We start from the raw sequence: 54,275 nt of genomic DNA, 5'->3' as shown, positions 1-54,275 counted from the left end.
CGGCTGTGACGATCGCCTCGAATACCGCCTTGGTATCTTGCGCATTCAAGGCCCGAAGCAGCGAATCGAGATTGTCTCGCAGTCTGTCACCGCCCATTTCGGCGGCGCATATCAGAGGCCCTGTGAGGAGGATGATTCCGAGATTGGTATTGGTTGCGACCGCCAGTCGCGTCGCGCGCACCGCCTCCAGCATGCGCTGTCCGACCGGCAGACGAGGATCGGTCAGCGGCCCGGAGGAAACCTCCGCACTTGTCATGAACTGGGCGGCGGACATGCCGTGTCCGTCGGCGAACAGATGGACGTTGCCCGGTTTTAGGGCTTCGATCTCCATCCTGCAGGCGTCCTTATAGCTGGCCCGGAGGCATTCACGCGAAACCGCCATCCTACCGGCCCTCACGAATTCGCAGGCGCGGCAAAACGGTAGGGCCGCGGCGCGGCGGCCGCTTCGGCGCGGTCGGCCAGGAGTTTCAGCAAGGCATCGGCGATTGCCTCGGCGATGTTCACGGTGACAACCGATTGCAATCCCGACCAGGCGGGCATGCTGTTCACTTCGAGTATGAACAGATTGCCGTCGTCAGCCCGCACGATGTCCACGCCGGCAAAATCCGCGCCAACCGCGGCTGACGCGGCGACGGCCAGCGACGCCAGTTCCGCCTTGCCATGTTCGGAAACCTGTTCAGGCACGCCACCCCGGTTGACGTTCGTGATCCAGTCGTCACTGATGCGGCTCATCATCGCCACGGTCTCGCCGGCGCAGACAAAGACGCGGAAATCCCGGAAAGGCGGACCGGCACGCGACACATATTGCTGGAGGTAGTAGACGCTGTTCACCTCTTCTGCGGGCGGCAGGTCCGAGAGCGTGCGGATCAGCTTTATCCCGCGGCCTTGCGCCCCGAACAATGGTTTCAGCACCAGCGGTCCCCGCGTAAGCTCTTGCGCCGCGATCTCCTCGGCGACGGCAAGTCCTTCTACGGCAAAGGTGCGTGGCGTAGGCAGGCCGGCATTTTTCAAGAGGAATGTCGTCATCGACTTGTCGACGCATCGCTCGATCGCCTGCGCGGAATTCCACACAGGAACCGACAGTCTGCTTAACGCGTGCAGCACGCCGAGGCGCCGGGTAATCGCTTCGAACGATCCGGCGGCAATCGAACGGACGAGCACGGCGTCGGGCAGCGTGCCGCCGAAGCCGGGGATCGAAAGTCCGCTCGGGCTGCCGGTGTCGAATGCGATGGCCGCCAGCGGCACGGCTGTAACGGCGGCGCCCCGCCGACCAAGCCCTGCCGCGAGGCCGTTGGAGCCGGTGTCCACTTTGTCGCTGACGACCAGGATGCGAGGGATCATGTGGCCTCTCGGGTACGGGAATGTCGGCGTCGCGAGCGATTCCACCCCGTCACCGCCGAGTCCGCTGCGGGGCTGCACGAAATGCGGTCGTCGGGCAGGCGAATGACAGACGAATCTCTTTGCACCGTCATGCTCTAGCCGAGACTTCGTTCGAGCATCTTCAGATCACGCCGACCGGCGCGAAACGTATCGCCGGTTTCGATCGCTGTCACGATCACTTCGGCCGGGCTGAACAGCAGCGGGTCGATGGCATAGAAATCGCCCTTGAACCGCGTGAAGATCTCGGCGAAGGGTTGGCCGTAGTCCCGTGAGGCGCTGCTGGGAAGTTTTTCCGCAAGTTTGCCAGCCTCTTTCGCGGATCCTTTCACGAAGAGCTGGACGCTGCCGCCATAGATGATGGCATCGTTGGTTCGGCCCATCGCGGTTAGGAAATCCGGATGGGGGGCGGGGATCGGCGCCGTTCCGATGCCGTCGACAACGTTCTCCAGCGGGAATTTGAGATCGTTGATCTTGTGCAGGGCAACCTCGAGCGCGCGCGCAACGATCTGCACGCCGCCGGCAAGGCTTTGTGTCGGCGCATAGAGAAAGGTGAGCTTTTCCGTCGCCAGTCCGGTTGCCTTGGCCACTTTCTCAACGATCGCGCGGGGAGGCGGTTCGGCCGTCTCCAGGATAAGTACCGCGGACGATGCGATGTCGCGATAGGAAAGTGTTTCGAACAGCGGTTCGACCCGGGCGAGTGCCCGCGCCGGCCCAGATCCCATGGCGAAATAGTCCTGGCCAGACAGGTTCCAGCCCGCATACTGGCTGCCCAGGCAGGCTAGCACCGGCTGCGAAGATCGCGCTTCGACGGTGAACGGCCATTGCTGGGACGCGCGATCCATGAAAACCGAAACGCTGCCGAGACCGCCCATCGCAGCCTCAGCCATGCGCATCCCGGCCTCGACGCTGCCGACGGTCTTGGCGCCGGCATCGATCAGGCGCTCGCCCAATGGTCCCCTGGAAACGACGATACGCAGGCGTTCGGCGTCGCCAATCATGCCGTCAACGATGCGCTGTGCATTGTCGTTCAGGAATGCCGAACCGTCTTTCATGTCCGGTCTCCTTCCCATTGGAGTTGCAATTGATTGGCTTGTCCCTTGATAAGCCGCTTGGTCGATTGGGCGCTCGGGCCGCGCGCGAAGACCGTGCAGACAGGGTCGCCGGCAATCAGACGGGTGCCGGCCGACTGTTGGTCCGCTGTCCATTCAGGCCAGGCAACCGACGGAAAGTGAGTGATTGGCGTCGCGGCGTAGGTCACCATCGACGCCATCGAATCGACGAAGCGCGGCAAGCGGAAGACCTGGCCCGTCGCGGCGCGCAAATGCGCTTCGATCAATGGCGCGTCGACATCGTCGAAAATGTCGAGGGTGGCGCCCGGCCGCGGATTGATCTCGATGAACTTGTAGCCATCCGGCCCGCGGATGAGATCGGCGCTGCACAATCCAACCAGGCCGGCGCGCCGCGTCAGACTTGAGAGCCAACCGCCGATGACCGCCGCCTGTCTGCGATCGAAGCGTCTCAACCGCACGGCGCCGCCGTACCGATAGGGCGCTTTCGGGGAGGGGGACGTCCATTGTTGGCTGAAGCCCACGACGTGCGCGGTTTGGCCATTGCCGACGAACAGGGCCGAGACGCTGCGTCCGGCGACGAAGCGCTGGAAATAGCGGCCGGCGGTCGGGCTTTCTCCGGCTGCTCGTCTGACGTGCCCGCCGCCGGCGCCGCCCGCTGTCTTTACCACCCAGTTCTCGGGATCAGGCGGCTGGTCCCATCGCAGTTGCGGATGCGGGATGCCGAGTTCGGCGCAATCATCGGCCAGCAACTGCGGATCCTTGATTCTGCGGATCGCGCCGCCGCCATTGCCTGCGAGCGGAAAGCGTCGCGCGATCTTGTCCACGGTCTCAGGCATCCGCTCAAACCCTGAGCCCAGGATAATGGCGACCGGCAGGTCGTCGCCAGCCAATCGCCGAAGCGCGTCGATGATGCGCTCGCCGTCGATGCCCCCTTGCAGGTCGCCTGGCAATATCGTCGCGCGTTCTGCGAGCGCGACGGTGTCCGTATCGCAAAAGAAATCGGCGACCAGCGGACGATAGCCGGCGCGACGCGCGGCGGCGGCCAGCGCCCGGCCTGAAATTGCCGCGATCAAAAGAGATCCGGCGTTACTTGGCAATCTCGCGTGCAAGGGAAAACGCTTCCTGAAAATCGAGCGTGATCGTCTTTTCGGATTCGATCATTCTTTTGAAGAGACCGAATTCTACCTTATATTTGACATTGCCGATGGCAAGCGGACCAATGCCGACAGCTTTTGCCGCTTCGAGTGGATCGCCATTGGCATTGACGGCCAATCCTTCGATACCGGCCGGGGGAACGGCATTGACGTCGGCCGCAATAAGCAGGCCATTGCCTTTCAATTGGGCTTTGGAGACCACCTGGACGCCAGCTTTGGCGCAAGCCAGGATAATTTCGTTCGCCTCGACCAGCTTTGTCTTGCGGGCGTCGCTCGATCCGTCAGCGGCATCGACGATGATGTTGAACCTGCTTTCGATCTCGGCCGCGATCTGCTTGACCCTTTCGATGCCGTCATGGCCGACAAGTGTGACCCGGGCGCCTTCCCCTGCCGCGATGACGGCGGTGCAGAAGCCGACGACGCCGGTGGCGCCGAAAACAGCCACCCTCGTATCCCTGAGCGCACGCTGGAATTTCTTCTCCAGCGCCTTTTCGACCTTGGCCACCATCGCCGCGGCCGTGGTGAACGAGCCGGCCGGATCGGCAAATACCGAAACCTGGAAAGGCGGCACCATCGCCTTCTTCGCGGCGTCGAACATGTCGAGCGCCAACGAGGCATCCTTCCCGGCGATGAAGATGCCGGTGTCGACACCCGCATCCGGCGGGCGCGAAAAGATCGCGTCCTGGACCAGTCCTGTCACTTCGGCGAGGCCTACATCGACATAGGGAACGACGGCGTCGAAACCTGCGTCGAGCGCCATGTTCACGTCGAAGGGGCTCATCTGCTTCAACGGTGTCAGCATATGCAGGATGTGTTTGCGGGCCATTTCTTGCCTTTCTGCCTGAAACTGAAGCGTCAGCTGCCGACGAGATTCAGCCTGGTTGAGCTGATCTTCGCGCCGGAGTTCCTGCCCTTGACGATCTTGATCTCAAGGCCGTCTTCAACTGTCGTCTTCCGAACCGCGTCGACGAACTTGAGTGCGGCGTCCTGCGATGGCGCGAACGCAAAACCTGTCGGCCCCCAGGAACTCTGGCCGATGCCGACGGCGCCTGCTTCATTGAGACAGTGGGCCGCCATCTCGACCCGCTTCGAGGTGAACACGCCGCCCTGCGCCGGGGCGAAATGGCTGCCGATCAGCATCTGTATCGCGGTGACGGCGGCGCCGAATGCCGGAAGGTCCCGCTCGACCAAAGCCGGCATAATGCCCATCAGCACCCTCCGGCAGATCTCCCCACTGCCTGCCGTTGGGAATGGCGGCAGCGAACGAAACGCCGCGACCTCGGCAGCGCCATGCAGTCCATGCCCGGAATGGTCGAGGATGAGGATGACGCGCCACTCTTCCGGAAACGGCAGCCGCGCGACGACCGGAGGCGTTCCGCCGCGGTCGTTCTTGCCGGCGTCGACTATGACGCCGCCATCTTCGAAACTTGCGATGCCGATGCCGGATCGGCCGCCCCGCTCGAGCAGGCTCGCGTCGCCGACGATATCCAGAGGCAAATTATGGAGAGTGCGCAATGCCGAGGCGACGGCAAGGGCGATCTGCGTCCCGGACCCCAGACCCGCATGACTGGGGATCGATTGCTCGACCACCAGATGGTGCTGGCCGCGAATGCCGAGATGCCCGCAGAGCGTCGACAGATGCTCGCTGGCGCGGGCGCTCTCGGAGCCTTCGACGATGGTCTCGCCGGACCGCGACAGGGTGACGACGGTTTCGGGTTCGCTCAATGGAAGCCCGACGCTGCCGAACCGCCGTCCGGCATCGCCATTAAGATCAAGGAAGCCAAGGTGCAGGCGAGCGGGCACTCGTATGGTAACAGAATTCGACATCTGCCCCCCGATGGGTGCATCATGGATGCATCATGGAAGTTTAGGTGCCCGGTACCATGATAACTGTTTTCGTCGATGGGGCAAGCCAAAGAGAATGCATCCACGTGTTTGCCGGCTCCGGCGCGTAGACAGACCGAGCAATTCGCGGAGGTCGAGATGAACGAGACAGTCAAGGAAAAGGTCTATTCGGAAGCCGAGATCGCCGACCGGCTTGAGAAGGAGCTGCCGAAATGGCGTTATGAAAACGGCTGGATCCGGCGCAAATACAAGACCCATAGCTGGAAATCGACGCTCATGGTCATCAACACTGTTGGCCATCTCGCCGAGGCGGCGTGGCACCATCCCGATATCACCGCCTCCTATGCCTGGGTCGAGGTGCGCCTGATGAACCACGCGGCGAAAGGCATTACCGACAAGGATTTCGAGTTGGCGAAAAAGATCGAGGATGTTGTCCAGTGGCAGCCGTCCAAGGAAGGCGGGGCGCTGGAAGGCACTCCGCTGACCGACCAACGCTTCGCTTACGTCAAATATGACTAGGGTCGCAATTTGTTGACCGTATGAAAACATTCGCTGTCCGCTGCAAGGTGGGGTTCACGGCCAATCCAGTTTCGTCTAGGATCGGGCTGGCACCAGAAAGTAGTCTAGCGAATGGCGGTTGCTTGGATCGGCAACCGGGAAGTGCTGATTGAGCACGCGGCTGCGCATGCCGCGTCGCTATTGTCGTCAAGTCGGTGCCCGGTTCTCAGCTTTGATACGGATATAGACGGCACGAGGGCGGCGATCGCGCTGGCTGAGCGGGCTGGCGCGGCATACGACCATGCCGATGGCGCGGCACTTGCCCGAGAGACCGCGCTTTTTACGGACAAGGGGGCAATGACCGTCGCCCCCGGTGAGACGCGCCGGCGTGCCGATGTCGTGGTGATCGTGGGCGAGCTCCCGCGGATCCAGCATGGTCTTGTTGGCGAACTCGCTGGGACGGTTCCCGACCTCTCGACCGGGAACCAGCGCGCGTTCTTCGTGGTAGGCCCAGACGGGATGTCTGTGCCGCCGCTGAACGACGGGCGCAAGGCAACGCGACTTTCCTGTGGCCAAGCTAGCCTCGCCGCCACGCTGGCGGCACTGAGGGCACAGTACAAAGGGCAGCGTACATCGCAACCGGTGTCGAATTTCAATGATTTCGCCAAAGCTCTGGCGGCCGCGCATTTTCCCGTGTTCCTGTTTTCAGGCCACGCCGCCGAAGGCCTGGCATTGGAGATGCTGCAAGGACTGATCGCCGATCTCAATCGCAAATCGCGCGCATCCGGCCTCCATCTGCCGGCGAACGAAAACGGGTGGGGAAGCACGCTCGCCTCGGCCTGGATGACAGGTTTTCCGCTGCGCACCGGCTTTGCGCGCGGCTTCCCGGAATTCGATCCCTGGCGCTGCGATGTGGCGCGCATGATCGCTGCCGGCGAAGCCGACCTACACCTGCGGATCTCCGCCGCAACGGCCCAACCGCAGAAAAAAAGGGCACGCATGGCGCTGATTGTGCTGACGAAAACGGAAAAGCCGGTTGCCGGCGCCGCAGTCACCATCGCCATCGGCGAAGCTGGGCTCGATCACGATGCGGTTGTCTACTCCAGCCGCACGGGCTCGCTCAGGTCGATCGATGCGCAAGCGGCCTCGCAATTGCCCTCCGCCGCGACGATCATCCGCCTGATCGCTACCCACGCTTTCGCCGAGGCACTGCCATGCTGACGAAAATCGCCGGCGGCGACATCATCGACCCCGTCAACGGCCGTCTCGGCAAAGGCGACCTCTGGATCAAGGACGACAAGATCGTTCCGGCGCCGGCGGGAGGGGCGGCCGACCGGACCATCGAAGCCAGCGGCTGCATCGTGATGGCTGGCGCCATCGACATCCACTCCCACATCGGTGGCGGCAATGTGAACACCGCGCGGCTGCTCTTGCCCGAACAGCATGCCGCCCATCAGGTGAGGCCAGCAACGACGCCGCTCTCCAATGCCGGCTGGTCGACGTTCCAGACCGGCTGCCTCTACGCAAAGATGGGCTTTACGACGGTCGTCGAGCCGGCGATGTCGCCGGGAGCGGCGCTTCACACGCATCTCGAACTGGCTGACATCCCGATCATCGACAAAGCGACCCTCGCCATTCTCGGCAATGACGATTTCCTGTTGTCGATGATCCGCGACGACGCCCCCCGGACGATGATCGAGGACTATGTCGCCTGGACGGTGGCTTCGACGCGGGCGCTTGGGGTCAAGGTGATCAACGCCGGTGCGGCGGCCGCCTTCAAGGAGAACGTCCGCACCTTCTCGCTGGACGATGTCGTGCCTTCCTATGGCGTCAGTTCGCGCAAGATCGTCAAGACGCTGCAGGCCGCCGTCGACAGTCTTGGCCTGCCGCATCCTTTGCACGTCCATTGCAACAATCTGGGCAGCCCCGGATCGGCGGATACGGCGGCTGCGACGATTGCAGCGGCGGATGGGCTGCCGCTGCACCTGGCCCACCTCCAGTTCTATGGCTATGGCACCGAGGGAAAACGCGGGTTTTCTTCCGCCGCCGCACGGCTTGCCGAACTGGTCAACGCGACACCGGAAGTCACCATCGATATCGGCCAGGTAATGTTCGGCCAGACGGTCACGGTCTCCTCCGACGTCATGCGGCAGTTTTCGGCGCGTGGCAGCGCGCACCCGAAAAAGACCGTCATTCATGATGGTGACGGCAATGGCGGCGGCATTGTGCCCTACAGCTATGGCAAGGACTTCTACGGCACGATGCAGTGGGCGATCGGGCTCGAGCTTTTTCTCCTGATCGACGATCCCTGGCGTGTATTCTTCACCACCGATCATCCCAACGGTGCACCTTTTACCGCTTATCCGGCGCTGTTCGAACTGCTGATGAGCCGGGAAGCGCGCACCGAAATGACCGCCGGACTTTCACGATCCGCCCTGGCGCTCTCTACCCTGGCCGCAATTGACCGCGAATACACGTTCGAGGAAATCGCCATCATGACGCGCGCGGCGCCAGCCAAGCTGCTCGGCTTGACGGATCGAGGCCATCTCGGCGCCGGCGCAACAGCAGACATCGCTATCTACCGCAGGGACCGCAGTATCGCGAAAATGCTCGGACGGGCGGCGTATGTTTTCAAGGATGGCGATCTCGTCGTGCAAGACGGGGAAATCGTCCATTACCGCTGGGGCAAGGCATTGAGGCTCAAGCCACCTGTCGACAAGGCAATGGTGCGACGGCTCGAGGAGTATCACCAGCAGCGCTACGGCCTGTCGCTGGACTGGTTCAATTTTCCGGATTCCGCGATTGCGCGCGAACAGCCATTCGGCGAGGTGCCATGCCGAACATGAGCGTCAATGGGGTAACGATCGACGATACCTTCGCCGAAGCCTTCGGCATGCGCGCAACCGCCATCGTCATCACCGCTCCGAGCCGGAAATGGGCTCGCCAGGCGGCGGTCACGATGACCGGCTTCGCCACCTCGGTGATCGGTTGCGGCTGCGAAGCGGCAATCGATCTCGACCTGCCGCCATCGGCCACACCGGATGGCCGGCCCGGCTGCCGCGTCATGATTTTCGCGATGGGAACCGACGAATTGCAGAAACAACTGCTCAATCGTGTCGGCCAATGCGTTTTGACCTCGCCGGGTTCCGCCTGCTTTGCCGGGCTGCAGGGCAGCGCCGAGCTCAAGTTGGGTTCGGCGCTGCGTTATTTTGGCGACGGCTGGCAAATCTCCAAGAAGATCGGCGACAGGCATTTCTGGCGTATTCCCGTCATGGATGGCGAGTTCCTGTGCGAAGCAACGACCGGACTGACGAAGGAAGCTGTCGGTGGCGGCAATTTCTTTGTCATGGCGCAAAGCAGCGCCAACGCTTTGGCCGCTGCCGAGGCCGCGGTCGGTGCGATCGGCATGGTGCCTGGCGCCATCGTGCCGTTTCCGGGCGGCATTGCCCGTTCGGGTTCCAAGATAGGTGGCAAATACAAAGGGATGATCGCCTCGGCCAACGAAGCCTACGCGCCGACGCTGCGCGGCGTCGTCGCGAGTGAGCTCGGTCCCGACATCAACGCCGTCCTGGAAATCGTCATCGATGGTGAGACCAATGAGGCCGTTGCCGCCGCGATGAAGGCGGGCATCAAGGCTGTGATAGAGCTCGGACCGAAAAGAGGCGCGGTGCGGATCAGCGCCGGCAATTACGGCGGCAAGCTCGGAAAATTCATCTACTCGCTGAAGGATATGCTGCCATGAAGGCGCTGACCTTCACCCTGGTTGCCGAGCCGCCGGAGCGCCTCGACCTGTCGCCGCTGACGCCGGAGCGGCTGGCCGGGATCGAAAGGCGCGATGTCGAAAGAATCCAGATCGGCATGTCGAAGCACGGATCGAAGGTGGGCGATATTTTTCGCGTCGCCGGCAGCGATCCGACAAGCATCGTGTTCGAAGGTGGAAGCGCGCGCCTTGACCTTGTGGCGCAAGGCATGCGGGCGGGGTCGGTTCGCCTCGTTGGCAATGCCGGCGCCCAGGCCGGGCGCGCCATGCGCGGTGGCAAGCTGACGATCGAAGGCAATGCGGGTCCATATGCCGGCTCCGGCATGCGCGGCGGCAGGCTTGAGATAACGGGCAATGCCGGCGACCACCTCGGTGCGCCGCTCGTCGGGGAACTGGCCGGCATGAACGGCGGTGTGTTGATCGTCAGGGGCAAGGCGGGCGCCTTCGCCGCGGACCGCATGCGGCGCGGCCTGGTTGCGGTGCTGAAAGGCTCCGGCGACCATGCCGGCAGCCGCATGATCGCCGGCACCCTGGTGGTGGCCGGTGGCACCGGTGAGATGCCCGGTTACTTGATGCGTCGCGGTTCGATCCTTCTCGATCGCACGCCGGCACGCATGTCGCCGAGCTTCGTCGAATGTGGCGCACCCGAGAGCGTTTTCGCCGCCATCATCGATCGTCATCTGATCGCCGAGGGCATTTTGAAACGGCCGCTTCTGGGGAGCGCACCGCACAAATATGGCGGGGACAATGCAGTGCTCGGAATGGGCGAGGTTCTTTTTCCGCGCTGAGATCCGTCGACACAAGAACCATACGATGGCAGGACGCAAGTGCTTGCCGCTGGATGGCAGTGGTGGGGCCGACCGTCATCCGACCCGCAACGTGGAGAACACATGAAAATCATCTCTCAAGCGAAAGCCCATGGCGGCGTGCAGGGCGTCTATTCTCATTTCTCGACGAGTTGCCATTGCGAGATGATTTTTGCCGTTTTCATACCTCCGCAGGCGCGGGAAACGCCTTGTCCAATTGTGTGGTATCTCTCAGGCCTGACGTGTACCCACGCCAATGTAATGGACAAGGGCGAGTACAGGCGCATGGCCGCCGAGCTTGGCCTGATTGTCGTCTGTCCCGACACCAGCCCGCGCGGGGCCGACATTCCGGATGAAAAAGACAACTGGCAGTTCGGCTCCGGCGCCGGCTTCTACCTCGATGCGACGCAAGAGCCTTATGCGACGAACTATCGTATGTATTCCTATGTCACCGAGGAGTTGCCAGCTCTCATCGCGGCTGAATTTCCAGCCGATATGGCGCGCCAGGCTATCTTTGGCCATTCGATGGGCGGGCACGGCGCGCTGACGATTGCCTTGAAGAATCCGCGGCGTTTCAAGAGCTGTTCGGCGTTCGCCCCGATCGCCCAGCCAAGCACCGCCGGCTGGTCGAGACCGGCTTTTGAGAAGTATCTCGGCAAGGATGAGGCTTCGTGGCGAACCTGCGACGCGACGTCGCTCATCGATGACGGATACCGTTTCCCCGAATTTCTGGTGGATCAGGGAACGTCGGACGGATTCCTTGACGACGGGCTGAGGCCCTGGCTGCTTGAAGCGGCCTGCACCAAAGCCGGCATTCCGCTGAAGCTGCGGATGCAGGATGGATACGATCACTCGTATTTTTTCATCTCCAGCTTCATGGACGACCATCTGAGATGGCATGCTGAGAGGCTTTGAGCTGGCAAGCCGAAGGCATGGCCAGCCTCACGCTCGCGTCATGGTTCATTGAGCATGGCTTCGATGTTGTAGCCATCGAGATCAAGGATGAAGCAGGCGTAGTAATTCGCTGTATATTCCGGCCGCGGGCCGGGTGCGCCATTGTCCGTACCACCGGCCTCGAGGGCAGCTCGATAGAACGCCTCGACGTCTGCCTTGCTGTTCACCCGGAAAGCGACATGCACACGTGTCAGCGGCGGTTCGCTGTCCCATCGCTGGATCTCGGACAGGCTGCCGGCGCCGATATCAAAGGCCCAGAACACGCCGTCCTTGCCGAAGGAGAGGCGATATCCCAAGGGCGCAAAAGCCCTTTCGTAGAACAGCTTGCTCTTCTCAAGATCGCTCACCACAACGGTAATATGATCAATCATGTTTTGACCTAAACGCATCGGCCCGGTCTTGCGACCGGGCCGATGATGTTGGGTTTTTGGGTTGGTTTGGGCGTTTCGGATTGCCTCAGCTGCACCCGCTCGTCGATCCGCACGTATCGCACTTCTCGCAGGTCCCGTTCCGCACCATGGTGAAATTCTGGCATTCGGAGCAGGAATTGCCGGTGTAGCCCTGGAGCAGCGACTTGGCGCGGCGGTCGTTGGCGAGTTTCTTGGCTTCGGCCGCCTCAACGGCCGCAACGTCGGTGAACAGCGCAGCCGTGGTATCGGAAGCAGCCCCCGCCGCTTCCTCGAAAGCGATGTCCTCGGCCAGTTCCTTTGCCCGCTCCTCATAGTCGCGCTTGTAGGCGACCGCTTCGTCGCTGGCCGGTTTCAAAGCCAGCACGTTGGAGCCGGAAAAGGCGGTCGGTGCCGAGCGGGCAGGGGCGCCCGAAGGAGCCGCAAAGCCTTTCGGATCGTTGCCGCTGACGCGCGACACCAGCTTCACCGGCGAGGCGCCACGGGTCAGGCCCTTGGAGACCGCATCCGTCTTGCCTTCGCTGATGCCACGGCCAAGTGCGGTGTTGGAAAAGTCCGACTGGTCGACATGGGCGAGATCGTTGCGGCCGAGATAGGAAATCGCCAGTTCGCGGAACACGTAGTCGAGGATCGACGTCGCGCTCTTGATGGCGTCATTGCCCTGCACCATGCCGGCCGGCTCGAACTTGGTGAAGGTGAAGGCGTGCACATATTCGTCGAGTGGCACGCCATATTGCAGGCCCAGCGAGATGGCGATGGCGAAGTTGTTGAGAAGGCCACGCAAGGTCGCGCCTTCCTTGTTCATGTCGATGAAGATTTCGCCGAGACGGCCATCGTCATATTCGCCGGTGCGCAGGAAGATGGTGTTGCCACCGATCTTGGCCTTCTGCGTGTAACCCTTGCGGCGGCCGGGCAGCTTTTCCTGCTCGCGCGACACGCGCTCGATGATGCGCTCGACGATCCGCTCGGTGATCTGTGCGGCACGTGCTGCCGCAGGTGCGGCGAGCAGCTGCTCGACGGCTTCATCCTCGTCGTCCTCGCCATCGGCGAGCAGCGAGGAGTTGAGCGGCTGCGACAGCTTCGAGCCGTCGCGGTAGAGCGCGTTGGCCTTCAGCGCCAGCTTCCATGACAGCATATAGGCGCCCTTGGCGTCTTCCACCGTCGCATCGTTGGGCATGTTGATGGTCTTCGAGATGGCGCCGGAAATGAAAGGCTGTGCCGCCGCCATCATCTGGATGTGGCTGTTGATGGACAGCGAGCGCTTGCCGATCTTGCCGCACGGGCTGGCGCAGTCGAACACCGCCAGGTGTTCGGCCTTGAGGAAGGGCGCGCCTTCCAGCGTCATCGCACCGCAGACATGGATATTGGCGGCCTCGATGTCCTTCCGGGAGAAGCCGAGCGCCGGCAGGATCTCGAACGAGAAGTCGTTGAGCTGCTCGTCGGTGAAGCCGAACGTCTCCTTCACCCAGTCTGCGCCGAGCGTCCACTGGTTGAAGACGAACTTGATGTCGAAGGCCGATTTCAAGGCTGCGTTGAGCGCGGCGATCTTGTCGTCGGTGAAGCCCTTGGCCTTGAGCGCGCCGGGGTTGATGGCCGGCGCCTGATTGAGGTTGCCGTGGCCGACCGCATAGGCCTCCATCTCGGCGATCTGGGCTTCGGAATAGCCGAGCGTGCGGAGCGCTTCCGGCACGGCGCGGTTGATGATCTTGAAGTAGCCGCCGCCGGCCAGCTTCTTGAACTTCACCAGCGCGAAGTCGGGCTCGATGCCGGTGGTGTCGCAATCCATGACCAGGCCGATCGTGCCGGTCGGCGCAATCACGGTCGCCTGCGCGTTGCGGTAGCCATGCTCCTCGCCGAGCTCGATGGCGCGGTCCCAGGCGGCCTTGGCGTGGGTGGCTAGGTCCTGCTGCTTCAGGTCGGAGGCGACCAGCGGCACTGGGTTGACGGCGAGCTTCTCGTAGCCCTGCTTCTCGCCATAGGCGGCACGGCGATGGTTGCGCATGACGCGCAGCATGTTCTGCGCATTGCGGTCGTAGTCGGCGAAGGCGCCGAGTTCGCCGGCCATCTCGGCCGAGGTGGCATAGGCCATGCCGGTCATGATCGCGGTGAGTGCGGCGCAGATGGCGCGGCCTTCATCGGAGTCGTAGGGAATGCCCGACGTCATCAGCAGGCCGCCGATATTGGCATAGCCGAGGCCGAGCGTGCGGTATTCGTAGGACTGCTTGGCGATCTCCTTCGACGGGAACTGCGCCATCATGACCGAGATTTCGAGAACGATGGTCCACAGCCGCACCGTGTGCTCGTAGGCTGCGATGTCGATCGTGCCGTCGGCGTTGCGGTAGGGCAGCAGATTGATCGAGGCGAGATTGCAGGCCGTGTCGTCGAGGAACATGTATTCCGAGCACGGGTTGGACGCCCGGATCGCACCGGCCGATGCGCATGTGTGCCAGTCGTTCATCGTCGTGTTGAAATGCAGGCCCGGATCGGCCGACGCCCAGGCGGCGTAGCCGATCTTTTCCCAGAGATCGCGCGCCTTCAGCGTCTTCAGCACCTTGCCGTCCTTGCGGGCGGTGAGGTGCCAGTCCGCATCGTCCTCGACGGCGCGCAGGAAATTGTCCTTCAGCGACACCGAATTGTTGGAGTTCTGGCCCGAAACCGTGAGGTAGGCATCCGAATCCCAGTCTGTGTCGTAGGTCTTGAACGACATCGAGCTATAGCCCTGCTTGGCGAACTGGATGACGCGGTAGATGTAGTTCTCCGGCACGGCCGACTTCTTGGCCGCCTTGATCTCGCGCTTCAGCGCGGAGTTGATCGACGGGTCGAAGCAGTCGTCGCCATTGCCTTCGCAGTTGACGCAGGCCTTCATGATCGCTTCGAGATGCTTCTTGACGATCTTCGAGCCGGTCACCAGCGAGGCGACCTTCTGCTCTTCATTGACCTTCCAGTCGATGAATTCCTCGATATCGGGGTGGTCGGCGTCGACGATGACCATTTTGGCGGCGCGGCGCGTGGTGCCGCCCGACTTGATGGCGCCCGCCGCACGGTCGCCGATCTTGAGAAAGCTCATCAGGCCCGACGAACGGCCGCCGCCCGACAGCTTTTCGCCTTCGCCACGCAGCAGCGAGAAGTTGGAACCGGTGCCGGAGCCGTACTTGAACAGGCGCGCTTCACGCACCCAAAGGTCCATGATGCCGCCCTCGTTGACGAGGTCGTCCTGCACGCCCTGGATGAAGCAGGCATGCGGCTGCGGATGCTCGTAGGAGGATTTCGACTTGGTCAGCTTGCCGGTGAACGGGTCGACATAGAAGTGGCCTTGGCTGGGCCCGTCGATGCCATAGGCCCAGTGCAGGCCGGTGTTGAACCATTGCGGCGAATTCGGCGCCACGCGCTGGGTGGCCAGCATGTAGGCGAGCTCGTCACGGAAGGCGCGCGCGTCTTCCTCCGACCCCTTGAAGTAGCCGCCCTTCCAGCCCCAGTAAGTCCAGGTGCCGGCAAGCCGGTCGAAGACCTGGCGGGCGTCGATCTCGGAACCGTAGCGCTCGGCTTCCGGCAGCTTGGCGAGTTCCGCCTCATCGGCGACGGAGCGCCACAGGAAAGAGGGGACGTCGTTCTCTTCGATCTTCTTCAGGCGCGCCGGAACACCGGCCTTGCGGAAATATTTCTGTGCCAGGATATCGGCTGCGACCTGGGAGAACTGCGCCGGCACGTCGATATTGTCCAAGCGGAACACCACCGAGCCATCCGGATTCTTGATCTCCGAAAGCGCCTTGCGGAATTCGATCTCCGCATAGGCAGACTGTCCTGGCTTGGTGAAACGACGCTCGATGCGCATTGGTCCGGTCCCTTTTGTCTATATATAGCGCTTTTCCCCAGGGATTTCTGCCCCCGATGCGAAACGCGCATGTCCGCCGTCTGCCGGCGTTCGAAAACGGCCGGCTCTCCATTTCGCAGCCTCCGCCGGCCCTGCTGGTCAAACTCCTTGCGAAGTGCCTGTCCAACGCGCCGACGAACCCACGGGTCCCTCAAAACTGATTTTTTCCGATTCCCTCGATCGAGGGAAATTCACACTATCTAGCGTCGAACCTACCTGCAAACACTAAATATAGTATTAACAGACAATTTATTCAAGCCCGACAATTGTCCCTATCGACCCCAACCGCCCCACAATCCAACGCTTCCGCCGGCCTCGTAAACAGGCGGAAATGCGAGCAAAACGCACATAATCCGGGAAAAAGACCGGGCTCAGAACTTTCCGGTCGCACTCTCAACAGGAGCGCATGGCCTATAAAAGGCGACTCGTTTTGCGCCGTCAAGGATTCGTTTGCGTAGCTTTTGTGACCCCAACATCTTGTGTGTCACATATGTGGATAACGGGGATAGACTGCGGTGCGGCGATCGCGATTTGCCGCCAGTGGGCAACCCGGTGGGCAACGCGCCGCGGCAAGACCCAAGGCGTTGCGAAGGGCTTGAGGACTCGGGCGCGATCTCGTCACTCCCAGGCCCCGGGGAGATCAGCCGTAATGCAGCTTTGGTTTTGGCTCGATGCCAGTGAACTGCACGCCGATGCGGTCATTGCGGCGCCAGCGGACCTCGCACCGGTAAGCGACGCCGTCGAGCGGGACATAGAGAAGGAAGCGATCGGGAACCCGGGCTTCCAGCGGTACCTTCAGTTCGGCGCCGCCTTCGTGTTGATTGCGCACCGTGCAGCCGACTTCCGAATTCGAAATTCCGGTGATGATCGACCCGCCCTTGAGCACGCGCGGACGATGCTCGCGCTGGGGCTCGTCGGACTCGTTTGGAGTTGGATTTGCGGGATTCGCCATCGATCAAAATACCAGAGCTGCCGAATCCTACCCTTGATTCCTTAGCAAAGCATTCATGTCGATGCGCGCAACGCGTGTCTGGCCTTTGCAAGCCAGTCCCGTTTTGCAAAGAGCGCGGTGTGGCCGCCCGTCAGGAGAAGCTGTGCGGGTCGGCGCAGAAATAGGCGATGATCTGGCAAAGGTCGGGTTCGTTGACCATGCGCACCGCTTCGCTTGCACGGACCCATTTGCGGGTGCGTGAGTGTTTTTCCTTCCAGCGGTCCGCGACTTTGTCGACATGCAGTGGAAACACCAGGACCTCGCACGGCACTTCTTCGCCGGAAGCCAGTACCTTGGCGTAAAAATAACGGCCGGCTTCAAGATGAGAGACACGGCCGCGCAACCCGGCCTCCTCGCCGGCTTCGCGCGCCGCGGCCTCGCAGAGCGGCTCCCTGGCCTCTGGCCAGCCCTTGGGCAAAACCCAGCGGCCGGTATCGCGGCTGGTGATCAACATGATTTCGACGTCGTCTCCCGTGTCGCGCCAGGGCAGGGCGGCAACCTGCAGGCGGCACGGCGCCGTGCCGAAGAGCCGTCGGACCCTTTCGGCCAGATGATTGTGTGTCGTTGGCCTCGTCAACATCGAAGAAGCTAGCCCCAGCCTCCGGAATCGTTTGCCGTCTCACGAATCTTACGGCTAATTGTCGGCAATAAAAGTAAAAAATTTCATTCGCTTGGCCGATTTCCGCCAATAGACGTCGATTTCGCAAAATATCCGGCCCTGCCGGACCTGTTTGCGAAAGCAAATCATGCCCGGTGCAAGCTGCTGGTCTGTAACAGGCAGGTTATTGCGAATCAGCCTGCGTGGTCGTCGGCGATCGGCTTCTGGTAGGTGAAGCCCATGTCCCAAGGGAAATAGATCCAGGTGTCCTGGCTGACTTCCGTGACGAAAGTATCGACCAGCGGCCTGCCTTTCGGCTTGGCATAAACGGTGGCGAAATGCGCCTTGGGCATCATCGCGCGCACGATGCCCGCCGTCTTGCCGGTGTCGGTGAGGTCGTCGATGATCAGCACGCCGGCGCCATCTTCGTCGAGCAGGGCGGGGGTGATCTCCTTGAGGACCTGCAACTGCCCCTGGCTTGTATAGTCGTGATAGGAGGCGACGCAGACCGTCTCGATGACGCGGATGCCAAGTTCACGCGAAATGATCGCCGCCGGTACCAGCCCGCCTCGCGTGATGCAGACGATCGCTTTCCATTGCCCCTTATTGGCGCCGGCAAGCCGCCAGGCGAGCGCGCGAGCGTCGCGATGGAACTGGTCCCAGGAGACCGGAAAGGCTTTTTCGGGAAGGGACATGTCGCGCACTCCACAGCACGCGGGGATCGCGCGCAAGATAACAGGGGAATGCGCGCGGAATTAGCTGGAAAGCCCCCATCTTGGCAAGAGCAGGGGCCTTGGCAAGGGCAAGGGCGAGCGATCGCTGTGGACTTACCGCGACAGGAAGGCTGCCACCGGCGCGGTGCGCAGCACGCTGCGCGTCACACCGCCGAACAGAAGCTGACGCAGCCATGAGTGGCTGTAGGCGCCGAGCACCAGTAGATCGGCGCCGGTTTCCGCGATCCTGGTCTGGATGATGTCATCGACCGAACTGCCGCCCGATTGCTGCACCGAGACGCTGACGGTGGCGCCGTGGCGCGATAGCGCCGACGCGATTTCGGCGCCGGCGGCCTCCGGGCTGTCGTCGAGCGTTTCAGGAGGGTCGATAACCAATATGTCGGTCTTCTCGGCTTCGATGATGAAGGGCAGCGCGTCGAAGGCGGCGCGCGCCGCTTCCTTGCTGCCGTTCCAGGCGAGCAAGACGCGTTTGAAGGTGGTGATCAGCGGACCCTCGTGCGGCACCACCAGCACCGGCCGACCGGCATCGTAGACCAGCGTGTCTACGTCCGCGCTGGAATCGCCGCCCGTTTCGCGCTGCGCCGCTATGATCAGGTCGGCGGCCCGCACGCTCGAAATCCCGGTCAGCGCGCTGTCACCCGAAAAACTCTCGAGGCTTCGCCACTCGAAGGAAAGACCGGAATCCTCGATATGCCTGAGAAACAGCGTCCTCAACTTCTCGGCCCGTTCCCGGTTCATATCTGCCGAAACCTGCAGGAATTCGGTGTCGGGAAAGCCTGTGGCAGAGGTGTAGGGCACGGGAAGCGTTTCGGCGTGGATGCCGACCAGATGGCTCTGGAACCGGGTGGCGAGCGGAATGGCGCAGTCGAGCACGCGCTCGGCGTCCTGCTCGTTCTGCAGAATGGCGACGATGGTTTTGAATCGCATGACAATCCCTCAATTTACGAGCTGGCGAACTCGTGCCGGGGAAACGTTGCAGCGTCGTGCTTTGTTCCGGCCTGGACCAGATCAGCCGGGATTGCTGGCGAAGCCGGCGACCATGGCCTCGACATCGGCGCGGGCGGCGTCCAGCGCCTGCTGGCTGCGGGCACGCACGACCAGCTCGGTCCAGAACTTGCCATCGCCATATTTCGGATAGGAGCCGATGATCGTATCCGGATGCGCTTTCTGGATATCACCCAGCGGCCCGCCGATGAGGCCTTCGCCGAACGGGCAGGGCACGGTCGCCGAAAGCATCTTCGTGCCGGCCTTCAGCGTCGGCACGACATTGTCGAGCATGGCCTGGAAAATCGATGGCACGCCAGCCATGACGTGGACATTGCCGATGCGGAAGCCAGGCGCGACCGACACCGGATTGTCGATGAGATCGGCGCCGCGCGGCATCCGTGCCATGCGCTTGCGGGCCTGCGTGTATTCGATGCCGCGCGCGGCATAGCTTGCTTCCAGCATCGCATAGGCCCGGGCATCATATTCGCAAGGCACGCCAAAAGCCTTGGAAATGGAATCGGCCGTGATGTCGTCATGCGTCGGACCAATGCCGCCGGTGGTGAACACATAAGTGTAGCGCGCGCGCACGGCATTCACCGCCGCGATGATCTCGTCTTCCTCGTCAGGGACTATGCGCACTTCCTTGAGGTCGATGCCGATCGCCGTCATGATGTCGGCGAGATGGCCGATGTTCTTGTCCTTGGTGCGGCCGGACAGAATCTCATCGCCGATGACGAGCATGGCGGCGGTCACGATTTCAGGCATGGAAGGCTCCGGCATGACAGGTGGCCTGAGATAGCGCGGCACGGCAGCGGCCGCAATGCCGCTCGAGCGGCGAACAAGCTGCACCTATATGTCGGGATAGCATGGCGAGATCGCCATGCCGGCCGGCATTCTTTTCGGAACGGCCGACCGCGTTATCGACATCCGTACCCACGGCGATCCGATGCGAAGCAGGATCGACAGGCTTGATTTCGAATCCGTCGAAGGGCTCGCCACAGGCCGCAATTCAACGAGCCTGAACGGGTCATCGCCTTCATCAAACGCCTTGCGATCCGTGCATTCTCCGATCCGACACCCAGCCAGCTTCACGACAATTTCAAGGAACCATCGGTTGATTGACGGGTTTCACCTGTGTCGCTCCCAAGACGACACAGACGATGAGATATGGAGTAATCCAAAATGTACACCAAACTTCTAGCAGCATCCGTCCTGACGATTGGTCTCGCCACATCGGCGATGGCGCAGTCGTCGGATAGCACCTATTCAAACCACAGCTGGTGGCTGTTCGGCAATGAAGACCAAACGACTGTCGATCCCAACACCACCGGCAGCATCAATGCAGATGGCTCCGGGTTGAACACCTTGGGTAACACCGGAGCTATTGGCCCATGTGCCGATCACACGCCCGGCCCCGATGCGAATGCCCAGGGGAACGTCAACGATCAGTATTGCGGCAAATGATGCCACGGGTAGCTGCCGGCCGCGGACCTTCTCGATGCCCGCGGCCGGCGCCTTGCCTGCCCGATAAAAATTACCAGAATTAATCTGAGACTTCTGTCTGCGGCCGGTCGCGGCCGTCGGCCAGTTCCTCGTGCCATTTGCCTTCGGCATCCTCATACTGGATGCCGTCTGTCGCTCCGGCGACCTGTTGCTCGGCCGAGGCGATTTCGGCCGCGCGCAATGCGTCCTGATGCGTGGGGAACGTCTCGGAAAAGGTCGCTCCGACCTTGTAGGCCCAGCCGCCGTCATGCTCGACGATCTTGTAAGTCAGCTTCGCCATGGAAAACCTCCGGTTGAAAGGTCCGTCTGCTCAATGCAGCCGGTCGTCGGGCAGTCTGTCGTCGGGCACCAGCACTTCCGATTCCTTGGCGGCTTCAATCAGCGCCCGGCGCGCATCTGCTGTCGAACGATAACCTTCCAGCACTTTGAGGCAAGTGTCGAGGGCATCACGATGGCGCGGACCGCGATTGAGCGGCCACACCGTCATCAGGCACTCCGCGGCCTCCTGGGCACTGCGGATGTGGCGATATTTGCCGACGTGGCCAAGTTCGACGACGACCGGCACTTCAAAAGGTTTGTTGTCCATCATGGCCGCAACGCAAAGCAGCCAATTTGGTTGCAACCATGGCCGTCAGCCTGCGCCCAAACGTCTCAGAGGCTGTTTGAAGACTCTACACCTGCGGCCAGCGCCGCAACCGGCAAGAATGCCGCCCGAACGCGCCCGCCGCGGCCTCGCTCCACGCAACAGCTTGCGGACGGAATAGCAGCGAAACACCGTCAAGCCATCTGGGGTCAGGAGGGGCGCGCTGTGTCCGGAGCGCGGACCGATCAGCCCGCAGCCTTCATCCAGTGCTGCATCGTGGTCACCGAACGGGCAAGCTGTGGCGCCGGGTGGATCGTCTCGCTGAACGTCGCCGCCGCACGCCACCCCCAGCGCGGATCGGCCAGGAAGGCGCGCGCCAGCGCCACCATGTCGGCGCGGCCCTCGGTGAGGATCGTTTCGGCCTGCTTCGGATCGTCGATCAGGCCGACCGCACGGGTCGGAATATCAGCACCCTTGCGCACGGCCTCCGCCAGATGCACCTGATAGCCGGGGCCGGTGGGCAATTTCTGCAACGGCGAATTGCCGCCACTCGAGCAGCAGAGATAGGCAACGCCCTCGTCCTTGAGTGCTTTGGCCACTTCGATCGCGTCCGCCACGTCGAAGCCGCCGTCAACCCAGTCCTTCACCGACAGCCTTGCGCCGAGCATCAGCTTTGGCACCGCCTTGCGCACCGCCTTGGCGATTTCGACGGCAAGACGCATGCGGTTTTCCAGCGAGCCACCCCAGCGGTCCATGCGCTGGTTGGACAATGGCGACAGGAACTGGAAGATCAGATAGCCATGCGCTGCGTGCAGTTCGATGAAATCGAAGCCGGCGCGTTCGGCCCGCCTTGCGGCCTCGGCGAAGTGCTCGATCAGCTGGAGGATCTCCTCGTCCTCCAGTGCGTGCGGCACGTTCCAGCCGGTATCGTAGGGGATGGCCGAGGCGGAAACGGTCTGCCAGGGATCCTCGTTTGGCTGCAGTGGCCCGCCGCCCTCCCACGGCTTGCGGTTCGAAGCCTTGCGGCCGGCATGGGCGAGTTGGGAGCCGAATTTCGTGCCGGGTGCGGCGACGCGTCGTGCGGCGTCCAGCGCGCGGCGGGCGGACGCTTCATTGTCTTCGGAGTAAAGGCCGAGGCAGCCATGGGTGATACGCCCGCGCCGCTCGACATCGGTCATCTCGACCGTGACCATGCCGGCGCCGGACATTGCGAGGTTCATCCAGTGATGGAGATGCCAGTCACTGGCCGAGCCGTCCTCGGCGGAATACTGGCACATCGGCGCGACGGCGATGCGGTTGGGGAAGGTGAGGCCGTCGAGGGTGATCGGCTGGAAAAGCGACGCTGTCATGAGAAACTCCGGGAGGTTCGCAGCTATTTAGGCGACCGATGGCGCCTTCGCCAGACACGAGGCGGTGAAAGGGCTTCTGGACCAATCAGTGACGGGATTGCCGAAATGCCGGTTCGCGGCTACGCCTCGGCCAAGCATGTCGCCCAAAAGTGGCTCCGGTTTTGGGAGAACGACATGCATAAAACAGGAGCATAAGCGCGATGCGCTTTCGCATGGAGACCACGATGGAAGATCGTATTCGCGTCCGTTCGGAGGAAATCCTCTCCGACGACTGGGCCGTCTTGAAGAAGACCGTCCTCGACTACCGCCGGCGCGACGGTCAGTGGGAGACGCAAATCCGCCAGACGTATGATCGCGGCGACGGCGCGGTGATCCTGCCCTACGACCCCTTGCGTTCGACCGTGCTTCTGGTGCGCCAGTTCCGCTATCCCGCCTATGTGACCGGTCATCGCGAACCGCTGATCGAGGCCTGTGCCGGCCTGTTGGACGAAAACGATCCGGAGACCGCCATCCGCAAGGAAGCCGAGGAAGAGCTTGGTTACCGCTTGAAGGATATCGAGCGGCTGTTTTCGCCCTATATGAGCCCCGGCAGCGTCACCGAACGGCTCTGGTTCTTCATCGCCCGTTATTCACCCGCCGACCGGATCTCGGCTGGCGGCGGCGCGCAGGAAGAGGGCGAGGACATCGAGGTTCTGGAAATGCCGCTCGACGAGGCACTGGCCGGCATCGCCGAGGGCCGTATCCTCGACGCCAAGACCATTATCCTGATCCAGCATCTGAAGCTCAATCCGATCGCAGCCTGAACGGCGCTGGTCCTCCTTCGCCAAGGCTTCGGGGGACACTCCTTCGTCTAACGAGCTTCGGGTGGCCCGCCACCCGAAGCTCGAAGAGCGAAGGGTGGTGCGGATGAAGGGACTCGAACCCCCACGCCTTTCGGCACTGGAACCTAAATCCAGGGCGTCTACCAGTTCCGCCACATCCGCATGGGTCGGCAATCCCATGTAGCCATCATTCTGTCAATGTCAGAGACAAGATGTGGGTCGGCGACAAGATGTGGGTCAGGCCCGAATGCTGGTTATTCGCCGGAATGCGAAGACTGTTGAAAATTGGCCTCGCCTGTGACAAAAGGCGTGTCAAATGTGACGGGACGCGACGATCCGCTTCTGCAGAATGTGATAAGAAGTAGGAAAAACAAGAACTTATTCACATTTTGGAACGCAGTTTGGAAGAGTTTGAGCCGGGTTTTCGGTCAAATCGCCAGGTTCCGTACCAAAAGCCATTCCCGGCAAGAATATACCGGCAGGCTGTGAACGGCAGAGGCCGTGGCAGTCTCATTGGTGAAAACAAAGGTTTTACGATGCAGGTCACCGAAACGCTCAACTCCGGTCTCAAGCGAGAGATCAAGATCACCGTGCCGGCCGGTGACATGGAAGCCAAGCTGATGGCGCGGCTTTCGGATGCCCGCAACAAGGTCCGCATCAACGGCTTCCGTCCAGGCAAGGTGCCGGTGCAGCACCTGCGCAAGGTCTACGGCAAGTCGTTCATGGCCGAAGTGGTCAACGAAATCCTCAATGATTCGACCCGTTCGATCATTACCGGGCGTGGTGAAAAGGCTGCCATGCAGCCCGAAGTCATCATGACCGAGGACGAGAAGGAAGCCGAGAAGATCCTGGCCGGCGGCGCCGACTTCGAATTCCGCCTCAACTACGAGATCATCCCGGCGATCGAGATCAAGGACTTTTCCGACATCAAGGTGACACGCCAGGTGTTCGACGTGCCTGATGCCGAGATCGACGAGCAGGTCCAGCGCGTTGCCGAATCGGCGCGCAGCTACGAGCCGAAGACCGGCAAGGCCGCCAATGGCGACCGCGTCACCATCGACTATGTCGGCAAGATCGACGGCGAAGCCTTCAATGGCGGCGCCGGCACCGATCAGCCCCTGGTGCTGGGTTCGAAGGAATTCATCCCCGGCTTCGAGGATCAGCTGGTCGGCGCCAAGGCTGGTGACGAAAAGCAGGTCACCGTGACTTTCCCGGAAAACTACCAGGCCGCGCATCTGGCCGGCAAGGAAGCGACCTTCGACGTCACCGTCAAGGAAGTATCCCAGCCCGGCGCGCTGGAAATCAACGACGAGACCGCCAAGAACCTCGGCCTGGAGTCGCTGGAGCGCCTGCGCGACGTCGTGCGCGGCCAGATCGAGAACCAGTTCGGCGCCATGACGCGCCAGAAGGTCAAGCGCCAGCTGCTCGACCAGCTCGACGCGTCCTACTCGTTCGAGGCACCGTCGAAGCTCGTCGACGCCGAGTTCAACAACATCTGGGCGCAGGTCAATCGTGACCTGGAAGCAGCCGGACGCACCTTTGCCGACGAAGAGACGACGGAAGAAGAGGCGCGTGCCGAGTATCTGCGGCTTGCCGAGCGCCGCGTGCGCCTCGGCCTGGTGCTGGCTGAAATCGGCGAGAAGGCCGGCGTGACCGTATCGGACGAAGAGCTGCAGCGCGGCCTGTTCGAGCAGGTGCGCCGCTATCCAGGCAATCAGCAGCAGGAAGTCTTCGAGTTCTACCGCAACAACCCGGAAGCGTTGAACACGCTGCGGGCGCCGATGTTCGAGGAAAAGGTGGTCGACCATCTGCTCGGTCAGATTTCGGTCACCGACGTCAAGGTCAGCAAGGAAGAGCTGATGGCCGACGACGAGGAGGACGACACCGCTAAGGCGAAGCCGGCGAACAAAGCCGCCGCCAAGAAGGCCGACGACAAGAAGGCCGACGACGCGGAAGAGCCCAAGAAGAAGGCCGCGCCGAAGAAGAAAGCCGGCAAGGACGCCGAATAACACCAGCGCTCCGCTGAAACAGGAAAGGCCGCCCTCGAGGCGGCCTTTTTCGTTGCCAAACTGCAACAGCCGGCACGCTTCGCGAGCTATGGCCTGTGGCGACCAAGCTTTGATCATTATCTGCGCTTCTATTGCAAGCCGCTTGGTTGTTGGAGGGCGTGTTGAGACTGTTCGTCGAATTGGGATACGCTGCAGCAATTGCGCTGGTCCTTGTCTCTGTCTGCGGCATTGCCCAGGCCGAAACGGTGACTGACAATTGGCGGTTCGAAACCGGCGAAGACGGCCTGGTCAAGGCTTCTGTGTACGCCACCAACAAGCTGATCACCGGCGGCGGCGCCTTGAGCTACAGCCCGATCCTGACGATTGCCTGCCGGGCAAACGGCGAGCCGCACTGGACCGAATGGCTGCAACTGAACGACGCCGTCTCGGCCAGCCGCAAGATCACCATGTCGGTCACGGTCGACCAGGGCAGCAAGTTCGATGAGAGCTGGTCGGTTGGGCCGCGCGGCCGGATGCTGGTGCGCGACGGCGCCGATGGCATCAGGCGCCTTGTCGCCGCGAATCGGCTCCAGCTTTCATGGCGGTTCGGGCTGCTGGCGGGACGCGGCGAGGCCGATTTCGACCTCGCCGGGTTCGGCGAAGCGGTCAACCAGGTTGCCGGCAGCTGCAACACTGATCCGCCGTAAACGGACGGCGAGCCCGAGGCGGCTATAGGAACGGCTTGCTCATGCGCTCAGCTCAATCTCTTGCGCAAGTTCGCCTGCTGTCAGAACGCGACGACATCACCAGGAAGTGGCGCAAGCTCGGCCACTATCCTGCGGCGTGGCAAAGATCGAGACCCTGCCGCATGGCGGGAACTCGAGGGGGTGCCGCCGCCTGTCGATGACCAGAAGCGCCGCACGCTCCTGTCGAAGGGCCATGGCCCCATGCTGCGTCGTCGCATTGCCAACCGTCCCCTTCATGTTGCCGCTGCCAGGCTAGCGGCACCATTTTTCGACAGCAATTGCAATTGCCTTGGTGCAGTCGACGAGATCGCGCACCGAAACGCGTTCGTTCGGCTGATGCGCCTGCGCAGGGTCGCCGGGACCGAAATTGACGGTTGGGGTATTGCCGAGGCCGGTCGGCAGGCCGATGTCGCTGTGCGCGCCAAAACCACTCAGGACCGGCGAGAGATTGGCTTCTTTGACGGCCTCCTGGAAGACGCCGACAAAGGGATTGTCCGACGGGATCTCGGCGCAGTCGGCGTCGAGGATCCACTCGACGCGGGCAGGGTGCTGGCGAAGATAAGGGTCTGCCTGGCAGACATTGGCGATATGTTCTTCGATTTCGCGCTTGACGTTGCCGCCCAGCTTGAACTCGTCACGCTCGCTCGGCAGGTACTGCGCGTCGATGATGATTTCACCACGACCTGCCATCGAGGAGGGATGCTCGCCGGCACTCATCTGGGTGACGATGATCTGGTTCGGCAGATCCATCAACGGATGGTTCTTCCGGGGATCGAACATCCAGCGCCGGTTGAGGATGTCGATGCCGTCGAGGATTTGCCGGCAAAGCTGGACGGCATCGACCGGGCCGCTCGAATACCAGGCATTCGGCGTCAGCTCCGCATGTCCGCCTATGCCGTCAATGATGATCTTGCCCCACAGGATGCCGTGACAGAGCGGTGCGATCTTGTTGGCCGTCGGTTCGGTCATGATACCGGCATCGGCGTGAAAGCCGCGATCGACCATGGCCAGTGACCCCATGCCGCCGATTTCCTCGTCGACGACGGTGGTGAAGACGACATCTCCGGACAAGGGAATGTCGAGTCCCTTCAGGATCTCGACGGCCATCAGCATGCAGGCGACGCCGCCTTTCATGTCGACCGTGCCGCGACCGTGCAGAAATCCGTCCTTGAGGACGGGCTGGAACGGGTCGGTTGTCCAGTGTCCGGCAGCGCCCGGCGGGACGACGTCGATATGGCCGGTCAGCATGATGGAGCGCCCACCGCCGGTGCCTTTCAAGACACCGCCGAGATTGGGTCTGCCCTCGAACGTTCTGCCCTTGTTGGCGCCGGCACGCCCCTTGTATTTTTCGTAGAGCGCCGGGCCGTCCGGATCCCACAGATCGGTCGAGAAGCCGAGCGCCTCGATGCGCTTTTGCAGATACAGCTGGCAATCACGCTCGCCGGGGCCGGCCTCCTTCGGATTGGATTTTACGATTGAGGGGAAAGCGACGAGATCGCTCAATGTTTCGACGATACGGTCAGCACTTGCCTCGACGCGCGCGGCGATGATCTCTTCCATGGACGGCATCATGATCTCCAACGTTGGGAAAGTCGGTCGGCGAGAAGGACGAAAACCAGAAGGGCGCCGACAATCCCCACCTGCCAGACCGTGTTGATGTTCAATTGCAGGAGGCCGGTCTTGAGCGTGACCAGCAGCAGGACGGCCGCGAACACGCCGCCGACGCCACCGCGCCCTCCGGTGATGGCGATGCCTCCGAGCATGGCGGCAGTCAGCGATTCAAGTTCGAGGTTCTGGCCGATATTGGGCCTGCCGCTGCCGAGCCAGGCGATCGAGACGAGCCCCGCGGCGCCGGCAAGCGCACCGCTCAGCACGTAGAGAATGAAGCGAACGCGATCGACCGGTATGCCGACCAGTTTGGCCGAACGTTCGTTGAAGCCCATGGCGTAAATCCAGCGCCCCCAGGCGGTCGAGAGCAGCACCAGGCCGGCAAGCGCAAAGCAGGGGATGGCAAGGGTGAGGAAGGGCATCGGAATGCCCATGACGACGCCGCGCCCCCACAGAAGCAGCCATGGAGGCACGCCCGCCTGGGCAGCACCGCCGGTGACGGCAAGTGCCGCGCCGGAATAGACGAAGAAGGTGCCGAGCGTCGCGATAAAGGGGAGAAGGGCGAGCCCGTTCACCAGCCATCCGTTCAAGGCACCGAGCATCGCGCCGGCCAGGATGCAGACGGCGGGCAGCAGGACCGGCGGCAATCCCAGCTTGAGGCAAAGCATCGCGACGATGGCGGACAGCGAGACCGCACCGCCGACCGAGAGGTCGATGCCGGCGCCACCGGCCATGATGACCAGCCCTTGTCCAAGGCCGACCAGGGCGAGGATCGTCGAGAACTGAAGGATGGTGGTGACGGTGCCGAGATTGTAGACCGAGGGCTTGAGCGCCAGCAGGCCGACAATGACGATCAGCCAAAGCGCGCAGAGCAAAGCCAGGGTAAGGGCCGGGCCCTGCAGGTTGCGGAGCGTTTTCATGCGCGGGCTCGTTGAAATCTGCCGAGTGGCAATCCGTTGCAAACAGCTTCGAAGCCAAGCACGCCGATGATGAGAACGCCGGTGACGACAGGCTGCCAAAGGGAAGGGACACCGATCAACAGCAGGCCGTTCTGCAGGATTCTCAGAAGCAGCACGCCGAGCACGGTGCCGATCAGGCTGCATCTGCCGCCCAATATGCTTGTGCCGCCAAGAATGACGGCGGCAATGGCATCGAGCGCCAGCGTGCTGCCGATCGTCATTTCCACGTTGCGGTAGGTGGCGACGTAGAACGTGGCGGCAATGCCAGTCAGGACGCCGCTGATGACGAAGGTGATGAAGCGGACCTTGATCACCGGGATACCCGAAAGCCGCGCTTTTTCCTCCGAATTGCCGATCGCCAGCAGATGCAGCCCATAAGGAGTTCGCCGCAGCGCCAGCCAGACGGCCAGATAGGCAACGGCAATCGCCAGGGCAGGGACGGGGACGCCGAGCACGCTGGTTGCAAGAAGATTTGTAAGGCTCGAGGGCAGGCCCGAAAGCCATTGCCCTCCGAGAAGTACGAAGACGGCGGTGCGGTAGACGCCGAGCAGGCCGAGCGTTCCGACAATCGCCGGAACGCGGCCGAGAACGACGACGGCCGCTGTGACACAGCCGAGCAGCGCGCCGACCAGCGGGCCGACAACGATCGCCAGCAGCGGATTGCCGTCGGCACCAAGCACTCGACCGATTGCGATGGCCGCGAGGCCCATGACGATGCCGATCGAGACATCGATGCCGCCCATGGCGAGCAGCAAGGTCATGCCAAGGCCGATCAGCAGCAGTTCGACGCTGTTGCGCAGGACCGTGGCTGCATTGCCTGATGTGGCGTAGTGCGGCGATGCGACAGAAAAGATGACGATCGCCAGCAAACAGGCGACAAGCAGAGACCACTCTCGCCCGTTCATGGAGAAGACACCGTCTCCAATCAGCCGCACCGCGTTCATGTCACAGCTCAGAAGTTGAACTTGTCGACATTGTCTTTGGTGAAGACAGCCGGCGGCCCGAGAAGCAAAATGCCCTTGGCGGCATCATAGGTGACGGGCTTTTCCAGGCCGGCGACCTTGTTTTCCGCCTCGAAACTCTTGCCGTCGATCAGCTGTTTGCCGGCCCAGACCGTGAGATAGCCGAGTTGCTCGGGATCCCAGAGCACGGTGAAGCCGAAGGCGCCGCTCTTCAGGTAGGACCGTGCCGTGTTCGGGCTGCAATAGCCGGCACCGATGACCGAGCCGATCTTGCCGGCGGTTTCAATGGCCTGGGCAACGCCCGGGCATGTCGAGGAGGCGACGGCGATGATGGCCTTGACATCCGGGTTGGCTGCCATCAGATCGCCTGATATTTGCGCGGCGCGTTCAGCGGTGCCGCCGGCGAATTGCGGCGCGAGCAGCTTCAGCTTCGGATATTTGCCGGTGGCCTCTTTCTGCATGAAGCCGATCCAGGCATTGAGATTGGACGCCGTTGCTTCGCCGGAGACGATACCGATGGTTGCGTCCTCACCAACGCGCTTGACGAGTTCGTCGATGATCGTCGTGCCGAGACCTTCGTCGGTCGCCTGGGCGACATAGACCGCGCGGCCGCTGTCAGGTGCATCGCTGTCGCTGGTGAACAGTTTTATACCCTTCGCCTTGGCGCTCTCGACAACGGGCGCGATGCTGGACGCATCGAGGACGCTGACCGAGATTGCCTCGACGCCCTGATCGATCAGGTTCTGGACGATCTGCAACTGGTCGACCGGATTGGTGTCGACGGGCCCCGAGTAGATGAAGTCGACGCCGAGATCCTTGGCGGCGCGATTGCCGCCGGCTTCCATGGCGTTGAAGTAAGGGATGCCGATCAATTGCGGAACGAAGGCGACCTTGTGTTTGTCCGCGGCATGCGCCGCGGTTGCAATGGCGAGTGACAGTGCGGAAGCGGCGAGCACTTTCTTGAACTGTGAAAGCATTGTTTGAACCTCTCTGGAAATGACGTGCGTTTCAGTTTGTTTTTTCAAGCGCCCGCACGTCGGGATGAGCGCCTGTTATGAGCGAAACGACTTCCTCGTGATCGGTCTCGGCCGCCAGCCGTTCGGCCACCTTGCGGCCGCGCCGGAACACCACGATGCGGTCGGCAACCTCGAAGACTTCGGAAATGTTGTGGCTGATGAGCACAACGGCACAGCCGCGCGCGGCAAGCCGCCGTGTCAGCGCCAGGACCTTACGCGTTTCGGCAACGGCAAGGGCCGCGGTCGGCTCATCCATGATGACCAGCCTGGCGTTCAGATTGAGCGCCCGGCAGATTGCGACGGCCTGGCGTTGGCCGCCCGACAGGCTGCCTACGGGCGCTTCCGGATCGGAAATATGAGCATCGAGCTCCTTCAGCAGGCCGTCGACGCGCTGTCGCATTTCTTTGCGCTTCAGGAACGGAATGCCCAAAATGGAGCGTTTCAATTCGCGGCCGAGAAAGACGTTTTCGGCAATCGACAGGTTCTCCGAAAGCGCCAGTTCCTGAAAGATCGTCGCGATCCCCGATGCCGCGGCATCCTTGGGCGAGGAGAAGGCTACCGGATTGCCCTCGATGACAAGCTCCCCATCACTGGGCGGATGAGCGCCTGCCAGGATCTTGATGAAGGTCGATTTGCCGGCGCCATTGTCGCCGAGAAGCGCCAGCACCTCGCCGGAGCGGATCTCCAGATCGACATTTGCCAGCGCGGTCAGCGCGCCGAAGCGCTTGGCGATGTTTCTGACGACAAGAAAGGGCTCTGTCATGACGGGTTCCCCGACGATTGCGGATCGGCTAGGCGGCGTTGCTGACCCAGCGCAGCACATTGGTCCAAAGCCGCGCATAGCCGGGCCATTCGACAAAACTGTTCGGCAGCCAGTGAGGACCGATGTCCGACGTCCAGACCAGCGTGCGCCCTTCGCCATGGCGCCCGGTGACCAGCAGGGGATGGCCGCCCTGATCCTGCGGCAGCCGTGCCAGCACCTCGACATCGTCCCGATCGCGGGCGATGACCTCGTTGGCGCCGAGCAGCAGCGGCCACTCGCCTTCGATGCCGGCAAAAAGCGGGTGGTCTCTGGAACCGGTGATCTCCGGACGAAAGCCCTCCGGAATTTCGAGCCGGTCATCATTGGGAAGGCAGGTCACCGGCAGCGCCTCCTCGACCGCCGTGCGATGCCAGCGCGCCTTGCCGTCAATGCCCTGGAAGCTGAAATAGCCGCCGATCATGATCAGACCGCCGCCGGCCAGCGTCCAGTCGCGCAGGAGTTTGAGCCGGTTGGGAACCGTTTTGCCGTGGAGCCAGACATCGGGGTGGAGCAGGAGCGAATTCGCGCCAATGTCGGACAAGATGATCGCCCTGTATTGCGACAGCCCTTCCATGGTGAAAGGCAGCTTCTCGACGGCCTCATGGGCGGGCATGTAGTCGAGATCGAATTCGCTGCCCTTCAAAGCGTCCACCAGGGGTGTTGCGCCCAGGTGAAAGGTGACGCTGCCGAACTGGTCGAACCCCTTGTAGTGGGTCGCCGAACTCACCCAGCTTTCGCCGACAAGAAGGACTTTTGTTTTCGCCATGATCATACTCTCCTGATTTCGTCGGTTGATGCGGTTTTCCGCGCCAGTCGAAACGTCGATAAGCCATTGTTTCAATTCGCCATCACGGCATTGTTCGCCAAGGCGGCAGCCTTCAGCGTGGCAAAGTCTGCGATGTAACCCTGCGCGCCTTCGACCGTTGTCGTCAGGCTCGCCCCGATCGCCGCGTAGCGCGCGGCGTCGTCCAGCGACGCGCCATGCAGCCAAAGGGCAAGGAAGATGCCGGCAAAGCTGTCACCGGCGCCTGTCGCGTCGACGCGATTGACCGGCAGCGCCGGCACCTCGATCTGCGGACCGCCATTCGCCGGAAAAACGACGGCGCCGAACTCACCAAGGGTGAGCACGACCGTTCCCCGCTGTTTGATGCGTGACAGCATCAGCCGCACCTCTTCGATCGTCGTCGCCATGCGGCTGCGAAAGTCGAAGATCTCCCGTATCATCACATCGTTGATGAAGGTCAGATCGATCTGTTTGACCATCTGCGTGAAGGTTTCCGGCGTGCGTGCGCTTTTGGGAAGACCGGCCGAATGCAGGCTCACCTTCCAGCCCGCCTGATGAAAGCGCGCAATGGAGGCGGTCATCGTCTCGTAGTGAAAGCCTTCGATATGAAGGCAGGCCGGACGTCGCTCGGGCTGGATATCCAGATTGGCTGTCAGGTCGACCTCGCCAAGCTCGAACGGTTCGCTGATGATCGTGCGGCTGCCGTTGCGCTCGATGATGACGATCGCCTGGGAGAGGCGGTTGTTGGGCGTGTTGCGGATCGGCAAGGCGTGGACACCCAGTTTCGAAAGCGCGCCGAGCGCCCAGTCGCTCTCTGGATCCTGGCCGACCGCTGTCGCCAGCTCGACGTCCAGCGCATAGGGAGCTCCGATGCCGGCGGCGGCCACCGCCAGATTGGCCGCGGGGCCACCCAACGCCTTGTCGATGTGGCTGGCGGTGATCCGGTCATCGCGATGCGGCAGCACGTCGACGCGGCACAGGAAGTCGACACTCACCCTACCGGCGACCAGAAGTCTTGGCAGGTGATCGAGATTCTTTGGCCTGCGTGCTGCGCGGCCCGGCAGTGAGCGCGCAAAGGAGCTCGGCCGATACATCAGCGCGGAAACCGCCTTCTCGATGCGGTCGCGCGTGCCTTCCTTAAGGCCGGCCGTTCCGTTGATGAAGTTCGACACCGTGCCGATGGAGACACCGGCGGTTCGTGCGACATCCGCTATGGTCGGGCGCTTGCGTGGCAATGGAGGAGTTCCAATTGAAGCGTTTCAAAACGGTAGCAGCGAAAATGCGATGCCTCAACGGAATTGTCTTCTAAAAATCAGGAAAGTATTCTTCTTGATTGGAAGATTGATCCGGAAGGAGGCCGACTCTAGGGTCTCTCCTTCCAAGATTGAACAATTTTCAAATTTTTTGGCAAAAGATTGTGCAAGCGAATTTCCTGCACTTCATTCAATCGCCCGGGCTTGATCGGGACGTTCGTGGCATGCCCCGGCCTGCCTAGATCAGCAGCAGACCCTTCATGCTGGCATATCCCTTCCGACCGATGATGATGTGGTCGTGCACCGCGATGCCCAGCCGCTTGCCAGCGTCGATGATCTCCTTCGTCATCTCGATGTCGGCGCGCGATGGCGTCGGGTCGCCTGACGGGTGATTGTGCACCAGGATAATGGCGGTCGCCGAGAGTTCGAGCGCGCGCTTGATCACTTCTCGCGGGTAGACAGGCGTGTGGTCGACAGTGCCCGTCTGCTGCACCTCGTCGGCGATCAGCGCGTTCTTCTTGTCGAGGAACAGGATGCGGAACTGCGGTCTTATGTAGCAAACGCACCAAACCCCGACGAGCGGGGGGGAAGGTGAGCTAGGCGGCGCGCCGTGTGGGCGCGAGCGGCGTGGGCCGCTGTGTTCCTGATGGTCTGGGGCTTAACTGGCGCGGAAGCGGTTGGTCAAGGACGCGGCGGGTTTGAGTTTGTACTTTTTCCCGACAACGATAGGAGTGTCAGCTACCAACCTAAACGACGAAACTATTGTCGCTGGCTCCCCAAACACATCCTTGAACCCCAATTCGATCCACACCGCAATTGTCATAAAGCGTGCGCTGGTAAACGCGCAAAGCGCTTTGGCGTCGAGTTTTTCAAAAGCCATCTTGCGAGACTCGCTTTCTGCGCTAGCGACATCGGGGTAGAGGTGCTGGAACTGACTTTTCGGGCTGGAGAATTTGAATCCAGTAGCATCGGTAATCTGTGTCTTGCTATTTGCGGCGGCAAAAACCTCCAAAATGAATCGACCGGTGACCCTTGTTGCAGGAGAGAGCCCAGTGTTGTGGTAGGAAAAGCTTACTGCGGCGACTGGGTCGTTTCCCGCCGTTTGTTCGATCACACGAAACGATACATTCCGAACAGCCAAATAGGCCCGCACCTGCGCCTCGCCAATGCGGCGCGTTTCGGCAACGGCGGCACATGCCGCATCGGCGCTCCGTTTGGCTTGGTCCCAAGTTCGGCGAAGCCAGATCAGAGCATAAAGACTGATAGCCGAAGCCGCGCCGCCGAGGACGACCATAAGCCATTGAGCAAGCGTGTCCTCGGCGTAAACCCATCCGTAAAGTTCGCGGACCCAAAAGTGGGCATCGCCTTGCTCATCATTCTGGCCTGCTTTGGCGGCGGCATACCAATTCTCATAGTATTGCTTAGCGAGCGTCGAACTGCGGAACTCCGGGACGGCCCATACGAGAAAAAGCAACGCCAAGGCGACGCCAAGGACTAATCCAACTGCAAAGAATGCACCCCTATCGCTCTTAGACATTGAAGTAAGAACGCTGCACTGAAGCCCCCCCGGCTTATTTTGTTGTTCAAATTACGCTCGGTTTCGTGAATGTCCATACTCGCCAGCTTTTCGGCGAGATGTCCGTAAGTTACGCCCTTTCGCTTCAATTCGGCTTTCAGGAGGTTCTTAGCTTTCGCCTCGTATTCGACGGTCTGCGGGTCGTCCTTGCGTGCCATATCCTCGCCTCAAAAAATATCATCGTATTTGATGATATAAGCCCTTGTATTTGGCGATACAAGTCCGCATATACGGTGAAGAATATCACCGGATGCGATTACAATGGCCCAGCACTTCCTCCTTTCCGCCGAAAGCCGCACCCTGTCCCTCAAGGACATTTACAGGGGTGGCGAGGAAAAGGCTTACGACACGTTCAAGCGCCTTCGCTGGGCTTCGACGCAAGGTGAGCCTGTTTGCCCGAAATGCGGATGCCTGGATCATTACGACATCCCGACCCGTCGCAAGTTCAAGTGCGCCGCTTGCGGTGCGCAGTTCTCGGTTACGTCCGGCTCTATCTTCGCTTCGCGCAAGCTGTCGTTCACCGATTTGCTGGCGGCGATCTGCCTGTTCGTCAACGGCTCCAAGGGCATGTCGTCGGTCCAGTTCTCTCGCGATCTGGACGTTCAGTACAAGACCGCGTTCGTGCTCTCGCACAAGCTGCGCGAAGCGCTGTCGGCTGAAACCAAGAACGAAATCCTTGAAGGCGAGGTCGAGATTGATGGCGCTTACTTCGGTGGCACCGTGCGCCCAGAGAACCGCGTAGAGGACCGCAAGGACCGGCGCATGAAGGAGAACCAGTCAGACCGTCGCCGCGTTGTCATCGCCCTGCGCGAGCGCGCTGGCCGCACCCTGACGTTTGTCCGCAACCGCGAAGCCGAAGGCGTCGAAATCGCCCGCGCTCGCATGCTGGCCGGCTCAAAGCTGTTCGCGGACGAAGCCAACCATTGGGACGCTCTGGAAGCCGATTACGCCTCGACCCGCATAAACCACTCGGAAAGCTACAGCGACGGCCACGGCAAGCATACGAACATGGTGGAAAGCTATTTCAGCCGGCTGCGCCGTATGGTCGTCGGTCAGCACCACCACGTCTCGCACAAGTACCTCTATCAGTATGCAAACCACGCGGCTTGGCTGGAAGATCACCGTCGCCGGTCAAATGGCGGCAATGCTTTCGCCATCCTTGGCGGTGCGCTCAACCATCCCGTAAGCCGCGTTTGGGCCGGGTACTGGCAGCGTGAAAACGCTTAACCCTCGCGCAAGCTAGCCCGTGGTATATGGAACCATGCGACTGATGGCGTATTGCAACTACGCCAGCAACCTCTATATGCTGGCGTCGGACTTAACCCGTCCAACCACCGGAGAGTACCATGGATCAGAAACTGCGAGTGATCTGCTATCAGGATCACGGCGTATGGCTTGCGCAGGGACTGGAGCACGATATCTGTGTGCAGGCCGACACCTTAGACGACCTTTGCGGTCGTTTGGAGGTAGCCGTGCGCTTGGAGTGTGAAGACGGCGGCCTTGATCATATTGCGCCGGCCCCGGAGCACTTCCACCGCATGTGGGATCGGAAATCGGGTAATTTTACGCCGATGGGCTCAAACGCCGGCGAATACGAACTGGCGCTAGCAGCATAAGGTTTCGCAGATGGCCTACCCGTTCGGAGGCCATCCGCGCCTTGCCGACTACATTGGACAAGCTAGACATGATCACGGGGCCACCTGTCAAAGTGGCACCGCCGCTGATAGTTCTGGCAAGGCTCACGCCGTCAGCAAGATAAAAGTCCCTTCCGGGAAATCAGTCGTCGTCGTCGGATTGGACCAAACCGAGCATCTAACCCCTTCGATGGTTGGATACCTTGATCGCCGCCTTGGGATCACTTCGCCGTGGTTTTCGGTTGATCCGGGTGATGATAACCCGTTTACGGCCTGAGTGCATTTCCTAGCTGACTTTGACCAAGCATGCCCTGACAATTGCCGCGTGCTTGGTTGAAATATCCTCACTCGTCAGAGCGCAGTCTTGCAAGTCGCGGATGAACGCCGGCACCAGATCGCAAACCGGCTTAATCTTCCCATCGAACTTCTTTTGAAGGGCCTTTTTGGCGTCGATCTCATAGAACTCATTGAGGCAGACCCACGTCGATAATTTCAGGTAGGTCGATTTTGGGGGAAGATAGAAATTGTGGAATCGGTCTTTGGGCTGACAGCCAAACACGGTGCCACGCCCGTGCTGTTGTGAAGTTGTTTTGACGATGACTGAAACGCCATCAACGGTTCCGAGCACTACGAAAAGTTTTTCGCCCGATTCCCCGTCATGAAAAGCAAATTCTTCGTCAAAAAATACCGATCCCGGATTCATCAGACAGGCTCTCTAGCAACTCTTTTCGCTCTTTGGCCACGCGCAAAACATCTTCACGTTCATCACTTCTAACTGCTAGAGCGTATGGTATCTCAGCCTGCTTCTTTCCTTCTTTGTTGTAAATCTGATCCCAAGGCATATTCTCAAGATGCGTTGCCTCGACCATTTCGTCAGCCGTCTTGTCTTTAAATTCTTGGGCAAGGCCTCTCAGCAATCGCATTTCTCTGGCGGAGAAAAGGTCGGACGAAAACACGCGCTTTGGCGTGACAGTCAGCATTTCGCCGTTCTGAATTTCCTTTTTCTCAAACTGGATAGCCGCAGCCAAATCGTCTGATGGTGCCTCTATCTCGTTGTAGAGCGCCACTGGCACCGGACCCTTCGGCCATGCGTTATAAGTCAGGCCAGTCACGCTACGACCAGTCTGTTTGAAGTGCTCAAAATCCAAAAAATACAGGAGCTTGAAAAGTTTTGTCTTTCCGAGCTTCCTAGTGTGGAGAGCAAAGAACGAGATCGCTTGAATAAGCTTCTCCCGCTCGTGTGTAACGATCATATCCGGTCGTCCTTCCCCCGCAGGCCGGTACGAATCATTGTAACATGATTTTATACCAGCGTAAGTATCTGCGGATTGCTTGGTAAATAGGGCGTCTTTTAGACGTGCCTAGCTATGCCAGAGATTTGCAGGCCGTTCCGCGCCTCCGCCAACCCTTTGCCGTCTTGATGTTGTTCATGAGCGGCTTCACCAGCGCGGCATCCCATCCCTTGGCCTGTGCAATGCGCGTTGCGGTTTCGCGGTTCGACGCGCTGCCGTCCGCTTCATGCTTCAGAATCAGCCTGTAAAGCTCGCCCTTGCGGAACCGGCTTGGCGTGCGGCGCAGCGGCACGATTTGGGACGGGTCGCCTTTGTAGCCAAGGATTTGCAGCACCGCGTCTATGTGCTCTAGCTGGTGAGCCAGGTTCGCGCCCTTGAAGCGGATTGCGCCGGATATCTCGGCTCGCTTGGCTACAAGGGTGTTGATGGCGTGTTCGTATCGGGTGGAGCGGACGATAGGGGCAACTCTGGGCATCCCCGGATTTTATGGGAACCCACCCTTTAGGTCGCGCGGGAAGTTGGTGCGTTTGCTACATAAGACCGCGGAACTGCTCGCGCGCCTCGAAGGCCATTGCCGAGCGGCAATAGTCGAGAAGCTGCTGCCAGGACGAGAGGATCTCGCGGCCGTGGACCTCGCCGCGTGCCATGCGCTGCGCAGTTGCGGCGACGATTTTCAGGTCGAGCGCCACCGCAGGGCCGATGCCCTTGACCTCCTGCAACAGGCCAACCGGGGCGCCAAGCACTTCGGCCAGCGTGCCGAAGCGTGCCAGCAGCGCCTTGGCCGCCGGTTTGGTGTCGGCACGAGGGATCAGGCGAAAGAGCAAAAGTTCCAGAAGTTCGTAATCGGGCAGGGCATCCGGACCCGCCAAGGCAAAGCGCTCGCGCAAGCGGTCGCGATGGCCGAGGTAATGCGGCTTTTCGTCGAGCGTCGCCTTGGCTTTCGCCGCAGGCCGCATCGGCGCTTCGGAGAAGAAACTCCGCTCGTCGTCGTCGCTTGTGTTCCCCATATCCCGCCCACATTGCTCCAGCGCAGACATTAGAGCTGTTCCGGCCTGGATTGAAACAGTTCTGTTCTCCGATCGCGAGACGATCCACGGCAGATCGTGGGCAGCTCCCGCTGTCAGTCTATGGCCTCCCTATACGGCAAGATGAAACCACGATTGCGCAACAAAACTTAACATCACTTAACGCATGCGGCCACTTTCACCTGACATGGTGAGGCCATCGGAGGCTCATTGCCTCGCTATACTGGAGCACGCATGTTCGCCAAAATTGACTCTGGACTATTTGCCGGCCGGGCATCTCTTGCGGCCATGGCAATCCTGTTTTCAACGCATTCGGAGGGCGCGCTGGCGGCAGACGTGCTGGGCGAGACACTCACCGATAACGGCATGATCGTGGAAATTGCCGAGAGCGGCGTCCAGATGAATGCCGCGCTTCGCAACCAGAAATTCGATCTCATCGTGCTCGATGTCATGTTGCCGGGTGAAAATGGTCTCGACATCTGCCGCCGTCTTCGTGCCGGAACCAACATTCCGATCCTGATGCTGACCGCGCTCGGTGAGGAAATCGACCGCATCTTCGGGCTGGAAATCGGCGCGGACGACTATGTGACGAAACCGTTCAGCGCGCGCGAACTGACGGCCAGGATACGGGCGCTGCTGCGCCGTACGGCCTATGCTCCAGACGAGCGGGACTGGTCGAAGGTGCTTCGTTTCAACGGCTGGCGCCTCGATCCCATACGCCGGCAATTGCATGACCCCTCGTCCGTGCCTCGTTCTATAGGTTCATGGCTTTCGTCGCCTTGCCCGTGCTGATCTGGCTGTTTGCGGTTTGGGCCGTGACGGATCCGTTGAAGCGCATCTCGGCGGCAGTCGGTTCGGCCGAGATCGAGAATAGCGACCAGCTCTTCGTCGAACACGGCTCCATTGAAATGGTGGGGTTGGCGCGCGCCCTGAACAGGATGAGGACGCGCATCCGCACGATGATCGAAAACCGCACGCGCATGTTGCGGTAAGATGCGCTCTAAGCCGGCAGGCCGGGGCGATCGAGCTTTTGGGGCGACAGCGTGAAAATCTCGCAACCGGTGTCGGTCACGCCGATCGTGTGCTCGTACTGCGCCGACAGCGAGCGGTCGCGCGTCACCGCGGTCCAGCCGTCCGACAGAACCTTCACATGCGGCCTGCCCAGATTGATCATCGGCTCGATGGTGAAGATCATGCCTGGCCGCATCTCGACGCCTTCATTGGCGCTGCCGTAGTGCAGAATGTTCGGTGCGTCATGGAACAACTGGCCGACGCCGTGGCCGCAGAAGTCGCGCACCACCGAGCAGCGCTCGCCTTCGGCAAATGTCTGGATGGCGGCGCCGATGGCGCCGGTGCGGGCGCCCGGCCTGACTGCCGCAATGCCGCGCATCAGGCATTCATGCGTGACTTCGAGCAGCCGCTCGGCGGCGCGCTTGATCGTGCCGACCGGATACATGCGCGAAGAATCGCCGTGCCAGCCGTCGAGGATGTAGGTGACGTCGATGTTGACGATGTCGCCATCCTTGAGCGGCTTGTTGTCGGGAATGCCGTGGCAGACGACATGGTTGATCGAGGTGCAGGACGATTTCGTGTAGCCGCGATAGTTGAGCGTCGCCGGCAGCGCGCCGTGGTCCATGCCGAATTCGAAGACGAAGCGGTCTATTGCCTCGGTGGTGACGCCGGGCTGGACCATCGGCACCAGTTCGTCGAGGCAGCGCGCGGTGAGATCGCATGCCTTGCGCATGCCGGCGAAGCCGTCCTCGCCATAGAGGCGGATCTGGCCGGTATTTCTGAGCGGGGCCGTGGCGGCGTCGAGATAGGTGACCATTTTGTCCGTGTAGCGGGTAGGGCCCTGCAGGAGAGCCGACATGAAAATCTCCCCAGATTTGGCACTTGAGGGCAAAAGGTTCAAGGAAGAACTGTCTGATACGGCCACGAGCTTCCGGATATTTGCCTCGCATCGGCGATGTCTTGCCAGCTTTTGCCCGGTTTGCTTCCCTTTCTGGCCATGGTGCGTTAGGGCGGGTGATGTTTTCGAGATCGCGTCCCTTCGCGGCGGTCAGGCAAACCGGATGGCCTGAAGCGCCGCTGACGGCAGCGTGCTCATGCCTGATGGGCATGGTGCTGCTGGCGATGCTGTGCTTCGGCCTGCCGGCGGCGCCAGGCTTTGCGGGCTCTGCGCCGAGTGGTGCCAGCGTCGGTGTCGAGCGGTCGGGCGAAGTGGCGGCGCTGCTGCGTGTGACCGGCAAGGCGCCAGCGCTGGAAGTTCGTGTCGGCCGTCCGCTCCTGGTCAAGTTCGCCAGCGGCCATCCCGCGCTTCCGGTCCCCGACGCTGTTTTTCTTTGCGCCGAACGGACATCGCAAAGAGCGATTGTTTCGGGATATGGGGCCGCCTCGGTTCCCGGGGCAAGCACCAATCAGCCGCGCGCACCGCCGACCGTTGCGGCCTGAGCGGTCCAGAACCGTACCCTTCACCTCATCGTTATTCCTGTTCGCGTCGTGACCGAGCGGCGGCTATCGGCCGCGCAGCGGTCGCGCGGCGCGTCATTTCCGGATCCATTTCAATGCAACAACGCATCAAGACATTCAAAACCCTGTCGCGTGCGGCTTCGGCTGCGGCGTTCCTCTGCGTCCAGGCGCTCATCTGCATCGGAACCGTCTATTGGGCGGTTGCCGAGACGCTCGGCCTGTCGGCGATGGCGGCCCTTGTTCTCGGTGGCATCTTCACCGTGCCGACGGCATTTGTGCTGATCACCGCCATTCGCATGGCCTTCGATGCGGAGACGGATCCGGCGAACCAGTGAGCGTATGTCGCCCAAGACATATCTCGGGGCGCAATCTGTTTTGGGCGACGTGGCGGTTCAGCGACCCAAGTGACGACACATTTCTGGGCCAGAAGCCGGTCAAAGCAACTTTTGACGACGAACGGCGTTGCTGCGGTGACGCCGGTTCGGGAGACAGGAAATGGACAGACTGCAATTCGAGGTGCCGGTGCGCATAGCGCCCGCGCCCGGCCTGCCGGTCGAGGAGATTTACGGCGTCGAACAGGCGCTCGATTTTCTCCAGGACTGGCCTGCGCGCCGTCAGGGCCCGATCTATCAGAAAGCCTTCAATGCTTGCTTTGGCGCCACGGTGGACGTGGTCAAGACCGAGGATGCCTGCCGAGCGTTCATGGCGTTTTGCCGGGCGAGCGGACTGATGGCCAGGGACATGATGACGCCGCGCAAGCGCGGCGGTGAGGCGAGGGCGCTCCAGGCCTGAGGGCCGTCGCCCGTTTCGCCTGCCCCGATTCCTACGTTAACGATCGCGTTTGAACGCACGCGGCGATGTCGCGAGCATAGGGCTGCGCCCTTTTCGTCCCCGACGATCGCTCCACGCTGCACCCACGTCAGCGCCGTTAAGCTTCCGTTTCCACCTTCCCGGCTACGCCATTGCTTGTTGGCAATGGTTGATTCGTTGCGTCAGTCTCATGGTTTGGAAGATGTCCCCAGAAAAAGTTCGTGCATTCCCGATCGACCGTCAGGTATTCCTGGTCAGAGAGGTTGCTGCCAAACTTGGCAACCTGCATGGCGAGACCGCCACCTCCTTCTGGAGAGCCAAGGCGTCGGAATTGCTCGATCTTGTGGTCGGATCCGGCAGGGACAGAACAGCAGCCTGCGATGAAGTGCGCAGGTTCTTCCTGGCCGTACAGAGAGAGATGTTGGCCGGCATGACTGCGGATCCGGAACCAGTTTTTTCCGCTTGAAGAACCTTTGCACCTCTGGCTTCCATTGGATACTCCAGGAGAGCGTAAACGCGGTCGATTGCCGCAACAATCTGCTGACCAATAACGGTCTCGTCTGTTCGGTGCTGCTGATCGGCGGCTACGCTATGCGCGGCGACGACGGCGCGAGCTGGCCTCGCGCATTTGCCAAGATGCGCGCTTGCGCGTTGGTCAGCCAGCGAAACACTTCTTTTTTCAAGCCAATGGACCACTGCTCAAAAATGCAACGAACTTTTTAGCCATTCGTTCATTTATGCGTGCTTTCTAATTTAATCCATGGCCTTGAGTAGCTTCACCCGTGTTCGGCTTGTAATGGACGCCATGCGCCGGAGCACGGGCGCAAATGTCGCCACCATTTTTGCCCTTACCTTGCCGGTCGTTGTCGGCGCTGCGGGCTTCGGCGTCGAGACCTCCTATTGGTACTACAACAGCCTGAGGTTACAGGCGACGGCCGATGCAGCCGCCTATGCCGGAGCGCTCGAACAGATTTCGGGTTCCGACAAGCCGACGATCGTCGCGGCCGCGGCCCAGTCCGCGGCATCGAACGGGCTGGGTTCGGGCACGATCGTCGTCAATACGCCGCCGGCGTCCGGACCGAATACGGCGAAAAAAGCGGTCGAGGTGATCGTCGGCCAGAAGCTCGACCGCATGTTCACCCTGATCTTTACACAGGAAAAGGTTCCCGAACAGGCGAGGGCGGTGGCCGTCATTACCGATGCCTCGAGTGCTTGCATACTCGCGCTCAATCCGTCCGCGTCGCAGGCGGTGCTGTTTTCCGGCAGCACCAGCGTTAAGCTCAGCGGCTGCTCGGTCATGTCCAATTCGATCGCCTCGGACGCCATCAAGGTTCAGGGCGCGGCCGGCCTGCAGGCCGATTGCCTGATATCGGCGGGCGGTGTCTCTCTCAGCAATCCCGTCACCACCGTCTGCGCGGCCCCGATCACCCAGGCACTGCCTGCCGGCGATCCCTTTGTCGACCTGCCGGCCCCGGTGGACGCGACCCCCTGCCAGAACGACAACAAGGCGACGCTCGGTCCAGGCACCTATTGCAGCGGCATGAACCTGAAGGGCAATGTCACGCTTTCGCCCGGCGTCTATGTCGTCCAGGGCAGTTTCAAGATAAACGCCAACGCGGCCATCACCGGCAGCGGGGTGACCATCTTCATGTCGGGCAGCTCGACCGTCAGCATGAATGGCAATGCGTCCGTGAAGCTCAGCGCGGCGACTTCGGGCACCTACTCAGGCGTTCTGTTCTACGGCGACAGGACCGGCATGAGTGCATCCAGCACATTCAACGGCACAGCGGACTCGCTTTTGACCGGGGCCATCTATTTCCCCAAGCAGCAAGTGAGCTATCTTGGCAACTTCTCGGGCAATGGCGGCTGCACCAGGGTCGTCGCCAATACGATTCAATGGTCCGGTAATTCAACCATCAATCAGGATTGCTCAAGCCTCGGAGTGTCCAACATTCCAGCCGCGCGGTCCGTGGCACTGTCCGAGTAGCTCCGTGGGGCGCCGATCGATGCCAATCCTTGGCGATGATTCGGGCGTTGCGGCGGTCGAGTTCGCGATGGTGCTGCCCATTCTGTGCCTGGTGCTGCTTGGTATTCTGGACGGCTGGTCCTACGTGACGAGCTCACTGTCGATGCGCGCCGGTGTGAAGACCGCCGCGAACCTGGTCATGAGCGGATCGACCGATGATGCGGCGACCCAGGCCCTTGCCATTGCGAGCTGGGAAAATCGGCCGGAAGACGGCCAGGTCACGCTAAGCCACATCCGTATGTGCGGGACGACCGTGGTCGACGCTTCCACCATGTGCAGTGGACCGAAGGTACCGTCGATCTATGTCCAGATACAGGCATCTGGCACCTGGGTGCCGCCCATTGCCTTCGGCGCATTTGCCACTTCCACCGTCATCGGCCACCAGGAGATGATCCGTGTCCGCTAGGGTAAGCGCGTTCCGGCGGGATCGATCGGGCGGGGCCGGGCTGGAGTTCGCGCTGATCGCGCCCTTCCTTATCATGCTGCTGTTCGGAATATTCGCCTTCGGCTGGTCGATGCACTCGGTCTCCAGTGTTCGCTATACGCTGGAGACATCAGCGCGCTCGCTGCAGCTTAAGAACACGCTGACCCAGGCCGACATTCAATCGATCGCAACGCAGAAATTGCAGGCCTTGGGGTTCAAGGACGTGAACGTCACGATCGCCATCGACCCGGTGAGCGGCGGCTTCCGCATGGCGCATCTGACCGCCGCCTATGCTTTCGTCATCGACTTCCCCTACTTCAGTTCCTTCCCCATCAACTACGCGACAACGGTTACCGTGCCGCTGCTTGGCAGCGGCTAGGCTGTGGCCGGATAGCCTCGCGCGCCGGGGCTCTGCCTACTTGAACGCCTTGAGCGTGATCAGACCACCGAGAATGGCTATAGACATCAGGATCAGCGCCCACGACACGATGTTGTGTGACAGACGCCTCCGTCGGCCGCGCAGGGCCCCGTCCCGCCAGCGTTTGGCCTGATCAGCCCCTGTGTTTTGTTGATCCACGTCCTCTCCCACGAGCAGAATGCGACTCATGCCTTCTGGTGTCCAGATGGCACGAGTTTTGGCGGTCGCGATGCAAGCTTGGCACTCGGCCTGCTTTTGATGGCGCGGGGCTAGCTAATATATTCGTTAGTGCTAATATCAAGATGACGTAACGTCATGTCCAACCATCTGTCGAGTGCAATAAAGAGGGTTCCAATGAGAGTGGCTGTATTTTGCGCGGCTGTCGTTTTCGCTGCGACTGGTGTCGCTGTTGCCAAGGAAAAGAAGGCGGCGGTCAGTGACGCCGCCGCCTTGTGTTCCACCAACTCGTCAGCCAAGAAGCCCGTTCCAAATCTGGACTGCGGTTTCACCGGAACCGCCAAATCAGAAGATAACGGCGCAAAGGCAGAGCCGCGCCTTGGGTACGACTCCAATCCGTGGATTATAACAGGCTTTTGACTTCGCACTGGCGGATGCCGGTTGAAGCGCTGAAGAGAGTCGTCTTGAGTGGCGGGCGCCCCGTTTTCAGGTAAGCTTCCGCATGCAAACCAGGCAAAAACGCACTTACCACAGCGGGCTTCTCCGTTGTCGGAATGCTGTGAAAGCCCAACTCGACCGTGCAATGAAAAGCCCGCCACGGGGGCGACCTGCGGCGGGCTCTTGGAGCGGCTACATCCCTGAGGAATCGACCACTTTGTAGCAGGATAATGGTCCGGGTGACCGCGTTAGCCTATGGTGTGATCGCGGAAGACTGCGCGTCAGTTGAAGACCGCGGCAGAGAGCCAAGCGAAATTGGGAGGGAGGTTTGCGCTAAACGCCAATTTTTCTGGTACGCCCAAGGGGAATCGACCCCCTGTTACCGCCGTGAAAGGGCGGTGTCCTAACCGCTAGACGATGGGCGCGCTCAGACGAAGCGGCTTATACTGGCGTTGTGCGCAACCGGCAACCCGTCAGGTGCCACCTTGGACAACTTTTTTCCGGGCCTGCCAAATCAACGATTTCCCGAGGGTCGACGAGCTTGACGGTTAGCGGGGACGCCGCATCACTCTGCTCCGGAATGATGAAGTTGGGAAGGCCTCGGCCAATCCGATATTCGGAATGCCCAACGGAACGATCTTGGCCGCCAGCAGATCTCAGATCTGCGCTGTTAGCCGTCACCGCCGCTGCGCCGGCGGCAGCGCCAGTTCCAGTCGCGCTCGGGACCGACGTCGACGTGAACCGATTCTGTATGGCAGTATGTGCCGACGCCGCCGCGGCCAGGCATGCTTCTGATGTAGCTCGCCAGTTCCCATTTCGAAACGCCGGGCACCTGGATGTCGGCGGCGGCGCAATACATGTGCAGCGAATTCTTGGCGCCGTTGGCGCGCCGGTTGCGGGCCGGGTCGCGATAACCCGATGTCACCGTCATCTTGCGGCCGTAGTGGCCTTCGATCGTCTTCAGCACGCGCACCAGCGACGGCTTCAGGCAGGCCACATCGACGCTCTCGTTCTGCTTGAGCAGCCCGTTGGGCGCCAGCCGGGCCATGCCGGCGGCGGACGCAACCTGATAGGAGCCGCCGACTGGCCCCTCATCCTCGTTGAGGTCAACGTCGCTTTCGTCGTCGAGGCCGGACTTGCGCTTGATTTCGAACAGGGCTGTCTGGCGCACGCCTGGCAGAGCGTCGCTACCGGTGATGTGGCCGCCGGTATCGCCGCCGAGCGAAGCCAGCTGCACCGGTTTGGCCGTGGAATTGGCCGAGGCAAGCGTGATGATCGGCTTTGCCTCTGTTGGCGCCGTTTTTGCCAGCGCCGGGGGCTGCTCGCCCGTCCGGGCGTTGCTGATGAGGGGCGCTGGTGTCGCCGAGGCTGGCGTTGCGCCAAACATCGAGGCCAGGAAGCCTTTCTTCTTTGGTGCTTCGGCCTGCGGCATCTCGCCAGCGGTCACATAGACCGGATTGTTCATGGCCGGGGCGGCGGCGGGCTTCGGCGCCGCCACGTCGCCGTCGGCCGCTGCAATCTGCTGGGCGACCGCGTCGGTCTGCTGTGCGGTCTGTGCCTGCTGCGTCAGCGACTGCGGCGTGTTTCCAACGATGGTTTCGGCGCCCGCCGGCGTGGTCAGCGGAAAGGCAGCTCCCGGTTTGGAAATAGGCACATAGGCGACCTTTTCAGGCAGCGCCGTATCGCTCGCCGTCATCACGGTCGTCTGCTCGGTCGAATCGGAGGCGACGATCGCCTTGCCGCTGGAGGCCGCGTTTACGTCCGATGCGGTGGCATTGTAACCGGGCATTCCGACCGACATTGTCGGGTCGCCAGCCGAAGTGCAGGAGGCCAGAAGCAAGGAGCAGAGCGCTGCCACAATGGCGCGGCGTTCTCCCTTTGCGAGGCTCCATCCTGCTGATTTCAAAGTCAAATTCCCCCTCGATGTCCGGTCGGCATGTCCTGGCGGCACGCATACGTCGCTGCCAAGGTGACCGTTGTCTCCGATCCGGAAACGAGACCTGTGTCAAATCCGCAAGCCTGGAAGTATTTTTGCAGTGATTGCTGAATTACGGCTGCTCGATGGTTGACGACACCATTTCGCCCGCTTTTACCGGCCCGTCAACTCACCAGACATTACAGTCCGTTACACACGCACCTTCACATAGGTACCGGGAGCATCGCCCAAGGTTTTCATATGCTTGCCAGGTTTGCGGGCAGGCACGCGGGTGTTGTCCTTGGCCTCTATCCAGCCTTGCCAGTGCGGCCACCACGATCCTGGATGGTCGGTGGCATTGGCTATCCACTGGCTGAAGTCGCCCGTCGGCGTCCCCCCGGTCCAGTACTGGTATTTGTTGGATGCTGGCGGATTGACGACACCGGCGATATGGCCCGACCCGGCCATCACATACTCGACCATGCCGCCGAAATATTTCGAGCCGAGGAACACCGAAAGCGCCGGGGCGATGTGATCTTCCTTGGAGGCGAGGTTGTAGACCGGGATGGTGATGTCGCCGAGCGAGACCGTGTGGCCCGCCAGTTCCATCGTGCCTTGCGAGAGGTTGTTCTCGAGATAGCAGTTGCGCAGGTAGAAAGAATGATTGGCCGCGGCCATGCGGGTGGAATCGGCATTCCAGTAGAGCAGGTCGAAGGGCAGGGGATCCTTGCCGCGCATGTAGTTGTTGACGACGTAAGGCCAGATCAGGTCGCCTGAGCGCAGCATGTTGAAGGCGGTCGCCATCTTGGTGCCGTCGAGATAGCCCTTTTCGCTCATCGACTTTTCCACTGCCGCGACCTGTTCTTCGTCGACGAACACCTTCAGGTCGCCGGCATAGGTGAAGTCGACCTGCGTGGTGAAGAAGGTCGCCGACTTGATGCGGTCGTCGCCCTCTTGCGCCATCAGCGCCAGTGCCGCCGCCAAAAGCGTGCCGCCGACGCAATAGCCGATCGCGTTGACGTCGCGTTCGCCGGTGGCCTTCTCGACCGTGTCGAGGCCGTATTGCAGACCCTCGCGGATATAGGCTTCCCAGCTCTTGGTGCCGTGGCGCTCGTCCGGATTGATCCAGGAGATGACGAACACGGTGTGGCCCTGTTCAACCGCCCAGCGAATGAAGGATTTCTGCGGGTTCAGATCGAGGATGTAGAATTTGTTGATCCATGGCGGGCAGATCAGCAGCGGTCGCTTGAGCACCGTCTCGGTCGCCGGGTCGTACTGGATGATTTCGGCGACGTCGCTGCGGCCGACCACCTTGCCGGGAGTGGTGGCGATGTTCCTGCCGATCTCGAAGGGCGAGTAGTCGGCCTGCCGCAGCTTCAGGTCGCCCTTGCCGGCGGCGATGTCCTCGGCCAGCATCTTCATGCCGCGCACCAGGTTTTCGCCGTTCGAGGCGACGGTTTCCCGGAACAATTCCGGATTGGTCAGGATGAAATTCGACGGCGAGATGGCGTTGGACACCTGCTTGACGTAAAAGCCGGCCTTGTGGCGAGTGTGCTCGTCAAGACCTTCGGCGTGCTCGACCAGATCGGCCGCCCAGCGCGAGGTGACGAGATAGGCCTGCTTGAGGAAATCGAAGAAGGCGTTGCGGCCCCATTCCGGGTCGAGGAAGCGCTTGTCGCCGCGCTCCGGCTTGACCGCGTCTTCGGTGTCTTGCGCGGCGTTACTGGTGCGCTGAATGGCGTTGGCCCAGACCGTCATATAGCCGGAGAACAACCGCGTCTGCGCTTCCAGCGCGCGCTGCGGATCGGCAAGCCAGTATTCGCTGAGCTTGGAAAAGGTCTTCACCATATCGACGACGGGCTCGGCCACATGGTCGCGCACGTCGCCTTTTTCGCGCGGCTCGGCCCAGGCGGAAGCGGCCTTGCCGGCCTGCTCGATCATGCGCGCCATGTTCAGGGCGAAGCGTTCCGGGTCCTTCACCAGATATTGCTCGACGGTCGAAGGCTCGTCATCTTCCGCTTTGCCCGAATCGGGTGTTTTGGACATGGTTGGCGGGGTTCCTCCCGAGGCCTTTTCTTGACATATTAACATGGGACATCCGACCGGGCCAATCTCGCTCTACCTCGGCTGCCAAGGAAACAATATGACGATTAATATTGGCGAGACTGTTTTTTTCGGTGCCGGACGTTTTTGCCGCATCGGCGCGGCGATCGTTCTCATCGGGATTGCCGGGTGCTCGAGCGCCAACACGAATGGTCCGACGCCTGTCGCAGCGGGTACGGGGCCGAAGGATACCGGCACCTTTCCGAACCTGAACATCAAGCCGCAAGTGGCGGCGCCGCAGTTCACCGAAGCCGAGAAGAACGCCAAGCTCGCGCAATTGAAGGCGGATGAGAATGCGCAAGCGGCAAAGGGCGGCGGCCCCAAGGTCGCCAACCAGGCGGCGCTGACGGATCTGGCCAAGAAGCATGGCGACGAAACGCTGAAGCAGATCGAAGCCAAATGCGACCCCGCCCTCGACCCTACCTGCAAATAAGTATATAGCGCGCGCCCAACACCCCTTCGCTGTTTGGAACTGCCATGGAAGAATTTCACAAGGTTCGCCGGCTTCCGCCTTACGTGTTCGAGCAGGTCAACCGGCTCAAGGCCAGCGCCCGATCGCGTGGCGCCGACATCATCGACCTCGGCATGGGCAATCCGGACCTGCCGACGCCCAAGGCTATCGTCGACAAATTGTGCGAGGTCGTGCGCGACCCGCGCACGCATCGCTATTCCTCGTCGCGCGGCATTCCAGGCCTGCGCCGCGCACAGGCCGCCTACTATAGCAGGCGCTTCGGCGTGAAGCTCAACCCCGACACGCAAGTGGTGGCCACGCTTGGCTCGAAGGAAGGCTTCGCCAACATGGCGCAGGCGATCACGGCGCCGGGGGACGTGATCCTGTGCCCGAACCCGACCTATCCGATCCATGCCTTCGGCTTCATCATGTCGGGTGGCGTCATCCGCTCGCTGCAGGTGGAGCCGGACGACGGTTTCATCCCGGCGCTCGAGCGCGGTGTCAAGCATTCGATCCCGAAGCCGCTGGCGCTGATCCTCAACTATCCGTCGAACCCGACGGCGCTGGTCGCCTCGCTCGATTTCTACAAGGATGTGGTCGCCTTCGCCAAGAAGAACGACATCATCATCCTGTCCGACCTTGCCTATTCGGAGATCTATTTCGCCGGCAATCCACCGCCTTCGGTGCTGCAGGTGCCTGGCGCGATCGACTTTTGCGTCGAATTCACCTCCATGTCGAAGACATTCTCCATGCCCGGGTGGCGCATGGGCTTTGCCGTCGGCAACGAACGGCTGATCTCGGCGCTGACGCGAGTGAAGTCCTACCTCGATTACGGCGCCTTCACGCCGATCCAGGTGGCGGCGGCACACGCGCTCAATGGCGACGGCGCCGACATCGCCGAGGTGCGCGACATCTACCATAAGCGCCGCGACGTGATGGTCGACGCCTTCGGCCGCGCCGGCTGGACCATTCCGGCACCGGCGGCATCGATGTTCGCCTGGGCGCCAATTCCGGAGCCGTTCCGGCATCTCGGCTCGCTCGAATTCTCCAAGCTGCTCATCGAACATGCCGACGTGGCGGTGGCGCCCGGTGTCGGCTTCGGCGAACATGGCGACGATCACGTGCGCATTGCGCTGGTCGAGAATGAACACCGGATCCGTCAGGCGGCGCGCAACATCAAGCGCTTCCTGTCGACCAGCGCCAAGCAGCCCAACAATCTCGTGCCGCTCTCCGCTCACCGGTAAACTTGCCGCACGCAATTCGATCTGACTTTGAGGGACGTCGCCGGACATGGCTGAAGCATTGCGTGTTGGAATTGCCGGCCTCGGCACCGTTGGCGCGTCGGTGGCGCGCGTGCTGCGCGACAAGGCGGTGGAACTGACCCGCCAATGCGGCCGTGACGTGATCGTCACCGCCGTCTCGGCGCGCGACCAGAAACGTGATCGCGGCGTCGATCTGAGCTCGGCAAAGTGGTTCGACGATCCGGTTAAGATGGCGCAGACCGCCGAAATCGACGTGTTCGTCGAACTGATCGGCGGCGACGAGGGTCCGGCGCGCTCATCGGTAAAGGCGGCACTCGAAGCCGGCCGTCACGTCGTCACCGCCAACAAGGCGCTGCTGGCCAAGCATGGCGTGGCGCTGGCCGAGATCGCCGAGAAGAAGGGCGTGTTGCTCAACTACGAGGCGGCTGTGGCCGGCGGCATCCCGGTCATCAAGACGATGCGCGAGGCGATGGCGGGCAATTCGGTGACCCGCGTGTTCGGCATTCTCAACGGCACCTGCAACTACATCCTGACCCGCATGGAGGCCGAGGGCATCTCGTTCGACGAGTGCCTGAAGGACGCGCAGCGGCTGGGCTATGCGGAAGCCGATCCGACTTTCGACATCGAGGGCCACGACACGGCGCACAAATTGTCGATCCTGACCAGCCTCGCTTTCGGCACCCGGATTGCCGCCAACGACATCTACATGGAAGGCATTTCCAACATCAGCCAGGCCGACATCCGCGCCGCCGCCGATCTCGGCTACCGGATCAAGTTGTTGGGCGTTGCCCAGCGCACCGAAAGCGGCATCGAACAGCGCGTCCATCCGACCATGGTGCCGACCGCGTCGGTCATCGCGCAGGTCCATGGCGTCACCAATGCGGTGGCGATCGAAACAGACATTCTGGGCGAGCTGTTGCTGTCAGGCCCTGGTGCTGGAGGCAACGCCACCGCATCGGCCGTCATCGGCGACATCGCCGACATCGCCAAGAGCCGGCCAGGCTTCCAGCATGGTCCGGTCTTCGGCCGGCCGGCGAAGGAGCTGAAACCCTACAAGAAGGCGCAGATGCGCAGCCATGCCGGCGGCTATTTCATCCGGCTGACCGTGCATGACCGCATCGGGGTGTTCGCGGCAATCGCCAAGCGCATGGCCGACAACGACATCTCGCTGGAATCGATCGTCCAGCACGCCGTCAACGGCGAGGCGGCGGCACAGAAGACGGTGATCCTCGTCACCCACGAGACGACGGAGGCCGCCGTGCGCAAGGCCGTCGACGGCATCACCAAGGACGGACATCTGACCGACAAGCCGCAGGTCATCCGCATCGAGCGGGCAGGGTAGCTTTGTCCGACAGTCGCGCTGGACAAGAATTCCGCAGGCATTGAGCTCCGGTCTGGAGGCAGGCAGCCGCCGCAGACCGGAACGAATTCGCGTCGACGCCGTTCTCTTGGTCAGCAACCAGAGGAACGCTTCATGGCCGATACCAACAAATCCGACACCCCCGATATCGACAACATCCAGAAGACGCTGGAAAAGCAGATTGCCGAACTGCGCAGGGAGATCACCAAGATCAACAAGAGCATTTCGGCGCGGGGCGCGGAGATGTTCGATGACGCCAGCGAACAGGCGTCCGACTTGTACGACACTGCGGCGAACCGCGCTTCGCGTACGGCGCAACAGCTGCGCAGCCAGGCCCAAGCTGTTTCGGAAGTCGCGCGCGAAAATCCCGGTACGACGACAGCTTTGGTTGGTGTGATCGGCCTGCTCGGTTTTCTGGCCGGCTTCGCCATTGGTCAGTCGACGAACGATACCTCCCGCCGCTGGTATTGACCGCGGAGCGATGGGGCCGGGCTTCCGGCCCATTCTCTTGTTTTCAGCACGTCACTTTTAAGGAGGGGCACGATGGCTTCATCAGCATTGATCAGCATCCTGATCACATTCCTCGTCATCATCCTCGTTCTCTACCTGGTGCAGCGCCTGCCGCTCGACGGTCGGATGAGACAGATCGTGCAAGTCATCGTCATCATCATCGGCGTCATTTCGCTGCTCAGATATCTCGCGGTTTTCTAGGCCGCGAGCAGCGCCGATGTTCAATTTCCCCTGCCGGTCCGGTTCTTTCGACCGGGCCGCCGTTGTTTCAAAATGCCATTTAATCGATTGATGTTGCTGACTATTCGATAAAGTTTTCGGTGGGTCTTGCCCTTGTCATGCTCGTTTGACAAAACAGGCCCGCCTCCGGCGGGAGGCCGCATTGCCAACGAGGAAATCACCAGATGAATGTGGCCCAGAACATCGTCGCCGGCCTTGACCGGATACTCACCATGGAACTGGTGCGGGTCACTGAACGGGCCGCCGTCGCGGCCGCCAGGCTGCGCGGGCGCGGCGACGAAAAGGCGGCCGACCAGGTAGCCGTGGATGCCATGCGCCAGGAACTCAACCGGCTTTCCATCAAGGGCACGGTGGTGATTGGCGAAGGCGAACGGGATGAGGCGCCGATGCTCTATATCGGCGAGGAAGTCGGCACTGGCAAAGGTCCGGCCGTCGATATCGCGCTCGATCCGCTTGAAGGCACGACGATTTGCGCCAAGAACCTGCCCAATGCACTTGCGGTCATCGCGATCGCCGAAAAGGGCAGCCTGTTGTTCGCCCCCGACGTCTACATGGACAAGATCGCCATCGGTCCGGGCTATGCGGACGGCGTCATCGACATCGACGCCTCGGCGGCTGAGAACATCGCCAGCCTCGCCCGGGCCAAGGGCGTCGCTGTATCGGAAATCACCACCTGCATTCTCGACCGGCCGCGCCATGCCAAGCTGATCGAAGCC

The 54,275-nt window shown here is 61.5% G+C and carries 59 protein-coding genes, 2 tRNA genes and 4 pseudogenes (2 of these 65 running past the window's edge); 28 read left to right on the top strand and 37 right to left on the bottom strand.

Features of this window, described 5'->3' with window-relative positions; all coding sequences use genetic code 11:
- From EOA16_RS19220 to EOA16_RS19195, 6 genes are all read right to left on the bottom strand, one after another.
- Window positions 1-382 carry the start of a triphosphoribosyl-dephospho-CoA synthase gene (locus tag EOA16_RS19220; RefSeq protein ID WP_127259685.1) on the bottom strand. Its footprint begins 479 nt before the window's first position, so 382 of the gene's 861 nt are visible here — the first part of the coding sequence; its start codon is at window positions 380-382; the stop codon falls past the left edge of the window.
- 11 nt (window positions 383-393) lie between these two features.
- A complete protein-coding gene (locus tag EOA16_RS19215) occupies window positions 394-1,341 on the bottom strand; it encodes a RimK family alpha-L-glutamate ligase (RefSeq protein ID WP_127259684.1) in 948 nt (315 codons plus the stop codon).
- A gap of 134 nt (window positions 1,342-1,475) precedes the next feature.
- Complete coding sequence (gene mch, locus EOA16_RS19210; RefSeq protein ID WP_127259683.1) at window positions 1,476-2,432, bottom strand: methenyltetrahydromethanopterin cyclohydrolase; 957 nt, start codon at window positions 2,430-2,432, stop codon at window positions 1,476-1,478.
- Window positions 2,429-3,523 (bottom strand): ATP-grasp domain-containing protein, encoded by a 1,095-nt coding sequence (locus EOA16_RS19205; RefSeq protein ID WP_127259682.1) that lies wholly within the window; start codon window positions 3,521-3,523, stop codon window positions 2,429-2,431. Before EOA16_RS19205 ends, mch begins: the two co-directional genes overlap by 4 nt.
- 13 nt (window positions 3,524-3,536) lie before the next feature.
- Window positions 3,537-4,430 carry an NAD(P)-dependent methylenetetrahydromethanopterin dehydrogenase gene (locus EOA16_RS19200; protein WP_127259681.1) on the bottom strand — a complete coding sequence of 298 codons (894 nt, stop codon included), beginning with the start codon at window positions 4,428-4,430 and terminating at the stop codon, window positions 3,537-3,539.
- 29 nt (window positions 4,431-4,459) lie between these two features.
- Window positions 4,460-5,431: a beta-ribofuranosylaminobenzene 5'-phosphate synthase family protein gene (locus EOA16_RS19195; protein ID WP_127259680.1), complete on the bottom strand. Its 972-nt coding sequence runs from the start codon at window positions 5,429-5,431 to the stop codon at window positions 4,460-4,462.
- A 156-nt stretch (window positions 5,432-5,587) separates the two neighbouring features.
- Here EOA16_RS19195 and EOA16_RS19190 point away from each other — a divergent pair, with 156 nt between their 5' ends.
- The 6 genes from EOA16_RS19190 to fghA all read left to right on the top strand — a co-directional run bounded on the left by EOA16_RS19190 (window position 5,588) and on the right by fghA (window position 11,428).
- Window positions 5,588-5,968 (top strand): 4a-hydroxytetrahydrobiopterin dehydratase, encoded by a 381-nt coding sequence (locus EOA16_RS19190; RefSeq protein ID WP_127259679.1) that lies wholly within the window; start codon window positions 5,588-5,590, stop codon window positions 5,966-5,968.
- Window positions 5,969-6,079: 111 nt separating this feature from the next.
- Complete coding sequence (locus EOA16_RS19185; RefSeq protein WP_127259678.1) at window positions 6,080-7,168, top strand: tungsten formylmethanofuran dehydrogenase; 1,089 nt, start codon at window positions 6,080-6,082, stop codon at window positions 7,166-7,168.
- Window positions 7,162-8,793 carry a formylmethanofuran dehydrogenase subunit A gene (locus tag EOA16_RS19180; protein ID WP_127259677.1) on the top strand — a complete coding sequence of 544 codons (1,632 nt, stop codon included), beginning with the start codon at window positions 7,162-7,164 and terminating at the stop codon, window positions 8,791-8,793. Before EOA16_RS19185 ends, EOA16_RS19180 begins: the two co-directional genes overlap by 7 nt.
- Window positions 8,781-9,689 carry a formylmethanofuran--tetrahydromethanopterin N-formyltransferase gene (gene fhcD / locus EOA16_RS19175; protein ID WP_127259676.1) on the top strand — a complete coding sequence of 303 codons (909 nt, stop codon included), beginning with the start codon at window positions 8,781-8,783 and terminating at the stop codon, window positions 9,687-9,689. Before EOA16_RS19180 ends, fhcD begins: the two co-directional genes overlap by 13 nt.
- Window positions 9,686-10,495, top strand: coding sequence for a formylmethanofuran dehydrogenase subunit C (locus EOA16_RS19170; RefSeq protein ID WP_127259675.1), 810 nt, complete (start codon window positions 9,686-9,688; stop codon window positions 10,493-10,495). The genes fhcD and EOA16_RS19170 overlap by 4 nt, the downstream gene beginning before the upstream one ends.
- 102 nt (window positions 10,496-10,597) lie before the next feature.
- On the top strand, window positions 10,598-11,428 hold the full coding sequence (fghA, locus tag EOA16_RS19165; RefSeq protein WP_127259748.1) for an S-formylglutathione hydrolase: 831 nt from the start codon (window positions 10,598-10,600) through the stop codon (window positions 11,426-11,428).
- Window positions 11,429-11,466: 38 nt separating this feature from the next.
- On the opposite strand, the gene EOA16_RS19160 is transcribed toward fghA, so the two are convergent.
- From EOA16_RS19160 to EOA16_RS19130, 7 genes are all read right to left on the bottom strand, one after another.
- Window positions 11,467-11,838, bottom strand: coding sequence for a VOC family protein (locus tag EOA16_RS19160; protein ID WP_127259747.1), 372 nt, complete (start codon window positions 11,836-11,838; stop codon window positions 11,467-11,469).
- An 85-nt stretch (window positions 11,839-11,923) separates the two neighbouring features.
- Window positions 11,924-15,706 (bottom strand): vitamin B12-dependent ribonucleotide reductase, encoded by a 3,783-nt coding sequence (locus EOA16_RS19155; protein WP_127259674.1) that lies wholly within the window; start codon window positions 15,704-15,706, stop codon window positions 11,924-11,926.
- A gap of 679 nt (window positions 15,707-16,385) precedes the next feature.
- Window positions 16,386-16,697, bottom strand: coding sequence for a PilZ domain-containing protein (locus EOA16_RS19150; RefSeq protein ID WP_127259673.1), 312 nt, complete (start codon window positions 16,695-16,697; stop codon window positions 16,386-16,388).
- Between the two features lie 130 nt (window positions 16,698-16,827).
- A complete protein-coding gene (locus EOA16_RS19145) occupies window positions 16,828-17,316 on the bottom strand; it encodes an NUDIX hydrolase (RefSeq protein ID WP_127259672.1) in 489 nt (162 codons plus the stop codon).
- Between the two features lie 212 nt (window positions 17,317-17,528).
- Window positions 17,529-18,029: a xanthine phosphoribosyltransferase gene (gene gpt, locus EOA16_RS19140; RefSeq protein ID WP_127259671.1), complete on the bottom strand. Its 501-nt coding sequence runs from the start codon at window positions 18,027-18,029 to the stop codon at window positions 17,529-17,531.
- 132 nt (window positions 18,030-18,161) lie between these two features.
- Window positions 18,162-18,995: a universal stress protein gene (locus EOA16_RS19135; RefSeq protein ID WP_023810436.1), complete on the bottom strand. Its 834-nt coding sequence runs from the start codon at window positions 18,993-18,995 to the stop codon at window positions 18,162-18,164.
- Between the two features lie 81 nt (window positions 18,996-19,076).
- Complete coding sequence (locus tag EOA16_RS19130; protein ID WP_127259670.1) at window positions 19,077-19,820, bottom strand: competence/damage-inducible protein A; 744 nt, start codon at window positions 19,818-19,820, stop codon at window positions 19,077-19,079.
- Between the two features lie 417 nt (window positions 19,821-20,237).
- Here EOA16_RS19130 and EOA16_RS19120 point away from each other — a divergent pair, with 417 nt between their 5' ends.
- On the top strand, window positions 20,238-20,519 hold the full coding sequence (locus EOA16_RS19120) for a hypothetical protein (protein WP_127259669.1): 282 nt from the start codon (window positions 20,238-20,240) through the stop codon (window positions 20,517-20,519).
- Window positions 20,520-20,598: 79 nt separating this feature from the next.
- On the opposite strand, the gene EOA16_RS19115 is transcribed toward EOA16_RS19120, so the two are convergent.
- The 3 genes from EOA16_RS19115 to EOA16_RS19105 all read right to left on the bottom strand — a co-directional run bounded on the left by EOA16_RS19115 (window position 20,599) and on the right by EOA16_RS19105 (window position 22,490).
- Window positions 20,599-20,838 carry a DUF2188 domain-containing protein gene (locus tag EOA16_RS19115; protein ID WP_013532013.1) on the bottom strand — a complete coding sequence of 80 codons (240 nt, stop codon included), beginning with the start codon at window positions 20,836-20,838 and terminating at the stop codon, window positions 20,599-20,601.
- Window positions 20,839-20,868: 30 nt separating this feature from the next.
- Window positions 20,869-21,147: a DUF982 domain-containing protein gene (locus tag EOA16_RS19110; protein ID WP_013532012.1), complete on the bottom strand. Its 279-nt coding sequence runs from the start codon at window positions 21,145-21,147 to the stop codon at window positions 20,869-20,871.
- A gap of 239 nt (window positions 21,148-21,386) precedes the next feature.
- On the bottom strand, window positions 21,387-22,490 hold the full coding sequence (locus tag EOA16_RS19105; RefSeq protein ID WP_127259668.1) for an NADH:flavin oxidoreductase/NADH oxidase: 1,104 nt from the start codon (window positions 22,488-22,490) through the stop codon (window positions 21,387-21,389).
- Window positions 22,491-22,714: 224 nt separating this feature from the next.
- Here EOA16_RS19105 and EOA16_RS19100 point away from each other — a divergent pair, with 224 nt between their 5' ends.
- A complete protein-coding gene (locus tag EOA16_RS19100) occupies window positions 22,715-23,293 on the top strand; it encodes an NUDIX domain-containing protein (protein ID WP_127259667.1) in 579 nt (192 codons plus the stop codon).
- Window positions 23,294-23,388: 95 nt separating this feature from the next.
- Here the strand turns inward: EOA16_RS19100 and EOA16_RS19095 are convergent.
- Window positions 23,389-23,473, bottom strand: a tRNA-Leu gene (locus tag EOA16_RS19095).
- A 374-nt stretch (window positions 23,474-23,847) separates the two neighbouring features.
- Here EOA16_RS19095 and tig point away from each other — a divergent pair.
- Together tig and EOA16_RS19085 are read left to right on the top strand one after the other, a co-directional pair.
- Window positions 23,848-25,320, top strand: a complete 1,473-nt coding sequence (gene tig, locus EOA16_RS19090; RefSeq protein ID WP_127259666.1) for a trigger factor — start codon at window positions 23,848-23,850, stop codon at window positions 25,318-25,320.
- A gap of 161 nt (window positions 25,321-25,481) precedes the next feature.
- On the top strand, window positions 25,482-26,006 hold the full coding sequence (locus EOA16_RS19085) for a hypothetical protein (protein ID WP_127259665.1): 525 nt from the start codon (window positions 25,482-25,484) through the stop codon (window positions 26,004-26,006).
- Between the two features lie 291 nt (window positions 26,007-26,297).
- Here the strand turns inward: EOA16_RS19085 and EOA16_RS19080 are convergent, their stop codons facing one another.
- The 10 genes and pseudogenes from EOA16_RS19080 to EOA16_RS19035 form a co-directional block, all read right to left on the bottom strand.
- Complete coding sequence (locus EOA16_RS19080; RefSeq protein WP_127259664.1) at window positions 26,298-27,614, bottom strand: ArgE/DapE family deacylase; 1,317 nt, start codon at window positions 27,612-27,614, stop codon at window positions 26,298-26,300.
- A complete protein-coding gene (locus tag EOA16_RS19075) occupies window positions 27,614-28,573 on the bottom strand; it encodes an ABC transporter permease (RefSeq protein WP_127259663.1) in 960 nt (319 codons plus the stop codon). Before EOA16_RS19075 ends, EOA16_RS19080 begins: the two co-directional genes overlap by 1 nt.
- A complete protein-coding gene (locus EOA16_RS19070; protein ID WP_127259662.1) occupies window positions 28,570-29,556 on the bottom strand; it encodes an ABC transporter permease in 987 nt (328 codons plus the stop codon). The genes EOA16_RS19075 and EOA16_RS19070 overlap by 4 nt, the downstream gene beginning before the upstream one ends.
- Before the next feature lie 8 nt (window positions 29,557-29,564).
- Complete coding sequence (locus tag EOA16_RS19065) at window positions 29,565-30,551, bottom strand: autoinducer 2 ABC transporter substrate-binding protein (protein ID WP_127259661.1); 987 nt, start codon at window positions 30,549-30,551, stop codon at window positions 29,565-29,567.
- 31 nt (window positions 30,552-30,582) lie between these two features.
- A complete protein-coding gene (locus tag EOA16_RS19060; protein ID WP_127259660.1) occupies window positions 30,583-31,353 on the bottom strand; it encodes an ATP-binding cassette domain-containing protein in 771 nt (256 codons plus the stop codon).
- Window positions 31,354-31,381: 28 nt separating this feature from the next.
- Entirely contained in the window at window positions 31,382-32,158 is a 777-nt protein-coding gene (locus EOA16_RS19055; protein WP_127259659.1) for a glutamine amidotransferase, read from the bottom strand.
- A gap of 71 nt (window positions 32,159-32,229) precedes the next feature.
- On the bottom strand, window positions 32,230-33,411 hold the full coding sequence (locus tag EOA16_RS19050; RefSeq protein ID WP_127259658.1) for a PfkB family carbohydrate kinase: 1,182 nt from the start codon (window positions 33,409-33,411) through the stop codon (window positions 32,230-32,232).
- A gap of 256 nt (window positions 33,412-33,667) precedes the next feature.
- Window positions 33,668-33,973 (bottom strand): annotated as a pseudogene (gene radC, locus EOA16_RS19045) (DNA repair protein RadC); the annotation flags it as partial.
- 114 nt (window positions 33,974-34,087) lie between these two features.
- A complete protein-coding gene (locus EOA16_RS19040; protein ID WP_127259657.1) occupies window positions 34,088-34,909 on the bottom strand; it encodes a hypothetical protein in 822 nt (273 codons plus the stop codon).
- A 14-nt stretch (window positions 34,910-34,923) separates the two neighbouring features.
- Window positions 34,924-35,163, bottom strand: coding sequence for a DUF6471 domain-containing protein (locus EOA16_RS19035; protein ID WP_127259656.1), 240 nt, complete (start codon window positions 35,161-35,163; stop codon window positions 34,924-34,926).
- A 103-nt stretch (window positions 35,164-35,266) separates the two neighbouring features.
- Between EOA16_RS19035 and EOA16_RS19030 the strand changes: the two genes are divergently transcribed.
- Together EOA16_RS19030 and EOA16_RS19025 are read left to right on the top strand one after the other, a co-directional pair.
- Window positions 35,267-36,232, top strand: coding sequence for an IS1595 family transposase (locus tag EOA16_RS19030; RefSeq protein ID WP_127259655.1), 966 nt, complete (start codon window positions 35,267-35,269; stop codon window positions 36,230-36,232).
- A gap of 119 nt (window positions 36,233-36,351) precedes the next feature.
- The gene (locus tag EOA16_RS19025) at window positions 36,352-36,621 is read left to right on the top strand and encodes a hypothetical protein (protein ID WP_127259654.1); all 270 of its coding nucleotides are present in this window, start codon (window positions 36,352-36,354) and stop codon (window positions 36,619-36,621) included.
- 304 nt (window positions 36,622-36,925) lie between these two features.
- Here EOA16_RS19025 and EOA16_RS19020 read toward each other — a convergent pair whose 3' ends face one another.
- The 4 genes and pseudogenes from EOA16_RS19020 to EOA16_RS19005 all read right to left on the bottom strand — a co-directional run.
- Entirely contained in the window at window positions 36,926-37,342 is a 417-nt protein-coding gene (locus EOA16_RS19020) for a hypothetical protein (RefSeq protein WP_127259653.1), read from the bottom strand.
- Window positions 37,317-37,892, bottom strand: coding sequence for a Panacea domain-containing protein (locus EOA16_RS19015; RefSeq protein WP_127259652.1), 576 nt, complete (start codon window positions 37,890-37,892; stop codon window positions 37,317-37,319). Before EOA16_RS19015 ends, EOA16_RS19020 begins: the two co-directional genes overlap by 26 nt.
- A 112-nt stretch (window positions 37,893-38,004) precedes the next feature.
- Window positions 38,005-38,406: a hypothetical protein gene (locus tag EOA16_RS19010; RefSeq protein WP_127259651.1), complete on the bottom strand. Its 402-nt coding sequence runs from the start codon at window positions 38,404-38,406 to the stop codon at window positions 38,005-38,007.
- Window positions 38,407-38,473: 67 nt separating this feature from the next.
- Window positions 38,474-38,938, bottom strand: a pseudogene (locus EOA16_RS19005) (UPF0758 domain-containing protein); the annotation flags it as partial.
- Window positions 38,939-39,244: 306 nt separating this feature from the next.
- Here EOA16_RS19005 and EOA16_RS19000 point away from each other — a divergent pair.
- Together EOA16_RS19000 and EOA16_RS18995 are read left to right on the top strand one after the other, a co-directional pair.
- A pseudogene (locus tag EOA16_RS19000) lies at window positions 39,245-39,700 on the top strand (response regulator); the annotation flags it as partial.
- A pseudogene (locus EOA16_RS18995) lies at window positions 39,697-39,945 on the top strand (sensor histidine kinase); the annotation flags it as partial. The pseudogenes EOA16_RS19000 and EOA16_RS18995, both read left to right, overlap by 4 nt.
- Window positions 39,946-39,956: 11 nt before the next feature.
- Here EOA16_RS18995 and map read toward each other — a convergent pair.
- Window positions 39,957-40,784 carry a type I methionyl aminopeptidase gene (map, locus tag EOA16_RS18990; protein ID WP_127259746.1) on the bottom strand — a complete coding sequence of 276 codons (828 nt, stop codon included), beginning with the start codon at window positions 40,782-40,784 and terminating at the stop codon, window positions 39,957-39,959.
- Window positions 40,785-40,984: 200 nt separating this feature from the next.
- On the opposite strand from map, the gene EOA16_RS18985 reads away from it, so the two are divergent.
- From EOA16_RS18985 to EOA16_RS18950, 8 genes are all read left to right on the top strand, one after another.
- On the top strand, window positions 40,985-41,407 hold the full coding sequence (locus tag EOA16_RS18985; RefSeq protein ID WP_127259650.1) for a hypothetical protein: 423 nt from the start codon (window positions 40,985-40,987) through the stop codon (window positions 41,405-41,407).
- Between the two features lie 113 nt (window positions 41,408-41,520).
- Window positions 41,521-41,760, top strand: a complete 240-nt coding sequence (locus EOA16_RS18980; protein WP_127259649.1) for a hypothetical protein — start codon at window positions 41,521-41,523, stop codon at window positions 41,758-41,760.
- A gap of 160 nt (window positions 41,761-41,920) precedes the next feature.
- On the top strand, window positions 41,921-42,217 hold the full coding sequence (locus tag EOA16_RS18975) for a DUF982 domain-containing protein (protein ID WP_013532001.1): 297 nt from the start codon (window positions 41,921-41,923) through the stop codon (window positions 42,215-42,217).
- 220 nt (window positions 42,218-42,437) lie between these two features.
- Entirely contained in the window at window positions 42,438-42,701 is a 264-nt protein-coding gene (locus EOA16_RS18970; protein WP_127259648.1) for a DUF6074 family protein, read from the top strand.
- Window positions 42,698-42,958: a hypothetical protein gene (locus tag EOA16_RS18965; protein ID WP_127259647.1), complete on the top strand. Its 261-nt coding sequence runs from the start codon at window positions 42,698-42,700 to the stop codon at window positions 42,956-42,958. Before EOA16_RS18970 ends, EOA16_RS18965 begins: the two co-directional genes overlap by 4 nt.
- Window positions 42,959-42,995: 37 nt before the next feature.
- Window positions 42,996-44,222: a pilus assembly protein TadG-related protein gene (locus tag EOA16_RS18960; RefSeq protein WP_164754320.1), complete on the top strand. Its 1,227-nt coding sequence runs from the start codon at window positions 42,996-42,998 to the stop codon at window positions 44,220-44,222.
- Window positions 44,223-44,241: 19 nt separating this feature from the next.
- Window positions 44,242-44,667 carry a TadE/TadG family type IV pilus assembly protein gene (locus EOA16_RS18955; RefSeq protein WP_127259645.1) on the top strand — a complete coding sequence of 142 codons (426 nt, stop codon included), beginning with the start codon at window positions 44,242-44,244 and terminating at the stop codon, window positions 44,665-44,667.
- Window positions 44,657-45,064, top strand: a complete 408-nt coding sequence (locus EOA16_RS18950; protein ID WP_127259644.1) for a TadE/TadG family type IV pilus assembly protein — start codon at window positions 44,657-44,659, stop codon at window positions 45,062-45,064. Before EOA16_RS18955 ends, EOA16_RS18950 begins: the two co-directional genes overlap by 11 nt.
- A 36-nt stretch (window positions 45,065-45,100) precedes the next feature.
- Here EOA16_RS18950 and EOA16_RS18945 read toward each other — a convergent pair whose 3' ends face one another.
- From EOA16_RS18945 to phaC, 5 genes are all read right to left on the bottom strand, one after another.
- Entirely contained in the window at window positions 45,101-45,292 is a 192-nt protein-coding gene (locus EOA16_RS18945) for a hypothetical protein (RefSeq protein ID WP_164754319.1), read from the bottom strand.
- Between the two features lie 80 nt (window positions 45,293-45,372).
- Window positions 45,373-45,579, bottom strand: a complete 207-nt coding sequence (locus EOA16_RS32910) for a hypothetical protein (protein ID WP_206517346.1) — start codon at window positions 45,577-45,579, stop codon at window positions 45,373-45,375.
- A gap of 489 nt (window positions 45,580-46,068) precedes the next feature.
- A tRNA-Glu gene (locus EOA16_RS18935) sits at window positions 46,069-46,143 on the bottom strand.
- 245 nt (window positions 46,144-46,388) lie between these two features.
- Window positions 46,389-47,630, bottom strand: a complete 1,242-nt coding sequence (locus tag EOA16_RS18930; RefSeq protein WP_127259643.1) for a YcbK family protein — start codon at window positions 47,628-47,630, stop codon at window positions 46,389-46,391.
- Window positions 47,631-47,843: 213 nt separating this feature from the next.
- A complete protein-coding gene (gene phaC / locus EOA16_RS18925) occupies window positions 47,844-49,679 on the bottom strand; it encodes a class I poly(R)-hydroxyalkanoic acid synthase (protein ID WP_127259642.1) in 1,836 nt (611 codons plus the stop codon).
- A gap of 97 nt (window positions 49,680-49,776) precedes the next feature.
- Here phaC and EOA16_RS18920 point away from each other — a divergent pair, with 97 nt between their 5' ends.
- From EOA16_RS18920 to glpX, 6 genes are all read left to right on the top strand, one after another.
- The gene (locus EOA16_RS18920) at window positions 49,777-50,169 is read left to right on the top strand and encodes a hypothetical protein (protein ID WP_127259641.1); all 393 of its coding nucleotides are present in this window, start codon (window positions 49,777-49,779) and stop codon (window positions 50,167-50,169) included.
- A 44-nt stretch (window positions 50,170-50,213) separates the two neighbouring features.
- Entirely contained in the window at window positions 50,214-51,431 is a 1,218-nt protein-coding gene (locus EOA16_RS18915; protein WP_127259640.1) for an LL-diaminopimelate aminotransferase, read from the top strand.
- Between the two features lie 46 nt (window positions 51,432-51,477).
- Window positions 51,478-52,791 (top strand): homoserine dehydrogenase, encoded by a 1,314-nt coding sequence (locus EOA16_RS18910; protein WP_127259639.1) that lies wholly within the window; start codon window positions 51,478-51,480, stop codon window positions 52,789-52,791.
- Between the two features lie 132 nt (window positions 52,792-52,923).
- Window positions 52,924-53,280, top strand: coding sequence for a hypothetical protein (locus EOA16_RS18905; RefSeq protein WP_127259638.1), 357 nt, complete (start codon window positions 52,924-52,926; stop codon window positions 53,278-53,280).
- Window positions 53,281-53,352: 72 nt separating this feature from the next.
- A complete protein-coding gene (locus EOA16_RS18900; RefSeq protein ID WP_127259637.1) occupies window positions 53,353-53,520 on the top strand; it encodes a Thivi_2564 family membrane protein in 168 nt (55 codons plus the stop codon).
- Between the two features lie 203 nt (window positions 53,521-53,723).
- Window positions 53,724-54,275 carry the 5' portion of a class II fructose-bisphosphatase gene (gene glpX / locus EOA16_RS18895; RefSeq protein ID WP_127259636.1) on the top strand. It continues 432 nt past the right edge of the window, so only the first 552 of its 984 coding nucleotides appear in the window; its start codon is at window positions 53,724-53,726; its stop codon lies beyond the right edge, outside the window.

It is taken from the genome of Mesorhizobium sp. M7A.F.Ca.US.008.03.1.1 (genome assembly GCF_003997495.1).
Taxonomy (GTDB): Bacteria; Pseudomonadota; Alphaproteobacteria; order Rhizobiales; family Rhizobiaceae; genus Mesorhizobium.
This window is presented reverse-complemented; position numbering and strand designations above follow the sequence as displayed.

What these genes read in the sequence shown, in the direction of transcription:
- EOA16_RS19215 (WP_127259684.1), bottom strand. Translation starts at nt 1,341, where the DNA reads ATGATCCCTCGCATCCTGGTCGTCAGCGACAAAGTGGACACCGGCTCC.
- mch (WP_127259683.1), bottom strand. Translation starts at nt 2,432, where the DNA reads ATGAAAGACGGTTCGGCATTCCTGAACGACAATGCACAGCGCATCGTT.
- EOA16_RS19200 (WP_127259681.1), bottom strand. Translation starts at nt 4,430, where the DNA reads ATGGCCCGCAAACACATCCTGCATATGCTGACACCGTTGAAGCAGATG.
- EOA16_RS19195 (WP_127259680.1), bottom strand. Translation starts at nt 5,431, where the DNA reads ATGTCGAATTCTGTTACCATACGAGTGCCCGCTCGCCTGCACCTTGGC.
- EOA16_RS19190 (WP_127259679.1), top strand. Translation starts at nt 5,588, where the DNA reads ATGAACGAGACAGTCAAGGAAAAGGTCTATTCGGAAGCCGAGATCGCC.
- EOA16_RS19185 (WP_127259678.1), top strand. Translation starts at nt 6,080, where the DNA reads ATGGCGGTTGCTTGGATCGGCAACCGGGAAGTGCTGATTGAGCACGCG.
- EOA16_RS19180 (WP_127259677.1), top strand. Translation starts at nt 7,162, where the DNA reads ATGCTGACGAAAATCGCCGGCGGCGACATCATCGACCCCGTCAACGGC.
- fhcD (WP_127259676.1), top strand. Translation starts at nt 8,781, where the DNA reads ATGCCGAACATGAGCGTCAATGGGGTAACGATCGACGATACCTTCGCC.
- EOA16_RS19170 (WP_127259675.1), top strand. Translation starts at nt 9,686, where the DNA reads ATGAAGGCGCTGACCTTCACCCTGGTTGCCGAGCCGCCGGAGCGCCTC.
- fghA (WP_127259748.1), top strand. Translation starts at nt 10,598, where the DNA reads ATGAAAATCATCTCTCAAGCGAAAGCCCATGGCGGCGTGCAGGGCGTC.
- EOA16_RS19160 (WP_127259747.1), bottom strand. Translation starts at nt 11,838, where the DNA reads ATGATTGATCATATTACCGTTGTGGTGAGCGATCTTGAGAAGAGCAAG.
- EOA16_RS19155 (WP_127259674.1), bottom strand. Translation starts at nt 15,706, where the DNA reads ATGCGCATCGAGCGTCGTTTCACCAAGCCAGGACAGTCTGCCTATGCG.
- EOA16_RS19150 (WP_127259673.1), bottom strand. Translation starts at nt 16,697, where the DNA reads ATGGCGAATCCCGCAAATCCAACTCCAAACGAGTCCGACGAGCCCCAG.
- EOA16_RS19145 (WP_127259672.1), bottom strand. Translation starts at nt 17,316, where the DNA reads ATGTTGACGAGGCCAACGACACACAATCATCTGGCCGAAAGGGTCCGA.
- gpt (WP_127259671.1), bottom strand. Translation starts at nt 18,029, where the DNA reads ATGTCCCTTCCCGAAAAAGCCTTTCCGGTCTCCTGGGACCAGTTCCAT.
- EOA16_RS19135 (WP_023810436.1), bottom strand. Translation starts at nt 18,995, where the DNA reads ATGCGATTCAAAACCATCGTCGCCATTCTGCAGAACGAGCAGGACGCC.
- EOA16_RS19130 (WP_127259670.1), bottom strand. Translation starts at nt 19,820, where the DNA reads ATGCCTGAAATCGTGACCGCCGCCATGCTCGTCATCGGCGATGAGATT.
- EOA16_RS19120 (WP_127259669.1), top strand. Translation starts at nt 20,238, where the DNA reads ATGTACACCAAACTTCTAGCAGCATCCGTCCTGACGATTGGTCTCGCC.
- EOA16_RS19115 (WP_013532013.1), bottom strand. Translation starts at nt 20,838, where the DNA reads ATGGCGAAGCTGACTTACAAGATCGTCGAGCATGACGGCGGCTGGGCC.
- EOA16_RS19110 (WP_013532012.1), bottom strand. Translation starts at nt 21,147, where the DNA reads ATGATGGACAACAAACCTTTTGAAGTGCCGGTCGTCGTCGAACTTGGC.
- EOA16_RS19105 (WP_127259668.1), bottom strand. Translation starts at nt 22,490, where the DNA reads ATGACAGCGTCGCTTTTCCAGCCGATCACCCTCGACGGCCTCACCTTC.
- EOA16_RS19100 (WP_127259667.1), top strand. Translation starts at nt 22,715, where the DNA reads ATGGAAGATCGTATTCGCGTCCGTTCGGAGGAAATCCTCTCCGACGAC.
- tig (WP_127259666.1), top strand. Translation starts at nt 23,848, where the DNA reads ATGCAGGTCACCGAAACGCTCAACTCCGGTCTCAAGCGAGAGATCAAG.
- EOA16_RS19080 (WP_127259664.1), bottom strand. Translation starts at nt 27,614, where the DNA reads ATGCCGTCCATGGAAGAGATCATCGCCGCGCGCGTCGAGGCAAGTGCT.
- EOA16_RS19075 (WP_127259663.1), bottom strand. Translation starts at nt 28,573, where the DNA reads ATGAAAACGCTCCGCAACCTGCAGGGCCCGGCCCTTACCCTGGCTTTG.
- EOA16_RS19070 (WP_127259662.1), bottom strand. Translation starts at nt 29,556, where the DNA reads ATGAACGCGGTGCGGCTGATTGGAGACGGTGTCTTCTCCATGAACGGG.
- EOA16_RS19065 (WP_127259661.1), bottom strand. Translation starts at nt 30,551, where the DNA reads ATGCTTTCACAGTTCAAGAAAGTGCTCGCCGCTTCCGCACTGTCACTC.
- EOA16_RS19060 (WP_127259660.1), bottom strand. Translation starts at nt 31,353, where the DNA reads ATGACAGAGCCCTTTCTTGTCGTCAGAAACATCGCCAAGCGCTTCGGC.
- EOA16_RS19055 (WP_127259659.1), bottom strand. Translation starts at nt 32,158, where the DNA reads ATGGCGAAAACAAAAGTCCTTCTTGTCGGCGAAAGCTGGGTGAGTTCG.
- EOA16_RS19035 (WP_127259656.1), bottom strand. Translation starts at nt 35,163, where the DNA reads ATGGCACGCAAGGACGACCCGCAGACCGTCGAATACGAGGCGAAAGCT.
- EOA16_RS19030 (WP_127259655.1), top strand. Translation starts at nt 35,267, where the DNA reads ATGGCCCAGCACTTCCTCCTTTCCGCCGAAAGCCGCACCCTGTCCCTC.
- EOA16_RS19025 (WP_127259654.1), top strand. Translation starts at nt 36,352, where the DNA reads ATGGATCAGAAACTGCGAGTGATCTGCTATCAGGATCACGGCGTATGG.
- EOA16_RS19020 (WP_127259653.1), bottom strand. Translation starts at nt 37,342, where the DNA reads ATGAATCCGGGATCGGTATTTTTTGACGAAGAATTTGCTTTTCATGAC.
- EOA16_RS19015 (WP_127259652.1), bottom strand. Translation starts at nt 37,892, where the DNA reads ATGATCGTTACACACGAGCGGGAGAAGCTTATTCAAGCGATCTCGTTC.
- EOA16_RS19010 (WP_127259651.1), bottom strand. Translation starts at nt 38,406, where the DNA reads ATGCCCAGAGTTGCCCCTATCGTCCGCTCCACCCGATACGAACACGCC.
- map (WP_127259746.1), bottom strand. Translation starts at nt 40,784, where the DNA reads ATGGTCACCTATCTCGACGCCGCCACGGCCCCGCTCAGAAATACCGGC.
- EOA16_RS18985 (WP_127259650.1), top strand. Translation starts at nt 40,985, where the DNA reads ATGTTTTCGAGATCGCGTCCCTTCGCGGCGGTCAGGCAAACCGGATGG.
- EOA16_RS18980 (WP_127259649.1), top strand. Translation starts at nt 41,521, where the DNA reads ATGCAACAACGCATCAAGACATTCAAAACCCTGTCGCGTGCGGCTTCG.
- EOA16_RS18975 (WP_013532001.1), top strand. Translation starts at nt 41,921, where the DNA reads ATGGACAGACTGCAATTCGAGGTGCCGGTGCGCATAGCGCCCGCGCCC.
- EOA16_RS18970 (WP_127259648.1), top strand. Translation starts at nt 42,438, where the DNA reads ATGTCCCCAGAAAAAGTTCGTGCATTCCCGATCGACCGTCAGGTATTC.
- EOA16_RS18960 (WP_164754320.1), top strand. Translation starts at nt 42,996, where the DNA reads ATGGCCTTGAGTAGCTTCACCCGTGTTCGGCTTGTAATGGACGCCATG.
- EOA16_RS18955 (WP_127259645.1), top strand. Translation starts at nt 44,242, where the DNA reads ATGCCAATCCTTGGCGATGATTCGGGCGTTGCGGCGGTCGAGTTCGCG.
- EOA16_RS18945 (WP_164754319.1), bottom strand. Translation starts at nt 45,292, where the DNA reads ATGAGTCGCATTCTGCTCGTGGGAGAGGACGTGGATCAACAAAACACA.
- phaC (WP_127259642.1), bottom strand. Translation starts at nt 49,679, where the DNA reads ATGTCCAAAACACCCGATTCGGGCAAAGCGGAAGATGACGAGCCTTCG.
- EOA16_RS18920 (WP_127259641.1), top strand. Translation starts at nt 49,777, where the DNA reads ATGACGATTAATATTGGCGAGACTGTTTTTTTCGGTGCCGGACGTTTT.
- EOA16_RS18915 (WP_127259640.1), top strand. Translation starts at nt 50,214, where the DNA reads ATGGAAGAATTTCACAAGGTTCGCCGGCTTCCGCCTTACGTGTTCGAG.
- EOA16_RS18910 (WP_127259639.1), top strand. Translation starts at nt 51,478, where the DNA reads ATGGCTGAAGCATTGCGTGTTGGAATTGCCGGCCTCGGCACCGTTGGC.
- EOA16_RS18905 (WP_127259638.1), top strand. Translation starts at nt 52,924, where the DNA reads ATGGCCGATACCAACAAATCCGACACCCCCGATATCGACAACATCCAG.
- EOA16_RS18900 (WP_127259637.1), top strand. Translation starts at nt 53,353, where the DNA reads ATGGCTTCATCAGCATTGATCAGCATCCTGATCACATTCCTCGTCATC.